This is a genomic window from uncultured Planktomarina sp. (genome assembly GCA_943788425.1).
Taxonomy (GTDB): domain Bacteria; phylum Pseudomonadota; class Alphaproteobacteria; order Rhodobacterales; family Rhodobacteraceae; genus Planktomarina.
On the sequence record CALSQF010000018.1, the window covers coordinates 1 to 51,826 of the forward strand.

49 protein-coding genes and 3 pseudogenes are annotated in these 51,826 nt (G+C 55.7%); 30 read left to right on the forward strand and 22 right to left on the reverse strand.

The window, feature by feature from the left end:
- Positions 1-161: 161 nt before the first annotated feature.
- Positions 162-506, reverse strand: coding sequence for a DUF1636 family protein (locus ABLW18_RS12345; protein ID WP_347825086.1), 345 nt, complete (start codon positions 504-506; stop codon positions 162-164).
- Positions 507-574: 68 nt separating this feature from the next.
- On the opposite strand from ABLW18_RS12345, the gene cobW reads away from it, so the two are divergent.
- Together cobW and ABLW18_RS12355 are read left to right on the forward strand one after the other, a co-directional pair.
- Positions 575-1,651, forward strand: coding sequence for a cobalamin biosynthesis protein CobW (gene cobW, locus ABLW18_RS12350; protein ID WP_347825087.1), 1,077 nt, complete (start codon positions 575-577; stop codon positions 1,649-1,651).
- Positions 1,652-1,654: 3 nt separating this feature from the next.
- On the forward strand, positions 1,655-2,104 hold the full coding sequence (locus ABLW18_RS12355) for a GNAT family N-acetyltransferase (protein ID WP_347825088.1): 450 nt from the start codon (positions 1,655-1,657) through the stop codon (positions 2,102-2,104).
- A 2-nt stretch (positions 2,105-2,106) separates the two neighbouring features.
- Here ABLW18_RS12355 and ABLW18_RS12360 read toward each other — a convergent pair whose 3' ends face one another.
- Positions 2,107-2,274 carry a hypothetical protein gene (locus tag ABLW18_RS12360; protein ID WP_347825089.1) on the reverse strand — a complete coding sequence of 56 codons (168 nt, stop codon included), beginning with the start codon at positions 2,272-2,274 and terminating at the stop codon, positions 2,107-2,109.
- An 80-nt stretch (positions 2,275-2,354) separates the two neighbouring features.
- On the opposite strand from ABLW18_RS12360, the gene cobN reads away from it, so the two are divergent.
- On the forward strand, positions 2,355-6,026 hold the full coding sequence (gene cobN / locus ABLW18_RS12365) for a cobaltochelatase subunit CobN (protein ID WP_347825090.1): 3,672 nt from the start codon (positions 2,355-2,357) through the stop codon (positions 6,024-6,026).
- Here the strand turns inward: cobN and ABLW18_RS12370 are convergent.
- From ABLW18_RS12370 to rsfS, 10 genes and pseudogenes are all read right to left on the reverse strand, one after another.
- Positions 6,023-6,935 (reverse strand): annotated as a pseudogene (locus tag ABLW18_RS12370) (NAD(P)-binding domain-containing protein). The gene cobN and the pseudogene ABLW18_RS12370 overlap by 4 nt on opposite strands.
- Before the next feature lie 8 nt (positions 6,936-6,943).
- A complete protein-coding gene (locus ABLW18_RS12375; RefSeq protein ID WP_347825091.1) occupies positions 6,944-7,564 on the reverse strand; it encodes an HAD family phosphatase in 621 nt (206 codons plus the stop codon).
- Between the two features lie 25 nt (positions 7,565-7,589).
- Positions 7,590-8,390, reverse strand: coding sequence for a DMT family transporter (locus ABLW18_RS12380; protein ID WP_347825092.1), 801 nt, complete (start codon positions 8,388-8,390; stop codon positions 7,590-7,592).
- A gap of 242 nt (positions 8,391-8,632) precedes the next feature.
- Positions 8,633-9,070: a YaiI/YqxD family protein gene (locus ABLW18_RS12385; RefSeq protein WP_347825133.1), complete on the reverse strand. Its 438-nt coding sequence runs from the start codon at positions 9,068-9,070 to the stop codon at positions 8,633-8,635.
- Positions 9,064-10,488 (reverse strand): Si-specific NAD(P)(+) transhydrogenase, encoded by a 1,425-nt coding sequence (sthA, locus tag ABLW18_RS12390; protein WP_347825093.1) that lies wholly within the window; start codon positions 10,486-10,488, stop codon positions 9,064-9,066. The genes ABLW18_RS12385 and sthA overlap by 7 nt, the downstream gene beginning before the upstream one ends.
- 3 nt (positions 10,489-10,491) lie before the next feature.
- A pseudogene (gene fghA / locus ABLW18_RS12395) lies at positions 10,492-11,326 on the reverse strand (S-formylglutathione hydrolase).
- Positions 11,327-11,427: 101 nt separating this feature from the next.
- Entirely contained in the window at positions 11,428-12,363 is a 936-nt protein-coding gene (locus ABLW18_RS12400) for an AEC family transporter (protein ID WP_347825094.1), read from the reverse strand.
- Positions 12,364-12,458: 95 nt separating this feature from the next.
- A complete protein-coding gene (locus ABLW18_RS12405; RefSeq protein WP_347825095.1) occupies positions 12,459-13,571 on the reverse strand; it encodes an S-(hydroxymethyl)glutathione dehydrogenase/class III alcohol dehydrogenase in 1,113 nt (370 codons plus the stop codon).
- Positions 13,572-13,632: 61 nt separating this feature from the next.
- Complete coding sequence (gene rlmH, locus ABLW18_RS12410) at positions 13,633-14,103, reverse strand: 23S rRNA (pseudouridine(1915)-N(3))-methyltransferase RlmH (RefSeq protein WP_347825096.1); 471 nt, start codon at positions 14,101-14,103, stop codon at positions 13,633-13,635.
- A complete protein-coding gene (gene rsfS, locus ABLW18_RS12415) occupies positions 14,103-14,516 on the reverse strand; it encodes a ribosome silencing factor (protein WP_347825097.1) in 414 nt (137 codons plus the stop codon). The genes rlmH and rsfS overlap by 1 nt, the downstream gene beginning before the upstream one ends.
- A 149-nt stretch (positions 14,517-14,665) precedes the next feature.
- On the opposite strand from rsfS, the gene ABLW18_RS12420 reads away from it, so the two are divergent.
- From ABLW18_RS12420 to ABLW18_RS12470, 11 genes are all read left to right on the forward strand, one after another.
- Complete coding sequence (locus ABLW18_RS12420) at positions 14,666-14,998, forward strand: hypothetical protein (RefSeq protein WP_347825098.1); 333 nt, start codon at positions 14,666-14,668, stop codon at positions 14,996-14,998.
- A 52-nt stretch (positions 14,999-15,050) separates the two neighbouring features.
- Positions 15,051-16,454, forward strand: a complete 1,404-nt coding sequence (gene leuC, locus ABLW18_RS12425; protein ID WP_347825099.1) for a 3-isopropylmalate dehydratase large subunit — start codon at positions 15,051-15,053, stop codon at positions 16,452-16,454.
- Positions 16,454-17,059: a 3-isopropylmalate dehydratase small subunit gene (leuD, locus tag ABLW18_RS12430; protein ID WP_347825100.1), complete on the forward strand. Its 606-nt coding sequence runs from the start codon at positions 16,454-16,456 to the stop codon at positions 17,057-17,059. Before leuC ends, leuD begins: the two co-directional genes overlap by 1 nt.
- A 129-nt stretch (positions 17,060-17,188) precedes the next feature.
- On the forward strand, positions 17,189-18,322 hold the full coding sequence (locus ABLW18_RS12435) for an endonuclease/exonuclease/phosphatase family protein (RefSeq protein WP_347825101.1): 1,134 nt from the start codon (positions 17,189-17,191) through the stop codon (positions 18,320-18,322).
- A 54-nt stretch (positions 18,323-18,376) separates the two neighbouring features.
- On the forward strand, positions 18,377-19,483 hold the full coding sequence (gene leuB / locus ABLW18_RS12440) for a 3-isopropylmalate dehydrogenase (protein WP_347825102.1): 1,107 nt from the start codon (positions 18,377-18,379) through the stop codon (positions 19,481-19,483).
- Between the two features lie 87 nt (positions 19,484-19,570).
- Positions 19,571-20,356, forward strand: coding sequence for a 2OG-Fe(II) oxygenase (locus ABLW18_RS12445; protein WP_347825103.1), 786 nt, complete (start codon positions 19,571-19,573; stop codon positions 20,354-20,356).
- A 91-nt stretch (positions 20,357-20,447) separates the two neighbouring features.
- Complete coding sequence (locus ABLW18_RS12450) at positions 20,448-21,152, forward strand: GntR family transcriptional regulator (RefSeq protein ID WP_347825104.1); 705 nt, start codon at positions 20,448-20,450, stop codon at positions 21,150-21,152.
- The gene (locus ABLW18_RS12455; RefSeq protein ID WP_347825105.1) at positions 21,142-22,050 is read left to right on the forward strand and encodes a dihydrodipicolinate synthase family protein; all 909 of its coding nucleotides are present in this window, start codon (positions 21,142-21,144) and stop codon (positions 22,048-22,050) included. The genes ABLW18_RS12450 and ABLW18_RS12455 overlap by 11 nt, the downstream gene beginning before the upstream one ends.
- Positions 22,047-23,537 carry an aldehyde dehydrogenase gene (locus tag ABLW18_RS12460; RefSeq protein WP_347825106.1) on the forward strand — a complete coding sequence of 497 codons (1,491 nt, stop codon included), beginning with the start codon at positions 22,047-22,049 and terminating at the stop codon, positions 23,535-23,537. The genes ABLW18_RS12455 and ABLW18_RS12460 overlap by 4 nt, the downstream gene beginning before the upstream one ends.
- Before the next feature lie 35 nt (positions 23,538-23,572).
- Positions 23,573-25,123, forward strand: a complete 1,551-nt coding sequence (locus ABLW18_RS12465) for a trimethylamine methyltransferase family protein (RefSeq protein WP_347825107.1) — start codon at positions 23,573-23,575, stop codon at positions 25,121-25,123.
- Between the two features lie 43 nt (positions 25,124-25,166).
- Positions 25,167-26,456: an FAD-binding oxidoreductase gene (locus tag ABLW18_RS12470; protein WP_347825108.1), complete on the forward strand. Its 1,290-nt coding sequence runs from the start codon at positions 25,167-25,169 to the stop codon at positions 26,454-26,456.
- A gap of 28 nt (positions 26,457-26,484) precedes the next feature.
- Here ABLW18_RS12470 and ABLW18_RS12475 read toward each other — a convergent pair whose 3' ends face one another.
- Positions 26,485-27,240, reverse strand: coding sequence for an SDR family oxidoreductase (locus tag ABLW18_RS12475; protein WP_347825109.1), 756 nt, complete (start codon positions 27,238-27,240; stop codon positions 26,485-26,487).
- Between the two features lie 125 nt (positions 27,241-27,365).
- Between ABLW18_RS12475 and ABLW18_RS12480 the strand changes: the two genes are divergently transcribed.
- Both ABLW18_RS12480 and ABLW18_RS12485 read left to right on the forward strand, forming a co-directional pair.
- Positions 27,366-28,544 (forward strand): MFS transporter, encoded by a 1,179-nt coding sequence (locus tag ABLW18_RS12480; RefSeq protein ID WP_347825110.1) that lies wholly within the window; start codon positions 27,366-27,368, stop codon positions 28,542-28,544.
- 65 nt (positions 28,545-28,609) lie between these two features.
- Positions 28,610-29,632, forward strand: coding sequence for an aspartate-semialdehyde dehydrogenase (locus tag ABLW18_RS12485; protein WP_347825111.1), 1,023 nt, complete (start codon positions 28,610-28,612; stop codon positions 29,630-29,632).
- Between the two features lie 70 nt (positions 29,633-29,702).
- Here ABLW18_RS12485 and ABLW18_RS12490 read toward each other — a convergent pair whose 3' ends face one another.
- Positions 29,703-30,353: a carbonic anhydrase gene (locus ABLW18_RS12490; RefSeq protein WP_347825112.1), complete on the reverse strand. Its 651-nt coding sequence runs from the start codon at positions 30,351-30,353 to the stop codon at positions 29,703-29,705.
- Positions 30,354-30,501: 148 nt separating this feature from the next.
- Here ABLW18_RS12490 and ABLW18_RS12495 point away from each other — a divergent pair, with 148 nt between their 5' ends.
- The 3 genes from ABLW18_RS12495 to ABLW18_RS12505 all read left to right on the forward strand — a co-directional run bounded on the left by ABLW18_RS12495 (position 30,502) and on the right by ABLW18_RS12505 (position 33,115).
- On the forward strand, positions 30,502-30,891 hold the full coding sequence (locus ABLW18_RS12495) for a hypothetical protein (RefSeq protein ID WP_347825113.1): 390 nt from the start codon (positions 30,502-30,504) through the stop codon (positions 30,889-30,891).
- 113 nt (positions 30,892-31,004) lie between these two features.
- The gene (locus tag ABLW18_RS12500) at positions 31,005-32,384 is read left to right on the forward strand and encodes a leucyl aminopeptidase family protein (protein WP_347825114.1); all 1,380 of its coding nucleotides are present in this window, start codon (positions 31,005-31,007) and stop codon (positions 32,382-32,384) included.
- On the forward strand, positions 32,381-33,115 hold the full coding sequence (locus tag ABLW18_RS12505; RefSeq protein WP_347825115.1) for an NlpC/P60 family protein: 735 nt from the start codon (positions 32,381-32,383) through the stop codon (positions 33,113-33,115). The genes ABLW18_RS12500 and ABLW18_RS12505 overlap by 4 nt, the downstream gene beginning before the upstream one ends.
- Before the next feature lie 11 nt (positions 33,116-33,126).
- Here ABLW18_RS12505 and ABLW18_RS12510 read toward each other — a convergent pair whose 3' ends face one another.
- Positions 33,127-33,471 (reverse strand): DUF2794 domain-containing protein, encoded by a 345-nt coding sequence (locus ABLW18_RS12510; RefSeq protein ID WP_347825116.1) that lies wholly within the window; start codon positions 33,469-33,471, stop codon positions 33,127-33,129.
- Positions 33,472-33,695: 224 nt separating this feature from the next.
- Positions 33,696-35,312 carry a DNA polymerase Y family protein gene (locus ABLW18_RS12515; protein WP_347825117.1) on the reverse strand — a complete coding sequence of 539 codons (1,617 nt, stop codon included), beginning with the start codon at positions 35,310-35,312 and terminating at the stop codon, positions 33,696-33,698.
- Between the two features lie 179 nt (positions 35,313-35,491).
- On the opposite strand from ABLW18_RS12515, the gene gpmI reads away from it, so the two are divergent.
- From gpmI to ABLW18_RS12530, 3 genes are all read left to right on the forward strand, one after another.
- Positions 35,492-37,009: a 2,3-bisphosphoglycerate-independent phosphoglycerate mutase gene (gene gpmI / locus ABLW18_RS12520; protein WP_347825118.1), complete on the forward strand. Its 1,518-nt coding sequence runs from the start codon at positions 35,492-35,494 to the stop codon at positions 37,007-37,009.
- Between the two features lie 197 nt (positions 37,010-37,206).
- Positions 37,207-38,544 (forward strand): S41 family peptidase, encoded by a 1,338-nt coding sequence (locus tag ABLW18_RS12525; RefSeq protein ID WP_347825119.1) that lies wholly within the window; start codon positions 37,207-37,209, stop codon positions 38,542-38,544.
- 3 nt (positions 38,545-38,547) lie between these two features.
- Positions 38,548-39,033 carry an RNA pyrophosphohydrolase gene (locus ABLW18_RS12530; protein WP_347825120.1) on the forward strand — a complete coding sequence of 162 codons (486 nt, stop codon included), beginning with the start codon at positions 38,548-38,550 and terminating at the stop codon, positions 39,031-39,033.
- 101 nt (positions 39,034-39,134) lie between these two features.
- On the opposite strand, the gene ABLW18_RS12535 is transcribed toward ABLW18_RS12530, so the two are convergent.
- The 4 genes from ABLW18_RS12535 to ABLW18_RS12550 all read right to left on the reverse strand — a co-directional run bounded on the left by ABLW18_RS12535 (position 39,135) and on the right by ABLW18_RS12550 (position 43,346).
- Entirely contained in the window at positions 39,135-39,866 is a 732-nt protein-coding gene (locus ABLW18_RS12535; protein WP_347825121.1) for a metallophosphoesterase family protein, read from the reverse strand.
- Positions 39,863-41,458: a phosphoglycerate dehydrogenase gene (gene serA / locus ABLW18_RS12540; RefSeq protein ID WP_347825122.1), complete on the reverse strand. Its 1,596-nt coding sequence runs from the start codon at positions 41,456-41,458 to the stop codon at positions 39,863-39,865. Before serA ends, ABLW18_RS12535 begins: the two co-directional genes overlap by 4 nt.
- A gap of 57 nt (positions 41,459-41,515) precedes the next feature.
- On the reverse strand, positions 41,516-42,658 hold the full coding sequence (locus ABLW18_RS12545; protein ID WP_347825123.1) for a phosphoserine transaminase: 1,143 nt from the start codon (positions 42,656-42,658) through the stop codon (positions 41,516-41,518).
- 190 nt (positions 42,659-42,848) lie between these two features.
- Complete coding sequence (locus tag ABLW18_RS12550) at positions 42,849-43,346, reverse strand: hypothetical protein (protein WP_347825124.1); 498 nt, start codon at positions 43,344-43,346, stop codon at positions 42,849-42,851.
- Between the two features lie 116 nt (positions 43,347-43,462).
- On the opposite strand from ABLW18_RS12550, the pseudogene serB reads away from it, so the two are divergent.
- A pseudogene (serB, locus tag ABLW18_RS12555) lies at positions 43,463-44,343 on the forward strand (phosphoserine phosphatase SerB).
- 156 nt (positions 44,344-44,499) lie between these two features.
- Here serB and ABLW18_RS12560 read toward each other — a convergent pair.
- A complete protein-coding gene (locus ABLW18_RS12560) occupies positions 44,500-45,474 on the reverse strand; it encodes an asparaginase (RefSeq protein ID WP_347825125.1) in 975 nt (324 codons plus the stop codon).
- A gap of 162 nt (positions 45,475-45,636) precedes the next feature.
- Here ABLW18_RS12560 and ABLW18_RS12565 point away from each other — a divergent pair, with 162 nt between their 5' ends.
- The 7 genes from ABLW18_RS12565 to ABLW18_RS12595 all read left to right on the forward strand — a co-directional run bounded on the left by ABLW18_RS12565 (position 45,637) and on the right by ABLW18_RS12595 (position 51,397).
- Positions 45,637-46,161 carry an invasion associated locus B family protein gene (locus ABLW18_RS12565; protein ID WP_347825126.1) on the forward strand — a complete coding sequence of 175 codons (525 nt, stop codon included), beginning with the start codon at positions 45,637-45,639 and terminating at the stop codon, positions 46,159-46,161.
- A gap of 70 nt (positions 46,162-46,231) precedes the next feature.
- Positions 46,232-47,422, forward strand: a complete 1,191-nt coding sequence (gene rlmN / locus ABLW18_RS12570; protein ID WP_347825127.1) for a 23S rRNA (adenine(2503)-C(2))-methyltransferase RlmN — start codon at positions 46,232-46,234, stop codon at positions 47,420-47,422.
- Positions 47,423-47,437: 15 nt separating this feature from the next.
- On the forward strand, positions 47,438-48,367 hold the full coding sequence (locus ABLW18_RS12575; RefSeq protein ID WP_347825128.1) for a threonine/serine dehydratase: 930 nt from the start codon (positions 47,438-47,440) through the stop codon (positions 48,365-48,367).
- A gap of 63 nt (positions 48,368-48,430) precedes the next feature.
- Complete coding sequence (gene dapD, locus ABLW18_RS12580) at positions 48,431-49,258, forward strand: 2,3,4,5-tetrahydropyridine-2,6-dicarboxylate N-succinyltransferase (RefSeq protein WP_347825129.1); 828 nt, start codon at positions 48,431-48,433, stop codon at positions 49,256-49,258.
- 78 nt (positions 49,259-49,336) lie between these two features.
- Positions 49,337-49,684 carry a hypothetical protein gene (locus ABLW18_RS12585; RefSeq protein WP_347825130.1) on the forward strand — a complete coding sequence of 116 codons (348 nt, stop codon included), beginning with the start codon at positions 49,337-49,339 and terminating at the stop codon, positions 49,682-49,684.
- Positions 49,684-50,814 (forward strand): succinyl-diaminopimelate desuccinylase, encoded by a 1,131-nt coding sequence (gene dapE, locus ABLW18_RS12590; RefSeq protein WP_347825131.1) that lies wholly within the window; start codon positions 49,684-49,686, stop codon positions 50,812-50,814. Before ABLW18_RS12585 ends, dapE begins: the two co-directional genes overlap by 1 nt.
- A 22-nt stretch (positions 50,815-50,836) precedes the next feature.
- Entirely contained in the window at positions 50,837-51,397 is a 561-nt protein-coding gene (locus ABLW18_RS12595; RefSeq protein WP_347825134.1) for a TIGR04282 family arsenosugar biosynthesis glycosyltransferase, read from the forward strand.
- Positions 51,398-51,402: 5 nt separating this feature from the next.
- Here the strand turns inward: ABLW18_RS12595 and ABLW18_RS12600 are convergent.
- Positions 51,403-51,826 (reverse strand): thioredoxin family protein (locus ABLW18_RS12600; RefSeq protein WP_347825132.1); only part of this gene is annotated, 424 nt, incomplete at its 5' end.

Below are 51,826 nucleotides of genomic sequence, written 5' to 3' on the forward strand. Positions count from 1 at the left end.
TTTTGGGCGCGCCACATCTCGACACGTTCTTCGGTGTGGCACCACCTGAGTTGGCAGCAGAATTTGCAACGCTGAGTTTGGGAGCCGCCGCCGCAGGATGGGTTTTACTCGGATATGCGGTGGCCGCAATATTGCAACGTTTGGAGCGTTAGAGGCAGCGGCTAAAGCCTTGGCACCCGACCTTGCAGGCAAAGGCGCAAGCGCCCTGCGGCCTCCGCTTCGGTAATCCAGCCCTCCGGCGCATCTGCGTATAGTTGGAGCAGGCCCAGCATATCTTGTGTATCCTGCGCAGGATCGGCACCAGAAAAAAGATAGGTGGCCTTCTGCGCCCCTTGCAGCGCAAAGGCCACGGGAGACTGACACATGTTAAGACAAGAACAGGTCACAATCTCGACCTCCAAACCGCTGGCCTGCACCGCTTCGCTCAGCGTTGTAACCCATTTGGCCCCGAGCGCCGTCCCGCCTGGCTCCGCACAGGTATCACATATGGTCACACGATCTTTCAACATCGCCCCTTTTGGCTCACATCTGTTCGGCGTAAAGCACTCCTAACCCGATCACAAGGAATACTGACATGGTTATGAAGATCCCTGCAACTATCATCACTGGCTTTCTTGGCGCGGGCAAAACAACCCTCATTCGTCATATGTTGCAAAATGCACAGGGTCGCAGGATAGCCCTGATCATCAATGAGTTTGGCGATCTGGGTGTCGATGGTGATATCTTGAAAGGCTGTGGGGATGAAACCTGCCGCGAAGAAGATGTGATGGAGCTGTCCAATGGCTGCATCTGCTGCACGGTCGCCGATGACTTCATCCCCACGATGGAAAAGCTTCTGGCCCGGGAAGATAAACCCGACCAGATTGTGATTGAGACCAGCGGGCTGGCGCTGCCGCAACCTCTTGTGCGCGCCTTCAACTGGCCAGGCATCTCGACACAGGTGACGGTCGATGGGGTTGTGACTGTGGTCGATGGCAAGGCCGTGACCGAAGGCAGATTTGCCCATTCGGTTGCTGCGGTCGATGCGCAACGCAAGTTAGATGAAAATCTGGACCATGAAACGCCCTTATCTGAGCTTTTCGAAGATCAAATCGCCTGCGCCGATATGATTGTGGTGAACAAAACTGACCTGCTGGAGGTCTCTGAAGCCGAAGCTTTGGTTGACACTCTGCGCGAGTCCTCGCGCGATGGTGTGCAAGTGGTCACAACTGCCATGGGCAAATTGCCGGTTGATGTGCTTTTGGGACAAGGTATTGGCGCTGAGGGTGATCTTGAGGCCCGCCACGAACTGCACCACCACCATCATGATCACGACGAAGACCATGGAGACGATCATGATCATGACCATGATCACGACGCCTTTGAAAGCTTTGTTGTCACTCTCGGCGAGATCGCAGACACAAAGGCCTTTTCAGACCAGGTCAGCGCGATCATAGGCGAACATGATATTTTGCGCCTCAAAGGGTTCGCTGCCGTCTCTGGCAAACCGATGCGTCTGACCCTGCAAGCCGTCGGGCCACGGGTGGAGACCTATTTCGACCAGCCCTTCGGAGATATCGAGCGCGCCACACGCTTGGTTGTGATCGGCCAGGCTGGCTTGGATCATGCTGCGATTGAGACGGCGCTGAAATCCTGCGCGGCGGCGCAATAAACCATGATCGTGATCGAGCGCAGCGATCCAAAAGAGCCGCAGGCCACAGCTTTGCTGCAAGCCAGCCACGCGCTGATGCAATCGCTCTTTCCACCTGAGGACAATAGTTTTCTGTCTATCGAGGAGCTCTGCGCCGAAGAAGTCTGTTTCTTTACAGCGCGCAAAGGCACCCAGGTGCTTGCCACCGGCGCACTGGTCGTCAAGACAGGTTATGGCGAGATCAAATCCATGTTCGTAGATCCCAATGCGCGTGGGCAGGGGGTGGGCGATGCAATCGTGCGCGCGTTGCACGATTTGGCCCGCGAAAAGGGCTTGGGGTCATTAAAACTTGAAACCGGCAATTCTTTGCACGCTGCCCTCCGCCTCTACGCGCGGCACGGATTTACGCCCTGCGGTCCATTTGGCGATTACATTGCCAATGACAGCAGCATATTCATGACCAAAACCCTATGATTTTAAGGGGCGTTTTGACGGGCTTTCACAGCCGCCTTCATTCGCGCCAAAAGTTCGGCTTTCCCTTCGCTTTTGCCAAAGGGGTTTTTGCGACTGCCTTTCGCATTATGTTCGCTGTGCCGCGGTTTATTGCTGCCTTTCTTAATGGCGCCGGCGTCTTTATAATCCATGGTCTATCCTTTACATCGGCTCGAGGCCTCAGCGCCGCTGATGCCCCATTCGTAGCCCTTGAGCAAGACGGAACCGATTCATGCATCTATTAGCTGCCACCCCCGGATCTGTAGATGAGGGGCAAGAGCCCGTGGACCTCGGTCAAAGCCCTGCGGATGTTGTGTTCATCTCTGCGGCCGATACGGAACTGGCAGCCCTCTCGACCGCCCGCTCGGAAATGACAACCCCACCGGGATTGCGTTTGGCCAGCATGATGCACTTGCAGCATCCGATGTCGGTTGATTTGCATATCGACGCCTGCGCCTCCAAGGCGAAATTGGTGGTGGCTCGGGTGCTGGGCGGGGCGAGCTATTGGAAATATGGCTTCGAACAATATGCCGCCAGACTTGCCGATGCCGGCGTGGCCTTTGCTGCTCTTCCTGGGGACGACAAACCCGATCCAGATCTGCGCTTGTTTTCGACTGTCTCCGATCAAGACTACGATGCGCTTTGGGCCTATTTGGTAGAAGGCGGGCCGAAAAACTCAGTCAACTTCCTGAGCTATTGCCAATACATGATTGCCCAAGCCCCCAAGCCACAAGCAGCCGAACCGCTGCTGCGCGCCGGGGTCTATTGGCCAGGTGCCGGCATTTCGGACCTGTCTGCTGCGCAAACCCAGTGGACACAGGGCGCGCCGATCGTTCCGCTGATCTTTTATCGAGCCTTGGTGCAAGGGGCTGGGCTCAATCCGATCAACCGCATGACAAAAGCCTTGCTGCAGGCCGGGCTGAACCCCCTGCCGATTTTTGTTGCCTCGCTCAAAGACCCGATTTCTGTGGCCACTTTGGATCAACTCTTCCAAGCGGCTCCGCCCGAGGTGATCTTGAACTGCACCTCATTTGCCGTTGGAAACCCGCATGGGGACAGCAGCCCAAATAACCCGCTCACCGCCGCCTCAGCACGCCAAGCGCCTGTGCTGCAAGCCGTGCTGGCGGCCAGCACTGAGGCCAGCTGGGAGGAAGGCCTCAATGGGCTGTCTGCCCGCGACATCGCGATGAACGTGGCCCTGCCTGAAGTGGATGGGCGCATTTTGTCGCGCGCAATCAGTTTTAAGGGCGAGGCCTTTTTCGATGCGGCCACCGAATGCCCAATCGCAACCTATAAAGCGCGCGGAGATCGCGTTAGCTTTGTCGCAGCCCTCGCAGCCAACTGGGCCCAGTTGCGCAGAGCCGCGCCTGCGCAGCGGCAGGTCGCACTCATTCTAGCCAATTACCCCAATAAAGATGGCCGCCTCGCCAATGGGGTGGGGCTAGACACGCCCGCCTCCGCTGTTCATGCACTCGCGCTTATGCAACAGGCCGGTTATGGCGTGGAGAATGCGCCTGTGACAAGCACTGAATTGATGGCGCAAATCATGGCTGGTCCAACCAACTGGTTGACCGATCGCGCCACGCGCACCGGGGGCGTGCTTTTACCAATTGCCGATTACATTGCGCATTATCAGACCCTACCTTACGAGCTGCGCGCGCGGCTTGAGGAACGTTGGGGCGCACCGGAAAATGATCCGTTTTTCGACCCTGAGGAAGGCGGATACAAGCTCTCAATTCTGCGTTTCGGTAACGTCACTTTAGGCCTGCAACCTGCGCGCGGTTATAATATTGACCCGGTGGAAACCTATCATTCCCCAGATCTTATCCCGCCACACAATTATTTGGCCTTCTATTTTTGGATCCGGCATCACCAAAAGGCACAAGCGATTGTGCATATGGGTAAGCATGGTAACTTGGAATGGCTGCCGGGTAAGGCTTTGGCCATGAGTGAAAGCTGTTTGCCCGAGGCAATTTTGGGACCAATGCCGCATGTCTATCCCTTCATCGTCAATGACCCCGGCGAGGGCACCCAAGCCAAGCGGCGTGCGCAGGCGGTGATCATCGATCACCTCACCCCTCCCCTCACCCGCGCAGAAACCTATGGCCCGCTGCGAGACCTCGAAGCTTTGGTCGATGAATATTATGAAGCTGCTGGAATAGATCCGCGGCGGGTCGCACACCTCAGACGCGAGATCTTATCACTCACGGCCACCAGCGGCTTGGACAAAGACATCGGCTTTGAAGGTCACGAAGCCGGAGATCTGGCCAAGCTCGACGCCTATCTGTGCGAGTTAAAAGAGGCGCAAATTCGCGACGGGTTGCATATTTTTGGCCAGACCCCCGAAGGGGAGCAGCTGCGTGATCTGACCATCGCCCTGGCGCGCATTCCCCGCGGGTCCGGGCAGGGTGCGGATGCCTCCTTGCTGCGGGCCATGGCACAGGATCTCGGTTTGGAGTTTGACCCGCTCGATTGTGATCTCGCCGCGCCTTGGCACGGCGACAAGCATGGCCCTCTTTCTGACGTGAGTGCGGATATTTGGCGCACCACTGGCGATACGGTTGAGCGGCTAGAGCTTTTGGCACAGGCTTTGATGGACGGAAGCTGCGACACGCCCGGCAGCCAATCGGCGCAGGTTATGCAACATGTCCGCCAGAGCATCTCTCCCAAGGTGGCAGCTTGCGGCCCGATGGAGACGCAGGGGTTGCTTACGGCGCTTGATGGGAAATTCGTCCCCCCCGCCCCTTCGGGCGCGCCAACCCGCGGACGGCTCGATGTTTTGCCCACCGGGAGAAATTTCTATTCCGTGGACAGCCGCGCCGTGCCAACGCCGACCGCCTGGGCCTTGGGATGGAAATCGGCCAATCTGCTGATCGACAAACACCTGCAAGACCATGGCGACTGGCCGCGCGCCCTATTGCTGACGGCTTGGGGCACGGCCAATATGCGCACCGGCGGCGATGATATCGCACAATGTTTGGCCCTTATGGGCGTAAAACCAAAATGGGACAGTGCCAATCGCAGGGTCACAGGTTTCGAGGTGATCCCAGCAAGCACCCTCGGTCGGCCACGGGTCGATGTCACGTTGCGCATTTCTGGATTTTTTCGTGATGCTTTTCCCGGCTTGATAGATCTTGTGGACAGCGCCGCGCGGGCGGTTTTGGCTCTCGATGAATCTGAAGCGGTCAATCCGGCCAAAGCCAATGGCGCTGGCGCAAGGGTCTATGGCTCGAAACCCGGTGCCTATGGGGCAGGATTGCAGGCATTGATTGATGAGCGTATTTGGGACAGCCAGGCCGATTTTGGGGAGGCCTATCTGGAATGGGGCAGCTATGCCTATGGTAAAGGTCGCCAAGGCGCGCGCGACCGAGTCGGTTTTGAAACGCGGCTGGGTCAAGTGGACGCCATTGTGCAAAACCAAGACAACCGCGAGCATGATCTGCTGGACAGTGATGATTACTATCAATTCGAAGGCGGCGCGGCAGCGGCTGTGCAAAGCCTGCAAGGGCAAGCCCGACCGATTTACCACAATGACCATTCACGCCCCGAACGCCCCCTCATCCGCAGCTTAGATGATGAGATGGCGCGCGTGATCCGTTCACGTGTGCTCAACCCCAAATGGATCAATGGCGTGAAACGCCACGGGTACAAAGGTGCCTTTGAGATCGCCGCGACCGTCGATTACATGTTCGCCTTTGCCGCAACCACCGGTGCTGTGAAATCGCACCATTTCGACGCGGTGGAGGCGGCCTTTCTTGAAGATGACGACACCCGAGACTTCATCGCTGAAGCAAATGGGCCCGCCCTGCGTGAGATTGCCCAGCGCCTGCAAGAGGCGATTGATCGTGACCTCTGGCAGCCGCGGTCAAACTCGGCCCGAGCGCGCATTGCCGGGCTGCTCTAGCCAGACGGCTCCGTGCCGCCCGACCATTGATCCAAAACATAGCGCGCGGTCATCAGGTCTAAATGCGCGCCGCCACCGTTCTTAAACACTGTGATGTCATCCGGCCCGGCTTGAAAGCTATTCAAATCATAGTAATCCGCCCGCAGATGACTGCGGTCAATTGCGCCGCTGTCCAGAGGAATTTTCAGCTCACCAATATGCCCCAATGTGGTGTCAAAGCTGTCAACGAAAAGCTTCGATTTTTGCAATGCCGCATCATCGGCTTCACGCATATCGGGCCGATAAGCGCCGATCATGTTCAGATGTTGCCCCGGGTCGCAACCAATCGCCGTGAATGATCGGCGCCGTGGTCATGGTGCAGGTTAAAATAATATCGGCGGCCACGACAGCGCTTTGCAAATCCGTTACCACACGGGCACCGGTGTCTTGCGCAAACACCTCCGCCGCCTGCGGGCTTCGGTTCCAGATGCTAAAACGGGCCTGGGGAAATCCGGCGCTGAAGGCCTCCACCAAGGAGCGGCCAACGGTGCCTGCGCCCACTATCAATATCTCCCGCGCCCCTGCCGGAGCCAGTGCCAAAGCCGCCATCAAACTGTCGCCTGCGGTTTTCCACTTGGTAATCAGGTGAAAATCAATCACCGCGGCAAGTTCCCCCGTGGCATCATCAAACAACATCACTCCGCCGCCGATCATCGGCTGACCGCTTTCGCGGTTGCCCGGGAAGACTGTCGCGGTTTTGGTCAAGAGGCCCATGCCATCAATCCAAGCGGAACGGCTCAAAAGCGTGTCGCGCCCACGATATAAAAACAGATCCTCGATCTCAGCCTTGGGAGCCTGATGGCCCGCCTGCAAAGCGGTGACCAAATCCAACCAGTCGAGCCGCTCTTGGCCGGCTTCAAAGGGGATCATAGCCGGGGTCACTGGGCCTGCTCCGGAGCCAACAGCCCAGCGGCCACCAAACAATCGGCCCAAGCTTGCGAGTTGACAAAGTGATGCGTTTGCCAACCGCGGCTCGCAGCCATCGCAATATTGTCCGCGCGGTCATCTGCAAAGAGCAACCGCTCCGGCGGCACCCCGCAATCTTGCTCTAACATCTGGTAAATCATCGGATCAGGTTTGATAACCCGCATGCGGCCCGAGACATATTCGCGGTCAAATTCACCCAAAAAGTCATAGTGGCTTTGCGCGTAGGCGAAGCTCTCAACTCCGAAATTGGTCAGCGTAAAGACCGGTACGCCTGCAGATTTCAGCGCCCGCAGCAAACGCACGGAATGGTCAATTGGCGGCGCGGCCAGCTTTATCCAATTGTCATGCCAATCGCGGATTTCCGCCCGCCATTCCGGATTGGCCTCTGCTGTGGCATAGATCACATCTTTGAAGCCTTCCCCCAAATCAATACGGTCGTTCATCGCATGCAGGTCTACGGCGGCAAACATGGCTTTGCGGCGCTCAGGGCCGATGGTCCGGTCAAAATAGTGCTCCGGATGCCATTCCAGCAACACATTTCCAATATCAAAAACAACGGCCTCAACGGTCATGACATCTCCTCGCTTTGCATAAGTGCTAGCGTGGTGAATTGGGCGGCGCAACCCTTGGCCTTGCGTTCACGCGTTCACGCCAAACGGTGACCAAACCTGAGATCAAGACCAGACTCATGCCAGACCACTCATACAGATCCGGCCATTCTGCAAACAGCAAATAACCAAGTATAGTCGCGTAAACGAGACTGGTATATTCAAAAGGCGCCACCAGAGCCGCCTCCGCCACCCGGTAAGCTTGGCTAATAGCCGCACCGCCAACGGTGACCCCGATGCCAATAAATACCATGAGAGATAAATCCGCCCAACTGGGCCACTGCCAAGCACGCAGCAAAAATTCGACTGAGCGGTGCCCATCGCCGGCAAAGCCGCCCTGCCCAAGGGTCAAGCCGATCACCGTGGTCACAACCAAAAACACCAGCGGAACATAGAAGGTCAGCGACATAAGTGTCTCCGTCTGACCAATCTTGCGCGTTAAAATATGAAAGGACGCATAGCACAGCGCCGCGAGGGCCGGGAGTATCGAGGTCAAAGTAAACGCATCCGTGCCAGGTCGCACGATGAGCAAGACCCCAATGAGCCCAACCACAACCGCCAACCACCTCCATTTCCCCACGGTCTCCCCAAGAAAAATCACTGAGAAAATCGTGATTAAAAACGGAGCAATAAAGAATATCGCCACGACGATTGCCAAGGGCAAATCTGCCAGCGCCATGTAAAAAAACAAATTGGCTGCTACCACGAACAGCGCTCGGACCAGATGCAGCCCAAGCCTTTGTGTGCGCAACGCTCCATATCCGCCGCTGAAGGGAATAATGACTATCATCAGAGAGCAACACGCCTGTCAGCGAGCGCGTAAACACGATTTGATGCAGCGCGTAGCCATCGGACAGAAATTTAATCAGCGTATCGTTGACCGAAAATATCAAAGACGCGAGAAGCGCCCAAAGCGCACCCGTTGGCGTTTTTCTGTGTTCCATTGCTCACCGCTACGCCCAGTTTGACGACAGGTCTGCTCCAAATACGACCCGACCAATGACGCGAAACGCCTGTCAAACTCTCATGCACTCAGCGCCGCAAGGCTTGGTCCAAGGCATTTAGAAACCGAGAGCGATCAGTTTTTGTAAACCCTTTGCCGCCGCCCTGGCGAAAAGGATCAGCGGCGCGCAGATCGTACATGAGATCGCGCGTGGCCAGCGCATTACCAATATTGGCCTGGGTCAATGGCTCGCCATTCGGCTTGAGCACCTGCGCTCCGGCCTCAACCGCTTTGGCAGCGAGTGGGATGTCGGTGGTGATCACGATATCGCCTGGTCCCGCCTGCTCAGCGATCCACATATCAGCAACATCTGGCCCAGCATCGACAACCACCAAGTCGACAAGCGGATTGGCCGAGGGGCGTATCCCACCATTGCAAACAAGCTTCACGCCGACTTTGTGCCGAGTCGCCACCTGCTCCACTTCAGCCTTCACCGGGCATGCATCCGCGTCCACATAAATCACGATGGCTGGCCTGTGGCGACTTTTAACTCTTCAGGAATGGGCATGCGATTAAACGCGTCCAGCCCAGCAATTTTATAGGCCTCCGCCAATGTCGGATAATTGAACGTATTTTGTACGAAATAATCAACCGTACCTTTCAGGTTCAGCACCGCTTGCGCGATATGGATCAGCTCCGTTGCTCCTTCGCCGACAATTTGCACCCCCAGAACCCGGCGGGTTTTTAGTGAAAACAATATCTTTAACATCCCATGTTCCAACCCCATGATATGCCCGCGCGAAGTTTCACGAAACCGCGCAATGCCAACCTCATAAGGAATACCGCGCGATTGGGTTTCCTCTTCGCTCATACCACAGGTCGAGATTTCCGGCACGGAATAGATCCCATACGGAAACCATGGGCTTTCTGGCAGGCTCGGGGTGTCCAGCGCATGACACGCCGCCACGCGTCCCTGCTGCAAGCTGGTTGACGCCAACGAGGGGTGACCAATGACGTCCCCCACCGCATAGATATGCGGCACCTCTGTTTGATAACTCTTACGATCCACACGCAACCGGCCGCGGTGGTCGGTCTTGAGACCCGCCGCTTCGAGACCCAAACGCTGCGTTGCGCCCATGCGTCCGGCTGCAAAGAGCAGCATTTCTGCGCGCACGTGACGGCCATTTTCAAGCGCAACCTCCACATGGCTGTCGCAATCCTCTATCTTTGCCACCGCTGAGCCAAGCCGCAGATCAACACCGTTCTCGCGGATTTCATGGGTAAATTCCTGTATCAAAGTCTTATCGATGAAGTCCAAGAAAGTTTCCCGCGGCTCAATCAAGGTCACTTTCACATCCAGGGCAGAAAACATTGTGGCATATTCCACACCGATCACCCCGGCACCAACGACAATCAAAGATCGTGGAATTTGCGACATCTCCAAAAATTCATCACTGTCCAAAATGGAGGTGCCATTAAACGGAACAGAGTCAGGCCGATAGGTATAGGTGCCGGTGGCAATCAGAACATGCGCCGCAGAAACAGTGGTGACTTCTCCATTGTCGGCGGTGACTTCCACCTCATGCGGGCTGATGAACCGCGCCAAACCGCTCATGGTATCCACATGATTTCGATTGAACTGATGCTCAAGCACGTCCACCTCATAATCCAGGGTCTTATGCAGGCGCATCTTGAGATCGTCCGCGCCAATCTCATCTTTCACGCGATAGGACCGCCCGTAAAAGCTTCTCTCGCGCCATCCTGAGAGGTTGAGCACCGTCTCGCGCAGGGTTTTGGAGGGGATTGTGCCCGTATGGACCGATACGCCACCGAAACGATCCTTGCGATCGATCACCAAAACCCGCCGCTTGAGTTTGCCCGCCTGTATCGCCGCCGCGCGACCGCCGGGGCCTGAGCCAATAATTACCAAATCATATTGCGTCATAGGTCACTCCGCATAAAGCGCTTCGGCATGAAAAGCGACGTGATCTTCCATAAAGCTCGAAACGAAAAAATAGGAATGATCATAGCCTTTTTGCATCCGAAAATGCCCGTCTTGGCGACGCTTGGCCATGGCAAAGGCGAGGGTTTCAGGTTTGAGGAGCTCCAAAAATTGATCTTGAGTGCCCGTATCAATGAGTACGGGCCCGTCAAAACCCACGTCCAGCATTTGATGACTGGCGTCATGCGGTTGCCAGAGGTTTTGATCCACGCCCAAGTAACTGGTAAACTGCTTTTGGCCCCAGTCCGAACCGATTGGATTGCAAATGGGGGAAAAGGCCGAAACACTGCGGTATTGACCCGGCCTTCCCATCGCAAGGGTCAGCGCCCCATGCCCGCCCATGGAATGGCCCGTGATGGATTGGCGCTCCAAATCAACAGCGAAGGCGCGCCCCAGCACCGCCGGGAGCTCTTCGGCTATGTAGTCCCACATATGAAAATGCGCGTCCCATGGCTGTTGTGTAGCGTTGACATAAAATCCAGCGCCTTGCCCAAGATCATAGGCCGCGTCATCGGCCACATCCGCGCCGCGCGGAGATGTGTCAGGAAACACCAAGGCAATCCCCTCTTGCGCCGCCCAAGCCTGCGCACCCGCTTTGGTCATGGCATTCTCATGGGTACAGGTCAGACCTGACAAATACCACAGCACGGGCACCGGGCCGCGCTTGGCCTCTTCGGGCAGAAACAAGACCGAAGGTCATCTCCCCCCCACAACTGTCCGATGCATGGGCATAGACCCCCTGCGTTCCACCGAAACACGCGTTTTCAGATTTGATTTCCATGGAAAACCCCTTAGCAAATGTCACTTGGTGAAAACGCAATTCGCTTCGTTTTGCAAGGGCCAAGCTCCCAGATCACAGCAGAGCCCTGCCAAAGTAGAGGATTAGCTGTAGAGGATGCTGACCCAAGCGATAACTAAAGACACCGTCACCACCGAAGCGACGGTCGACAGAAAGATTGATGCCGACACCCGCTGCGGCGCGACCTCATAATGCGTTGCCAAAATAAAGATATTGCCCGCAACAGGCAAAGCCGTCGCTGCAATCAAAACCGCAGCGGGATAGGCCGCAACCGGAAAAATAAACAGCGCGGCAATCGCCACGGCCGCCGGATGTAAGATCAACTTACAAAATGCCAGCCAACTGGCCACAGAGAGCCGCTCAGCGGATTTTCTGGCCAAGGACGCGCCAATAGCAAACAGCGCACCGGGCGTTGCAGCCGCCCCCAAAATGTCGAAGAATTCTGAGGCGGGCGCCGGCAAGCTGACCCCCGATGACGAACAAAGCAAACCGGAAGCCATCGCCATAATCATCGGATTTTTGATCAGACCAAGTCCGACCGTGCGCAGCACCCCAAAGCTCATACGCCCATCGCGTGAGCCAACAATTAAAATCACAATCAAACTGCCAAACACCAGCTGGTCGATGGCCAGCACCAACATCACCCAAAGCACAGCCTCCGGCCCCATCAACATGGCCAACATCGGAATGCCCAAAAATCCGACATTGCCAATGGTGGCGCATTGCGCCTCCACTGCCGCCTCGGCCACGTTGCGTCGCCGCAGCATCGCCACACCGGTCGCCAGCAGATAGATCAAAAATGAGGCGGAGAGATACGCGGAAATGAAGGGAACATTGATCAAATCCACAAAGGATAGGTTGGCAGAAAACCGGATAATCATCGCCGGCAAGGCAAAATAAAACACAAATTTCGTGAGATAGGCGGTGGCCACCTCCGGAAAAAATGCCGTCCGCGCCGCGCCATAGCCGAGCCCAACGATGGCAAAGAAGGGCAATGTTTTGAGAAGAACGTCAATCATCGAAGGGTACACTTCATGCGAAAAGGGCGCACCGTGCGCCCTTTCACATTAGCCCTAATTTCAACAGGTGAAAGCCCGAAAACCGGCAAGGCGCCTTAAAATTCGACGACAGCGCGGATGGATTTGCCTGCGTGCATCAGATCAAAGCCCTTGTTGATGTCTTCCAAAGGCATGGTGTGGGTAATCATTGGATCTATCTCAATTTTACCGTCCATGTACCAATCCACAATCTTTGGCACATCCGTGCGCCCCCGTGCACCGCCAAACGCCGTGCCGCGCCACACGCGGCCGGTCACCAGCTGGAAAGGACGGGTGCTGATCTCTGCTCCAGCAGGTGCCACACCGATGATCACGCTTTCCCCCCAGCCTTTATGGGCCGATTCCAGAGCTGTGCGCATCACACCCACATTGCCTGTTGCATCAAAGGTATAATCTGCCCCACCACCGGTCAGCGCGACCAAATGCGCGACCAAATCACCGCTCACCTCAGTTGGATTGACAAAATCTGTCATACCAAAGCGGCAGGCCATCTCAATCTTGCCGGGATTGAGATCCACACCGACAATCTGATCTGCCCCAGCCAGTCGCAAGCCTTGAATCACATTCAAGCCAATACCGCCCAGCCCAAAGACAATCGCCGTGCTGCCAATCTCCACCTTTGCCGTATTGATCACCGCCCCAATGCCTGTGGTCACACCACAGCCGATATAACAAATCTTATCAAACGGGGCATCGGGACGCACTTTGGCCAAAGCGATTTCTGGTAAAACAGTATGATTGGCAAAGGTGGAACAGCCCATGTAATGCAAAATCGGCGTGCCATCGAGCATCGAAAACCGGCTCGTGCCGTCTGGCATCAAACCCTGCCCTTGGGTGCTGCGGATGGCTTGGCACAGATTGGTTTTGGGATTGAGGCAATATTCACATGTGCGGCACTCTGGCGTGTAAAGAGGAATGACATGATCGCCAGGTTTCAAGCTGGTGACACCCGGACCACATTCCACCACGACCCCTGCGCCCTCATGGCCCAAAATCGCAGGAAACAGCCCCTCGGGATCAGCGCCAGATAGGGTGAATTCATCCGTGTGGCAAATACCCGTAGCTTTGATTTCGACCAAAACCTCGCCGGCCTTTGGTCCTTCGAGATTGACCTCCATGATTTCAAGTGGTTTGCCGGCTTCCATGGCCACCGCAGCACGTGTTCGCATCCTGTAACTCCTCATGTTTTTTCAAACATTAGGGCAGTCGCCCACGGTATGACAACCACTATTATACCCGGTGATAAGGGCCACCGGCCAGGATGGAAGCTGCGCGATAGAGCTGTTCGGACAGCATGACGCGCACCAGCATATGGGGCCAAACCATCTTGCCAAAACTAAGTACCGACTGCGCGCGTTGCAGGACTGCGGGATCCAGACCATCTGCCCCACCGATAACAAAGATCAACTCGCTGGGCGCGGCATCACGAATTTGAGAAAGATGCGCAGCAAAATCTGGAGAGCTCTGCAACTTGCCCCGCTCATCCAGGGCAATCACTGCTGCCCCTTGCGGAATGGCCTTGAGCAACAAAGCCGCTTCAGCCGCCTTGCCGCCGCCTTTTTTGTCTTCCAATTCGGTCAGCTCAACCGGCCCGAGACCCAACGGGCGACCGCTGCGGTTGAACCGAGCGACATAATCTTCAATGAGATCTTTTTCTGGCCCGTTGCGCAGGCGGCCCATGGCGAGAATGCGCAGGCGCATTAGGCCTCAGTCGGGCTTGGCGCTCCAGGCTCGAGCCACATTTGGTCCAACTGATAAAATTCGCGCACTTCCGGGCGGAACACATGAACGATGACATCACCTGTGTCCACAAGCACCCAATCGCCGGTGCCCTTGCCTTCCACTTTAGACAGAATTCCAAGATCATCTTTTAAGCGACTTTTCAGCTTTTCAGAAATGGCAGCGACTTGGCGCGTAGAGCGCCCCGAACAGATCACCATATGATCGCCAATCTCAGAGATGCCTCGCAAATCAATTTGCACGACATCTTCGGCTTTATCATCTTCTAGGGATTTTAAGACGGCGGCCAAAATAGCATCGCTCGTAACACTCGAATGGCCATTGGCCAAATTGAGCGCGGATCCTTCCGCGTCAGACGTCAAAGACAGGACCATGTCCTCCAAAAAAATCGCCGCAACATCCCGGCGCCGGGTTTTTAGTGTTTAGCAGCCTAAATCAGATTCCTCAATCACCTGCTTTAATCGGGCAAAAATGGCTGTGATCCCGCTACAAACTTACGGATGTTTCGCCCAAAGCATCTTGTATGCCGGATCTTGCACCTGCGATGGGCAAACGCAGGCAAATCTCAACCTCGGCCAATCAGGCAAGGCCAAAGGCATGCGATTCGACAGTTTCGGGTGAATTTGTCACGCTTTGGACGGACTGTCAGGCGATGTGCTGGAACTCAAAGAAGCGCCCACCCCGGCCGTTAAATAGCCGTGAACCCGAACATCTGGAGGCTTGTGCCGGACCTTGGGCCGAGGTATTCAGCAGCATGAGCATGAGTATGGTTTTCGATATCGCCGACAGAGCGCGCCTGCCTTGGCGCTTTTTTGGTGTTGCGAAATCCAACCTGCGGCCGCGCCGAAACGGCTAAATCCCTTTGAAAGACACGACAGATTTGACGAACAATAAAAGGAACGCCTCACATGGCCCCTAAAACACTCTACGATAAAATTTGGGACGCACATGTCGCCCATGAAGCCGACGACGGCACCTGCCTGCTCTATATCGACCGCCATTTGGTCCACGAAGTGACCAGCCCCCAGGCCTTTGAAGGGTTGCGGATGAATGGCCGGACGGTGCGCGCGCCAGAAAAAACTATCGCTGTGCCCGATCACAACGTGCCCACAACCTTGGACCGTCTGAAGGGCATAGAAAACGAAGAAAGCCGCATCCAGGTCGAAGCGCTGGACACCAACGCACGTGAGTTCGGGCTTGTCTATTACCCGGTGGATGACGTGCGCCAGGGCATCGTGCATATCATTGGCCCGGAGCAGGGCTGGACCTTGCCAGGAATGACCATTGTCTGCGGCGACAGCCACACCGCCACCCATGGCGCCTTTGGCGCGCTAGCCCATGGCATCGGCACCTCTGAGGTGGAGCATGTTCTCGCCACACAAACTTTGATTCAGAAAAAATCAAAAAATATGAAGGTTGAAATCACCGGCAAATTGAGCCCGGGCGTGACTGCGAAAGATATCACCCTGGCGGTGATTGGCGAGACCGGCACGGCCGGCGGCACAGGCTACGTGATTGAGTATTGTGGCGAGGCCATTCGCAGCCTCTCAATGGAAGGCCGCATGACGGTGTGCAACATGGCCATTGAAGGCGGCGCACGCGCAGGTCTCATCGCGCCAGATCAGACCACATTCGACTATTGCAAAGGCCGCCCCAATGCCCCCACAGGCGAAACATGGGAGGCCGCGCTGGCCTATTGGAAAACACTTCATTCCGACGATGATGCACATTTCGACAAGGTCTTGACCTTGAAGGGTGAAGATATCGCCCCTGTGGTCACTTGGGGCACCAGCCCGGAAGATGTCTTGCCGATCACCGCAAGGGTGCCGGCAGCACAGGATTTCTCCGGCGGCAAAATCGAAGCGGCCCAGCGCAGCCTTGACTATATGGGCCTTACGGCTGGAACAGCCTTGTGTGACATTGAGATTGATACCGTCTTCATCGGATCTTGCACCAATGGGCGGATTGAAGATCTGCGCGCGGCAGCGGAGATTTTGAAGGGTCGCAAGATCAAAGAGGGCATGCGCGCGATGGTCGTGCCGGGCTCAGGTTTGGTGCGTGCCCAGGCGGAAAAAGAGGGGCTGGCGGACATCTTCATAGAAGCCGGTTTCGAATGGCGCCTGGCTGGATGCTCGATGTGTCTGGCGATGAACCCCGACCAATTACAACCGGGCGAACGCTGTGCGGCCACATCAAACCGCAATTTTGAGGGCCGCCAAGGCCGCGGTGGACGTACACATTTGATGAGCCCAGCCATGGCTGCAGCCGCGGCTCTGACTGGAAAATTGGTTGATGTGCGGGAGATGATCTGATGGAAAAATTTGAAAAATTGACCGCAATTGCGGCGCCCATGCCTTTGATCAATATCGATACCGATATGATCATTCCCAAACAATTTTTGAAAACCATCAAACGCTCTGGGCTCGGCGTCAGTGCCTTCCATGAGATGCGCTACAATCTAGATGGCAGCGAAAACCCTGACTTTGTGCTAAACCATGAGGCTTATAAAGGCGTCAATATCCTTGTTGCGGGTGACAATTTCGGTTGCGGATCGTCACGCGAACATGCGCCCTGGGCGTTGCTTGATTTTGGTATTCGCTGCGTGATCTCCACCAGCTTTGCCGATATTTTCTACAACAACTGCTTTAAAAACGGTATTTTGCCTGTGGTTGTCACTGAAGACGAGCTGCAACTGCTGATGAAGGATGCCGAAAAAGGCAGCAATGCACGAATGGTTGTTGATCTGGAAAACCAGCAGATTGAGACCTCTGACGGTGAGGTGATCTCCTTCGATGTGGATCAACACCGCAAGCATTGCTTGATCAATGGCCTCGACGACATCGGCCTATCGATGGAAAAAATTGCATCTATCGATGCCTTCGAAGCGCAAATGGCGCAACGGGCGCCTTGGGTCTAATATCTTTGGCCAGCCAGAAATTGGCTGGCCAAATCAACCCCATCCGCAATCCGAATTTTCAAAAACGTTGCGAAATTCATATAGTCATTGATCCAAAATTAAGAATTTTACGCTCCACTTACGCTCGTTATGAGCCGGACGTTCGACCCAAATGCCATTTTGTTCATCCACCCATCGCATCCGTCTATGCGGCGGCAACGCTATCTGCGGAGGTTTCGGGCCTGGATGCGGGCGCTCACACTCTTAATCGTATTGTGTCTGATCTACCGAACGCCAGCAATCAGCGAAATACTGCGATTGGCCAGCTATACCGCCGCGCTTGAGCGCAATTCACCGGGGTTGTTGTATCGCGACATCATACACGGAAAATCATCTCAAATTCGCGCGGCGCTCCGGCTTATAGCGACAATCCAACCAGATATTTTGGCCTTGCAACGCTTTGATTGGGATGCGGAGCTGCGCGCGGCGCGCGCCTTTCAAGCGGCGCTAAACGCGCAGAGGTGGGAAATGCCGCATCTTTTGGCACCGCGCCCCAACACTGGCGTAGCATCCGGAGTGGATATTGATGGGAATGGGCAAATTGGCGGACCGGGAGATGCGCAAAGCTATGGCACTTTCGCCGGACAAAGAGGGCTATTGCTTTCGTCACGCCTGCCATTCAACGCGCAAGACAGCCAAGATCACAGCCAAGTGCTTTGGGCCAATGTGCCGCAGACGCACAGTACCGACCCACCTGAAATTGCCCGCGTGCAACGCCTGGCCTATGTCGCAATGCTGCAGACCTCCATAACCTGGCGTCAGCATTCTATTTCGCTCCTCACATTTCACGCCAGCCCACCCGTCTTTGACGGGCCAAAAGACCGCAACGGCTGCCGCAATGCCGATGAAATTGCCTATGCCGCGGCGCTGGTAGATCAGCTTCCCAAGCCGCTCGTGCTCTTGGCCAACACCAACCTTGATCCGGTTGATGGCGAGGGGCACAATGAGGTTATGAGCCAGCTTCTAGCACATCCTAAGCTGCAAGATCCGAAGCCGGCCAGCCTGGGTGGGCAAGCGGCTGCCAATACAGGACATCGCGGTCCGGCGCGGCTGGATACTGTGGATTGGCGTGATCCACGCCCGGACAATCTACGGGTCAATTACATCCTGCCATCTCGGGACTTTGCCTTGCACGATGGCGCGGTGCATTGGCCAGCCAAGGAACTTCCTGATCCCCAGGGCAATTCGCACAGATTGATCTGGCAGGATGTCTCACTTCCTTGACCCCAAAGGCCCATGGGGCTAGTCAGCAAGCTGAGACAAACGAAAGGGCTTTTCATGAGCAACCACTCCCTCCTAATTTTGCCCGGCGACGGGATTGGTCCTGAAGTCATGACCGAAGTGCGCAAAGTCATTGCCTGGCTTGCGGACCATAGGGACATAAATTTTGACCTGTCAGAAGATCTGGTCGGCGGCGCGGCCTATGATGTGCACGGCGTGCCTTTGCATGATGACACTATGGCAAAAGCACAGGCGGCAGATGCGGTATTGCTTGGCGCTGTTGGTGGACCGAAATATGACACTCTTGATTTTTCCTTGAAACCAGAACGCGGCCTGCTGCGCCTGCGCAAGGAGATGGATCTTTTCGCAAACCTCCGTCCCGCTCAATGTTTTGATGCGCTCGCCGATTTTTCCTCGCTCAAACGCGATGTTGTTGCGGGTTTGGATATCGTTATCGTGCGCGAATTGACCTCCGGCAGCTATTTTGGCGAACCACGCGGCATCTTCAAAGAAGGCAATGAGCGCGTAGGCATCAACACGCATCGTTATACTGAATCCGAAATCGAACGCGCCGCGCGCGCAGCCTTTGAGCTGGCCCGCCGCCGCAGCAACCGGGTTTGCTCGATGGAAAAAGCCAATGTGATGGAAGCGGGCGTTTTGTGGCGCGATGTGGTCACCGAAGTGCATCAGGCAGATTACGCCGATGTCGAACTGTCGCATATGTACGCCGATAACGGCGCCATGCAGCTGGTGCGCGCACCGAAGCAATTTGACGTGATCCTCACCGACAATTTGTTTGGCGACATCCTCTCCGATTGTGCGGCGATGCTGACAGGCTCGCTTGGGATGTTGCCCTCTGCCAGCCTCGGCGCGCCGATGGAAAATGGCCACCCCAAAGCTCTCTATGAACCGGTGCATGGCTCGGCACCAGATATCACAGGACAGGGCAAAGCCAATCCAACGGCCTGCATTTTGTCTTTCGCCATGGCGCTGCGCTATTCCTTCGATCTTGGCGCAGAAGCAACGCGTATTGAAAAAGCGGTCGAAAAAGTTCTTGCCGATGGGGTCCGCACGGCGGATCTGTTGCAGGCCGAAGGCGATACCGCCGTTTCCACAACCCAAATGGGCGATGCCATCGTGGCCGCTTTGACCGCCAGCCTTTAGGGCATATTTCGAAAAAAAATGAAAAACGCTGGGCACGCCTGGCGTTTTTTTTTTGACAAAGCCGGTGAAAACCACTGCACTACTCTTATGGATATTATTGACACCCACCGCTACCCGATTGACCAACCTGACAGTGCAGAATTTCGTGCGCTTTGCGCCCGATGTCAGGCGGATCTTGAGTCTCAAGGACTTTTCAACCTGCCAGGTTTCCTGCGCCCTGAGGCCATCGAGCGCACTCTCGATTGGGTGAAACCAGTGATCGCGCAGGATGCTTTTGTGCATAAGCGGGCCCATAACATCTATTTTAAAAAGGAAATTCCCGGCCTCGCGCCCGATCATCCAGCCTTGCGAGAGCTCGAAACCACAAATCATACAATTTGCGCCGATCAAATTGAGGGCAGCCCCGTGACCCAACTTTATGACTGGCCTGCTTTTGCCAGATTTTTGGCCCGTGTCATGAATAAGCCGGCCCTTTACACTATGGATGACCGAATCGCCGGGGCAAATGTCATGACCTATTACCATGGCGAAGCCTTGAACTGGCATTTTGACCGCTCAGAATTCACCACAACACTGCTTTTACAAGCGCCGAAGGCCGGCGGCGAGTTTGAGTATCTTCGAGATCTGCGCACCGCAGAGGATCCCAACTATGCCGGGGTGGCAGAGCTATTGATGGGCAAGCGCCAGACGCAGATCTGCCCGCAAGAGGCGGGAACTCTGAATGTGTTTCGCGGCGTGAACACCGCGCATCGGGTCACGCCCGTGAAGGGCGACCGGCAGAGAATCAATGCAGTTTTAACCTATTACGAAACTCCTGGCCGCCGATTTTCAGAGCAAGAGCATCTCGGATTTTATGGCAGAACATTGGGCTAAAGGCCTATTGTGTCGCAGATAGACATCGGTGGGGTCGTCTTTGTAAATTTATTGTGTGCAACATGTATACAATTCAGGGCAAGGAGCCCCGATGACCCAAAACCGCAAATCCCAATGTTTGGACACCATACGTCAGCAAATCCTATCACTCGCACTCCCCCCGGGCAGTGATTTAGACGAGACCAAACTGGGTGCCGAATTTGGCATATCGCGCACACCGCTGCGCGAGGTTTTGCAAAAACTCGCCGGGGAAGGCTACGTCGATATCACCCAAAACAAGGGGGCCAAAGTCGTCTCAATGGATATGGCGGTGATGCGCAATTTTTTTCAAACGGCGCCGCTGGTCTATGCTAACATCGCGCGGCTGGCCTGTGAAAATCGTAGCCTGCCACAGGTGAAGGCGCTCAAGACCAGCCAGCAACACTTTAAAAAAGCCACCCTCAATCATGACCCCGCACAAGCGGCGATGCACAATCATCAATTTCACCAAATCATCGGGGATATGTCACAAAATTGCTACTTGATTCCAAGCCTCCAGCGGATGCTCATTGATCATACGCGCCTAAGCCAAACCTTCTATCGGCCTGCGTCACCAGCTGAAAGCGCGCTTGTCAGACAAGCCTGCGATCAACATGATGACATGATCGCCGCCATTGAAGACCAGCAGGTTGAGGCTGCTGTGGCCTTAACTTTGCAGCACTGGGCCCTGTCGCAAGACCGAATGGAGCGTTTTGTGCGCCCCGATCCATTGCCGGTTGAACTGACCATCCCGAAGGAGACAGCCCATGCAATTTGAAGGCATCTATACCCCGGTCATTACCCCTTACCACAATGATTTTTCGTTAAATCACGATGCGTTGGAAGCCACGATCAATCGTTTGATTGAGGCTGGGGTTCATGGATTGATCGTCGCGGGCACGACCGGCGAGTATTACGCGCAAACCACTGAAGAGCGGATTGAAATGATGTCGATTGCCCAAGAAATAATTGCCGGCAGGCGGCCGATGATTGTCGGCACCGGCGCGATCCGCACCGAGGATTCAATTCTCTATGCCAAGGCGGCTAAAACGGCAGGTGCGGATGCACTTCTAATTGCCACCCCGCCTTATGCCTACCCGACAGGCCGCGAAATTGCCCTACACGCTTTGGCGATCGACCGCGCCGCAGATCTTCCGGCCATGCTTTACAATTATCCTGGCCGGATGTGCGTCAATATGGATGAAGAGACCCTGGACCGTCTGGGACGCAGCTCAAATTTTTGTGCCATTAAGGAAAGCTCGGGTGATCCCAATCGGCTGCATATGCTGGCCCGCGATTATCCTCATATTGCCCTGTCTTGCGGCATGGACGATCAGGCTTTGGAATTCTTCGCTTGGGGCGCGCGCAGCTGGGTCTGCGCCGGGTCCAATTTTGCCCCCGAAGCGCATATTGCGCTCTACCAAACCTGCGTTGTGGAGGGAAATTTCACCAAAGGGCGCGCACTTATGTCGGCAATGCTGCCCTTGATGCGGGTGCTCGAACAAGGTGGAAAATTTGTTCAATGTATCAAATACGGCCTGACGCTCCGCGGCATTGACGCTGGACCACCCCGCAAACCGCTGCAACCGCTCAACAAAGACGACAAACGCCAATTGGCTGAGGTCATCACCACAATGGACATCGCCATTGCAAATATCATGGGAGAAGGCGCATGAGCGACTTACTAACAACCGCGGAGTACAAAGCGCTGGCCGCAGATCTCGACCTCCCGCGCACCGCCTTTATTGACGGCAAGTACCGCGCTGGTCATGGCGCTGTTTTTGCGACTTTGAACCCCGCCACCGGGGTGCCGCTTGCCGAAATTTCTGGCTGTAATGCGCAAGATGTAGATCTTGCAGTGTCCAAAGCCCGTGAAGCCTTCGATCAAGGCCATTGGGCCAAACGCGCACCATCGGACCGCAAAGATGTATTGATCCGCCTGTGCAAGTTGATCACACGCAACCGCCGGGAATTGGCCGTGATGGAAAGCCTCGACAGCGGCAAGCCGATCTCAGATTGTGAGACCATCGATATTCCCGAGACCATCGAAACCTTGAAATGGCATGCGGAGTTGATTGACAAAATTTATGACCAAACGGCCCCGGCGCAGGAAGATGCTATTGCCATGATTTTACGCGAACCCATTGGGGTCGTCGCCGCTGTTTTACCGTGGAACTTTCCATTGTTGATGATGGCTTGGAAAATCGGACCCGCTTTGGCTGCCGGCAATTCTGTCATCGTAAAGCCCGCTGAGCAAACCAGCCTCACAGCTCTGCGCTTGGCCGAATTGGCAACACAGGCCGGCCTGCCCCGCGGGGTCTTGCAAGTCCTGCCCGGTGATGGGCCGAGTGTGGGCGCGCCGCTCGGCACGCATATGGATGTGGATATGGTCAGCTTCACAGGCTCAACCGAGACGGGGCGGCATTTCCTGCGCTATGCCGCTGACAGCAATTTAAAGAAGGTTGTCCTGGAATGCGGCGGCAAAAACCCCTGCGTGGTTTTTGATGATGCGGAAAATCTCGATGCTGTGGCCCGTCATGTGGTCAATGCTGCCTTTTGGAATATGGGCGAGAATTGTTCCGCCGCCTCTCGCCTGATTGTCCATCAAGCCGTAAAAGAGCCCCTAATGGAGCGGATCTTAGCGCGGTTGCGAGATTGGAAAACGGGCGATCCGCTCAACCCCGCCCATCACCTGGGTGCACTCATTGATGCGGAGCATTGCGCCAACGTGGCCAGCTATCTCACAGGCACCGCTTTGGCCGGTGGCACCGCCGACGGGCCCTATGTGCAGCCAACGATTTTCGAGGTCAGCGCAAAAGATGCCAGAGCCGTTGATGAAATTTTTGGACCAATTCTGAGCGTGCTCACCGTCGCCAGCAATGATGAGGCCATTGCGCTGGCCAATGACACCCGCTACGGCTTGGCCGCTTCTGTATTCACCGCCAATACCCGCAACGCCATTCGCGCAGCCCGCGACATCAAGGCCGGCACCGTGACCGTCAATACCTATGGCGAAGGGTCCATTGCGACACCCTTCGGTGGCTATAAACAATCGGGCTTCGGCGGGCGCGACAATGGCATTCATGCCCATGACCAATTCACCGAAACCAAAACCATTTGGATTGACCTCACCGACCCGCGCGATGGCGACAATGTGGACTGACGGGCCGCAAGTTTTGCGCCTAAGGAGGAGCACTTATGGCTGATGCAGTTGGAACGACGCGGCGCGGCCGCGGTGCGCGTAAAACCATAAGACAAACCCGCGATGTTGCAATGTTGCCCGCGCTGAAACGCCGCCTGCCCTTAACCGAGCCCATGGATCAAGAGCAGATCGAGAAGATTGATGCAGCCTCCATGAGCATCCTTGAGGATGTCGGCGTGGTATTTCGCGACCCCATTGCCATTGCAGATTGGCGTGCCGCGGGGGCGGATATTCGCGATGGAGACCGGGTGCATTTAGACCGCGGTCTTGTGCGTGAATTGATCTGCTCTATTCCCTCAAGCTTCACCTATCACGCGCGCAACCCGGCCAATAACCTGCCCTTCGGTCACGATCATTCTATCTTTGTACCAATGACCGGCGCGCCCTATCTGCGGGATCTCGAGGATGTCCGGCGCAATCCAACTTTGGAAGACTTGGCCAATTTTCACAAATTATCGCATATGCTGCCCGCAATCCACTCTTCGGCTCACCACATTGTAGAGCCTTATGATCACCCAATCAGCCAAAGGCATTTGCGCATCACCTATTCGTCGATGAAACATTCCGACAAGACCTTCATGGGCATGACCACAAGTCCCAAAAATGCCGAAGATGTCATGGAGATGTGTGCGCTGCTCTTTGGTGCGGATTTTATGCAAAGTCACCCCGTCGTCACAGGCAACTGCAATGGTAACAGCCCGCTGGTTTGGGATGAAACGATGCTAGGAGCGCTGCGAGCCTTTGCCAAATACAACCAACCCATCTTGTGCAGCCCCTTCGTTCTCGGCGGCGCCAATACCCCCGCTTCGGTCGCCCCAACCGTGGCGCAGCTCAATGCCGAAGCCCTGAGCTGTCTGGCCTATTCGCAGGTTGTGCGCAAAGGCACCCCCGCAATCTACGGTCATTATTTGGCCACTGTCAGCATGCGGTCCGGCGCACCGATGGCCGGCACGCCTGAAATCAGCTTGATGAATTTCATGATTGGCCAAATGGCTCGCTATTATGACGTGCCCTGGCGGACTTCGAATACTTTGGGCGGAGCAAAAATTCTTGACGCACAGGCCGGATATGAGAGCGCCATGACGTTGAATGCAGTGCTCATGGCGGGGGCGAATTATATCTGGCACAGCGCTGGATGGAATGAGGCCGGCATGCATTGCTCGATGGCGAAATTCGTGGTGGATGCGGAGCTTTGCGCTATGGGGTATCGCATGGCCGAGGGCATACGCTGGGATGATTTCGAAGGGGCCATGCAGGCGGTGCGCGACATTGGACCCGGTGGGCATTACCTGGGCCATTCACACACGCTTGAAAACTTCCAACGCGCGTTCTTCATGCCCGAGATGTTTGACAATAATTCGATTGAGCAATGGCAGGCAGATGGCGCGCTGGATACAAATACCCGCGGGCTGATACGCGCGCGTCAAATGCTCGACGACTATGAGGAACCAAAATTGGACCCCGGCATTGATGAAGCCCTGCGCGACTACATCGCGCGACGCGAACGCGAGATCCCAGCTGCTGACGCGCTGAACCAAGAGTATTGAAGATGAAAGTCTCGCGCCTGCCTATCGATCCCGGTCCGGCCGCTTGGGCAGATCTGCTGCCGCCGCCGCACCGGCCCAGAAGCTAGAAGGCGCGCAAACCGCAGATTGGTTGGTGATTGGCGGCGGCTTTGCGGGCCTCTCGGCACTGGCACGTCTCAAGCAGCTGCACCCGGCCGATAAAATTATTCTGCTTGAGGCCAGCCGGATTGCTGACGGACCTGCCGGGCGCAATTCAGGGTTTATGATTGATCTGCCCCATGATCTGGCCTCAGAGGATTATGGGGGGGGCGTCAGCGAAGACCAGCACCAGATCGCAGCCAATCGCGCCGCCATTGCCTTCGCTCGCAAGATGGCCGAGGTATTTGCACTGCCCCGCGAGGCCTTTAACCCCTGCGGCAAGTTCAATGCAGCCGCCAGCGCAAAAGGCCATCAGCACAATCAAGACTATGCCCACCATTTGACCCGAATGGGCGAATCTTGGGAGATGTATGATGCGGCGCAAATGGCGGAATTGACTGGAACCAACTATTATCAATCTGGCCTCTACACCCCCGGTACGGTCATGCTGCAACCGGCCATGTATATTCGCGGCATTGCCCGCGGCTTGGCATCCCATAATGCCAAGATCTTCGAAAATTCGCCCGTAACCGCGCTCGATCACAATGGGGATTGGTCAGCCACCACCCCATCGGGCAAAGTGACAGCGCCGCGGGTCATTCTGGCCGTCAACGGCCATGCCAATTCCTTCGGACTTTACCCGCAACAGCTTCTTCATGTATTCACCTACGCCAGCATGACCCGCGCCTTGACCGCCCAGGAGGTAAAATCCTTGGGCGGGGCACGCAATTGGGGCGCCACACCTGCCGATCCCTTAGGGACGACCGTGCGGCGCATATCTGGGATTGGGGGCGATCGGATCATCATCCGAAATCGCGCCACTTTTGATCCATCCATGCAGGTCTCACAGCGGCGCATCCGCGCGGTGTCACGCAGTCATGATGCAAGTTTTTCTGCCCGTTTCCCCGTGCTGCGCCATGTCTCCATGCAATATCGTTGGGGCGGGCGCCTGTGCCTTTCGCGCAATAATGTCGCCGCTTTTGGCGAGGTCATGCCCGGGCTCTATTCGGCCTGCTGCCAAAACGGATTGGGCACGGCCAAGGGGACATTGCATGGCATGCTGGCCGCGGAGCTGGCCAGTGGGCATGACAGCGCGCTTTTGCAACAGGTCCAAAAACAATCCCCTCCGCGCCGACTGCCGCCGCCGCCTCTGGCCTGGCTTGGCGCCAATGCGCTGATGAAATGGGGCGAGTGGAAGGCCGGCGTGGAACTTTAAGCCAGCACAGCACCGATCTGACGACACTCTATCTCGGCGGCAGCCCAACCAAAGCGCGGGAGGCCGGTTCACGCAGGTGAAAATCTTCCCCCGCATAGGCCGCGCCACCCGGCCCACAAAGATAGGCAATCGCCTGCGCCACATCCGAGGCTGGAATATGATCGGACAGTTGCAATTGGCTGACCGGATTAACCCCACTGGCTTTGATCTCAACCTGCATCTGCGTTGCCACTGTGCCGGGGCTCAACCCCAAACAGCGAAGGCCTTGATCACCATATTCAGCATGCCCAGAACGGGTCAATTGCAGCACGGCGGCCTTTGAGGCGCAGTAATGGCTCCAGCCTTCCAGCACCCCATAAGCGGCACCGGACGAAATATTGAGGATGGTCCCGCCCCCCTGGGCTGTCATGACCGGCAGCGCCGCCTTCATCATGTAAAAGACACCTTTGACATTCACATCTATCACCCGGTCCCAATCGGCGGGTTCGAAATCTACCAACCGATGTACAGGCAAGAGCATGCCGGCATTGTTAATAACGATATCAAGACGACCAAATTGCGCCACGGTTTGATCAACCGCTGCCTGCACCTGCTGGAAATCGGCAACATCGCAGGCAATCGCCAGCGCTTTTGGCCCAATTTTCTCAGCCAATTTCACCAATTCGCCCTCAGAACGCGCGGTCAATGCCACCTGTGCCCCAAGGGATGCAAAATGTTCAGCGGTCGCGGCTCCAATACCGCGGCTTGCGCCAGTTATCAAAACTGTTTGCCCTGAAAAATCCATTCTTGTCACGCCTTTCGAATTGCCTAACCAAAGGCTAGCTCTCACGGCCAATTGGCACAAGGCATCACTTCTGGCTTTACCCAGGCCGCAAGCCGTGGCACCACAGCCTCAGATCGGAGATTGCCATGCGCGCGACATTGATAATTTTGACTTTTGCCTATGTCTTGTCTCAGTTTTATCGGGCATTTCTGGCTGTTTTGGCAGCCCCCTTACAGGCAGATATTGGCGCCACAGCCGCGCAGCTCTCGGCGGCCTCTGGCTATTGGTTTTTAACCTTCGCGCTGATGCAAATACCCGTCGGTTGGGCCTTGGACACTTTGGGCCCGCGGCGTACCAATGCCGCGCTTCTCGCTCTCGGAGCCGGTGGGGGCGCTTTGGTTTTCGCAGCCGCGACCGAACCTTGGCATATCTCGGCCGCGATGACGATGATCGGTATCGGCTGCTCCTCGGTTTTAATGGCCGCATATTATGTGGTCGCCCGCAGTTTTCCTGCGGCAGCCTTCGCCACCATGGCCGCCTTCATCTTGGGGATCGGATCGGTTGGCAATATTGGCGCAGCCTTTCCACTCACACTGCTCGTTGAGATCTTGGGCTGGCGCATGTCTATCTTCATCATCGCGCTCATCACTCTTGTGATTGCCGCCCTGTGCTACGTGATCGTCAAGGATCCGCCAAAGGTTGAGACCGATGAAAAAGGCAGCTTGCTGGATCTGCTCCGCATGCGGGCCATCTGGTTCATCTTGCCTCTTGTTCTGGTCAGCTATGCCCCCTCTGCGGGCTTGCGCGGCCTTTGGGTGGGCCCCTATTTCACCGATGTCTTCGGCGCCTCCACAGCCCAGGTTGGCACAGTGACCACGCTGATGGCTCTGGCGATGATTGCCGGCACCTTTTGCTATGGTCCGCTTGACCGGCTATTGGGGACGCGCAAATGGGTGATTTTCACAGGCAATTTGATTGGCGGCTTGCTGTGTCTTGTCCTTTATCTGCATGGTGACTCTGACTTTTGGAGCACCGCCGCCATCATGGCCGGAATTGGATTTTTCGGTGCGTCATTCCCGATTTTGGTTGCCCATGGGCGCAGTTTTTTTCCAGATCACCTGATGGGGCGCGGCGTGACTTTGATCAACCTCTTTGGAATCGGAGGCGTTGGCATCATGCAAAATGTCACCGCGCGGGTGTTTGATGCCAAGATAACACAGACCCAAGCGCCGATTGTCTCATATAACGCCGTCATTTTGGTATTTTGTGTGACATTACTGCTGGGATTGGTGATTTATATCTTCTCACAGGACAGAACCGACTAGCTGCCTCTTTCCATTGGGGACCCGGCGCGATACACGAGCCCGTCTTTGAAATGAGGAAGAGACCTATGTCTTATAAAGTTGTTGTAGTTGGCGCCACTGGCAATGTGGGCCGCGAAATGTTGAACATCTTGGACGAACGTGAATTTCCAATTGCGGAAATCGCTGTCCTTGCGAGCCGTAAATCTCTCGGCACGGAGGTGAGCTTCGGCGACAAAACTTTGAAGACCACAGACTTGGCCACCTTTGATTTCACGGGTTGGGATATGGCGCTTTTCGCGGTGGGCTCGGAGGCGACCAAAGAATACGCCCCGAAAGCGGCGGCGGCTGGCTGCATCGTGATCGATAATTCAAGCCTTTATCGCTACGATCCTGAGGTGCCCTTGATCGTGCCAGAAGTGAATGCGGATGCCGTTTTCGAGTGCCACAAAAAGAACATCATTGCCAATCCCAATTGCTCAACCGCACAGATGGTCGTGGCATTGAAACCCTTGCATGATCGCGCGAGAATCAAACGGGTGGTGGTCAGCACCTATCAATCGGTTTCCGGCGCGGGCAAAGAAGGGATTGATGAGCTTTGGGATCAAACCAAATCAATCTACAACCCGGTAGACAACAAACCACCCACCAAGTTTACAAAACAAATTGCGTTTAACGTGATCCCGCATATCGATGTGTTCCTCGACAGCGGAGATACCAAAGAAGAATGGAAAATGGTCGCGGAGACCAAAAAAATTCTTGACCCTGAAATCAAGGTCACCGCCACCTGTGTACGCGTGCCCGTTTTCGTAGGCCATTCCGAATCCGTTAATATCGAGTTTGAAGAGTTCCTTGATGAGGATGAAGCCCGCGAGATCCTGCGCGAAGCGCCGGGCATTATGGTGATCGATAAGCGCGAAGATGGCGGCTATGTCAGCCCGGTGGAATGCGTTGGCGATTACGCCACATTCATCAGCCGCATTCGGCAGGATGTCACGATCGAAAACGGCATCAACCTCTGGTGCGTGTCCGACAATCTGCGCAAAGGTGCGGCGTTGAATGCTGTTCAAATTGCGGAAGTTTTGGGTAATAAAGTCCTGAAAAAGGGCTAAACCCCTGACACTGAATAAAAAGGCCTCGCTAAAATGCGAGGCCTTTTTTGTTACATTCGGCGGTTTACGTTCAAATTCGCACGAAATCTTTCAAATTTGAGTCAAATTGCTCCAAGGATCCCTCCGCAATATCCGTCCAAAGACCATGCAAAGTCAGCTCGTTCTTTTCGACTGCGGTTTTCACAAAAGGGAAGCTCATAAGGTTTTCAACTGAGACCAAAACCGCCTCGCGTTCCAATCGCGCCACACGCTCCGCCTCATCCTTGATATCTTTGACCCGCTCGTAGCCCGGACGCAAAATATCCATCCAGCGGCCTACAAAGCTGCTGCTTTTTTCCAAATCCGGGGCGTGCCCTGTGCACATGTCGTGACAGCCCCGCACCCCGCCACAGCTGGAATGACCCAAGACGATAATATGCGACACTTTTAATGCCGTGACCGCATATTCCACCGCAGCGGAAGTGCCATGCGGCTCGCCATCCGGAAGATAGGCCGGCACCAGATTGGCGATATTGCGGTGAATGAAGAATTCCCCCTGCTCTGCACCAAAAATCGCCGTCACATGAACACGACTGTCACAACATGAAATGACCATCGCGCGCGGACGCTGCCCTTCACTGGCTAAGCGGCGATACCACGCATGATTGTCTTCAAATGTCGTCGCTTTCCAACCGTGATAGCGTTGAATTAAATAGTTTGGCAGTGGTTTGACGTAGACCATCGGCCCCCCCTCATACATAAATATTGAATTTAACTTACCAAATAGTTACAAAAAACTCGAGAGGTAATCCTCCTTTCAGCTTAGGGTTTGATAAACTTTTTTGGGCAAAAAGCGGCCATCGGCGGGGGCGCAGTAAATAGGTGAGTTCATGGCTCAAATTAGCATGCTTCTGCATGACGAACATCTTCCCTTTTGTACCAGCAAAATTGACGAAATCTATTGTGAATTTGCCCCCCAGAGGGCGCAAACAATCATCAATGGCGCCTTAGATGAATTCGCCATTCGCCTCTCTGTGCTGGAATGCGCCGGTAAGCAGAACAAACGCGCCGCTATACGCAAGGCTGTAGACGCTTTGATGAGCATCGGGCAGCAAATTGGCCTGGGCAGTTTGACCGATGCCGCCCATAATGTGCGCGCCTTAACTGCATCTTCCGATGATCCAGCGCTTGCCGCCGCAGTGGCACGATTGGTGCGGCTTGGCGACATGTGCCTCGTATCGCTTTGGGCAATACAAGATCAAAAAAATACACGGCTTTAGCCAAAACCGGCGCATTCCCGGCGCCGGCATTTTTTGCCCTGCAAAGATCGCGCCGCATTGCAATCACCACAGGGCAATGTTTACCTGTGAAAAAGCCATGCAAGGGATCTGCCATGTCATCGATTTTTGCCGCCCCCACAGCCGGATCCGTGCCCTTGCACCTCATTGCCCGTGCGGAGGCGGAAGACTGGCTGACCGCGAGGGGGGGCGAGGTGCAAAACGCCGCCAAAACCCAAAATTGGTCAGGCAAACTGGGCCAGATCTTATGCCTCAGCGAGCAGGGGCTGCCTGTGCGTTTGGCCATTGGTTATGGCGATGCCGCAGAGCGAAAACGCAAACGATTCGGCGCCGTTGCCGGATTGCCGAACATGCCGGACCAGGTGTTTGAGCTGGTTGAGTGCCATCAAGACTGGGCCGAGGAATTCGCTTTAGCCTTTACTTTGGGCAAATATCGATACGATCGCTACGCCACCAACGCCGTCCCAAAAGCCGCGTTGATCTGTCCCGCAGGCGTAGATGCTGAAAAAATTGAGGCGATTGTTTCCGGAGAATTCCTGACCCGAGATTTGATCAACACTCCAGCCAATGACATGGGCCCAGCAGAACTGGAAGCGGCGGCCCGCGATTTGGCCAAAACCTATGCCGCCGATATATCAGTCATAACGGGCGACGAGCTGATTGCGCAAAATTTTCCCCTTATTCACGCGGTGGGCCGCGCCTCCGCACGGGCGCCGCGCCTGATTGATCTCAGCTGGGGCACATCAGGGCCGCGACTCACTTTGGTGGGCAAGGGCGTGTGTTTCGACACAGGCGGCTTAAACCTCAAACCCGGCGGCTCCATGGGATTGATGAAAAAAGATATGGGCGGCGCGGCACATGTTCTGGGACTTGCCAAAATGATCATGGCCAGAAAACTGCCCGTGCAGTTGCGGGTTTTGGTCCCCGCCGTTGAAAATGCGATTGGCGGCTCCGCCTTCCGTCCACAAGACATCTTGAAGAGCCGCAAGGGTCTCACTGTTGAGATCAATAATACCGATGCCGAGGGCCGATTGGTGCTCGCCGATGCCCTCACCTTAGCCGATGAAAGCCCCTGTGATGTGATGATTTGCATGGCCACACTGACCGGTGCTGCGCGGGTCGCGGTGGGGCCTGACATCGCGCCCTATTTCACACAGGATGTTGACTTGAGCCATGAGATCGCCACCGCCGCCACCGCCGTTGACGATCCCGTGTGGCAATTGCCTTTACATGCGCCCTATGAGGCCATGATCGAACCGGGCATTGCAGATTTGGACAATGCCCCTGCCGGTGGTTTTGCGGGCGCTATTACGGCTGCTCTGTTCCTACAGCGCTTCGTCAGCGAGACTCAAAAATTTGTTCATTTTGATTGCTATGGCTGGCAGCCCAGCGCGGCCCCTGCCCGCCCAAAAGGCGGCGTGGGTCAAGGCACGCGCGCCTTGTTTCAAGCCTTACCACGCATTTTGAATCTATGAACGGGCAGTCTCAAATCATCCGAAGTCTCAGCGACCTGTGCCGCAAGCCGCGCGGACCACGCGACCGGCAATTGCTATTTGGCGATGGCTTTACGATCTTAGAACGCTCTGGCGACTGGTGTTTTGGGCAGGCGACGAAAGACGGCTATCAAGGCTATATAAAAACAGCAGATTTGGCCCCCTATACGCCCGCAACACATTGGGTGAGCGCCTTATCCAGCCATGCCTATGCCGCACCCAATCTTAAATCACCCGACCAAATCCTCCTGCCCTTCGGGGCGCGGGTAACGGTGAGCGCAGAGCACGGCAATTTTTGCCAAACCCCCGCCGGCTTCATCCCCCGTCAACATTTGCGCGCAACGGGAGATTTTTTTGCCGATCCGCGAGAGGTGGCCAAAATATTCTTGGGCAGCCCCTATTTGTGGGGTGGCAATTCAGCGGCAGGCATTGATTGCTCGGGCCTTGTGCAAGCCGCCTGCCATGCCACGGGGCGCGCTTGTCCGGGAGATTCTGGCCCACAACAAGAATTTTTTCCTGAAGCCCAAGGGGATTGGGCACCTGGGCAATTGATCTTCTGGCCCGGCCATGTGGCTTTGACCCTCAGCGCCACCCAGCTGATCCACGCCAATGCGCATGCTATGGAAGTTCGTATTGAAGCGATCGACAGTGCCATTGCGCGCATAGATGCGGCCGGAGACGGGCCCATACTTCAACGGTCACAGCTGACCTAACGTGCAGGGCTCTAATCAACCGTGCGGATCAACCGCCGCTCCAAGACCCCCAGAACCGATCCGAGATCATGGCCGCGCTTGAGAATCTGCCCCTGCGCCCCGATCAAAGCATACATACCCTGTTTGTTGCGCAGCTTGGGACGTTTCTCGATACGGTAGAGCGGGTTTTCCGCTGTGCGTTTGAAAATTGAAAAGACGGCCACATCACGCAGGCAAGAAATTCCATAGTCGCGCCATTCGCCCGCGGCAACCATACGCCCATATAGCGTAAGAATGGGCGCCAATTCCAACCGGTGGAAGGCAATTTTTTCGGGAATTTTCCGCAGAGACTCAGATCTAATATTTACAACATTCATGGGAATAGAGTTGCGCCGAATTCACCAATAATCAACCCTGTCTTAATCCTGCCCTGAAATGGTCCCGCAACTTTCCATTTCGGGTCATCACATGGCCTTTGTAATTTGCGATCTAAGCGCCAAGCAAACGAGAGCTTGGCTTTAAGTGTCATTCCTGCCCCCACTCGGATACGCGACGCTGGTCTTTCGTTTGCTTGCTTCCAAACGTCATGAGCTGCTTTGTCCTAAGCAAAGCGGCCCTGACAGAACCACCCGCCCGAGATGGCACCACCATGGGCGAAATAAAGCCAAAACCGGTCTCCGGTTTTGGTGACCACCTGCCAATAATCGCGCGTTCCACTGCGCCAGGCTCTTTCGGCCAGCCACCACTCCGGGGCAATCCGCTCTGGCCCCTGAGCGCTGTGCACCTCATGAAGCTGACCGCGCCATTTAAATGTCAGCGGCACTGTCGCCGCACTATGGGCCTGCAGGGCCTCCGGTGGGAAATGTACCAAAGGCCGCAGACGCGACGGGGCTGGCCAATGTAAATGTGGCGCGGACCAGGCAGCGGCCTGTACCTGCGCGGCCTTCTCGGGGATATGGCTATCACCGGGATATAAGCGGGTCATGGCCTCCAGTCCGATGCGGGCGCCCAATGTGCCAATCAAATCATCCAACTTCGTGTTTTCCAACAAGCGCGCCGCAACCATTTGACCAGCCTCAAGATGCCCTTTGTGTTGATGGGCATGGATTGGCTCCGTTTGCGCCGCAACCAAGCGCAGCACATCAATGCCAAATTCTGCTTTGATATCCCCTAATTTGGCCGCCAAAAGTGGCCGCATTCGTGTAATATCGGCGGAAGGGCGGGCCAACCCCACCTCAAGTGATTGCATGGTTTGATCTGTGCGATAGGCTTCCAGTCGCAAGCGCCGCACACCCCGACCTTTTTCGTTCAAACGCACCGCCAAGCGCGGCAGCAATTTATCCAAAGCGGCCAATAAATCTTCTGCCAAACCAATTGGTTCCGGCAGGCTCAAACGGCAGGCAAAATGTGGTGCTTGTTTCGCCGGGCTAATAGGTTCGGGGGCCACGCCCAGGGCCTGATCCATCCGATAGACCGTCCCTTTGCCAAAACGCCGCGCAAGGGCTGCGCGGGGCTGCCCCATCAAATCTTCCACCCGCCGAAGTCCCAGCCTGTTCAGAGCTGTAACAACATGCCCCTCCAATCGCAGGGCCGCAACCGGCAAAGGCGCAAGGGCTTGGCGCGTAAAGCCAGGCTGGGCAATACGGCCTGATGCGCCTCGATTGCTGCGCAGCTGCGGCGCGGCGCCTCCGCGCTCCCAATTGCGGCGCTTGACGGCCCGAGACCGAGTGGCTGGTGCCTCTTGATCAATTGCATCGCCCGTGCGGTTCACCCCTAAGGGCTGACCGGCATAGCGCGCCAAGGCCCATGCCGCACCTTTTGTATCCGCCATACCGATATGCACAGAAAGGCCGAGATCACAGCAATCTTGCTCCACTTGCTCGATAACCCCTTCCTCACCACCAAACAAATGTGCGCATCCCGTCAAATCAATGACCAAAGACTGCGGCGGTTCTTCCGCCACCCAGGGCGAAAATTTAGAGGCCCAACGGCGCAGACTGTTTAAAAACCGTGCTTCACTTTGCGGATTTTGAAGCCGTGTGATAAGATCTGGGCACATGGCCATAGCGTCGCGCAAAGGCTGATCCAAGCGCAGCCCCCGCTCCTCCGCCATTTGTGACAGGGAGGAAATCACCTGCATCTGCCCACGATCTTGCACCACGGCAAAAGGCAACTCTTGCGTCATACGGGCCTGTCGCAACAGCCGCTCTGCACCCATCCGAGGAAACCATAATGATAAAACACGTCGATGTGACATAACTACAAACTTTGTTCACTATATGTTCTATACGACAGAGCCTATCTTAGAGTCGAGTCTTGCCGAAAAGGGCGCGTGCAAAAACGGTGGAATACCGCCAGCGATCAGGTAAACAGAGGCGCGCAGAAAAGGAGCTTGTCATGACCAAACCCGTGGTACTTTGTATTTTGGATGGATGGGGCTTGAGCGACACCAAGCAAGGCAACGCCCCTGCCCTGGCGCATACGCCTAATTTTGATCGCCTGATGGCGCATTGCCCAAATGCGCATTTAATCACCCATGGCCCTGATGCCGGTCTGCCCAGCGGACAGATGGGCAATTCCGAAGTTGGCCATACCAATATTGGAGCAGGCCGCGTGGTCGCGATGGACTTGGGGCAGATTGATCTTGCGATTGAGGACAAAAGTTTCTTTCAAAACTCCGCTATTTTGGACTTCGCCGCCAAACTCAAAGCCAGCGGTGGCGCAGCGCATCTCATGGGGGTCATTTCTGACGGCGGGGTGCATGGGCATCTGAGCCATCTCTTGGCAGCCAGCAATTTACTCTGCGACATGGGTATTCCCGTGCTCATCCATGCCATTGCTGACGGGCGCGATGTCAGCCCCAGCTCAGCCACAGGCTATTTCGCCAACCTCCAAGATCAGCTGCCCCAAGGCGCGCAGATTTGCACAGTCATTGGCCGCTATTACGCTTTGGACCGCGACAACCGTTGGGAGCGGGTGCAAACCGCCTATAGCGCCATAGCCCAGGGCGTCGGCGTCAAAGCCGCCAACGCCCAAGAGGTAATCGCGCGCGCCTATGCGGAGGGGCAAACCGATGAGTTTATCCCCGCCAGCGTGATTGGCGATTACGCGGGAATGCGACCACAAGATGGGTTAATGTGCCTAAATTTCCGTGCCGACCGGGCGCGTGAAATTCTGGCCGCCCTCTGCCAACCCGATTTTGACGCATTTGACACAGCACCCCGGGTCACATTAACCGCGCAAATGGGGATGGTGTCTTATTCCGATGACCATGATACCTATCTCACAGCTGCCTTCCCAAAGCGCAATATCCCCAACACGCTGGGCGCATGGGTGGCGCAACATGGCAAGCGCCAATTTCGGCTCGCAGAAACGGAAAAATATCCCCATGTGACATTTTTCATGAATGGTGGCCTGGAAGTGCCGGCAGCCGGCGAGGACCGCTTCATGCCCAGCTCCCCCAAGGTCGCAACCTATGATATGCAACCTGAAATGTCAGCCGCAGAAGTCACAGAGCGCTTTGTGGCCGCCATTGAGAAGGGCTATGATCTGATTATCACCAATTATGCAAATCCTGACATGGTTGGGCACACCGGTGACTTGCAGGCGGCAATCGCGGCTTGCGAAGCGGTGGATCACGGACTTGGCCAAGTGATTGAAGCACTCGAGCGCTGCGGCGGCAAGATGATTGTCACAGCAGATCATGGCAATTGCGAGATGATGATAGATCCCATCACCGGCGGGCCACACACAGCCCATACGACAAATCTGGTGCCGGTCATCGGGGTGGGCTTGCCACGGGAATGCCGATTGCGTGCCGGCCGATTGGCCGATCTTGCGCCCACGGTTCTTGAGCTGATGGATCTGCCCAAACCTGACGAAATGACCGGTCACTCCTTAATCACGCGCCCATGACGGCAAAATCCCGCCCATTCTCACCGATATCGGCCGATAGATGAGCCGAGCCACCGTCTTAGGCCAAGAATAACGGGTTTTAGCGCGCGATCAGCGCAGTAGGGGCTGGAAAGCCAGGGCAAGACAGGCTTTATATAAGCAAAGGCGCAAGTCGGGTAGCGCAGGGTACAGAGCCCCGATGCAAAAAGGATTGTGAAATGAAAAAGTTTTTGATTGCAGCGATGCTCGGCGGGCTTCTGGGGGTGGTGGTCGCCCCACAATTGGCTGGACCTCTTTTGGCCAAGGAAACCGACCAAGCTCAGACCTATAAACAGCTTGAACTTTTTGGTGATATTTTTGATCGTATCCGTGCCCAATATGTCGAGGAAGTGGATGACAAAAGGCTGATTGAAGCCGCAATCAATGGCATGCTGACCTCGTTGGATCCGCATTCAAGCTACCTGTCGCCAGATGATGCCGATGATATGCGCATTCAAACCCGTGGCGCCTTTGGCGGCCTGGGGATTGAGGTGACGCAAGAGGATGGCTTTGTAAAAGTCATAACCCCAATTGATGACACCCCCGCGGCCGAGGCCGGGGTCGAACCTGGCGATTTTATCACCCATGTGGACGGTGAAGGTCTTTTGGGCCTGACATTGGATGAGGCAGTGCAATTGATGCGCGGCCCGGTCGGGTCGGAAATCGTGATCACGGTCGTGCGCGAAAGTGAACCGGAGCCGTTTGACATCAAAATCATCCGCGACACCATCAAATTAACCGCTGTGCGTGACAAGACAATTGGCGAGTCCGTCGTGATGCGGGTCAGCACATTTAATGATCAAACATACCCAAACCTTGAAGATGGCATCGCAAAGCAAATTGAGGCGGCAGGCGGCATTGAAAATATCAACGGCTTCGTCATTGATCTGCGCAACAACCCCGGCGGATTGCTCAGCCAAGCGATCAAAGTTTCGGACGCATTTTTAGAAAAAGGTGAGATCGTTTCAACCCGAGGGCGTGCGCCCGAAGATGGAGACCGTTGGAACGCTCGGGCCGGCGATTTGGCCCAAGGCAAACCGATTGTCGTTTTGATCAACGGCGGATCAGCTTCCGCCTCTGAGATTGTCGCTGGCGCACTCCAAGATCACCGCCGCGCGATTATTGTGGGCACCAAAAGCTTTGGAAAGGGCTCTGTTCAAACCATCATGCCACTGGCGGGCGATGGGGCGATGCGTTTGACCACAGCGCGCTACTACACACCGTCAGGCCGGTCCATCCAAGCTCTTGGGGTCTCGCCCGACATCATAGTCGAACAACCCCGAAAAGACCCCAGCAGCCTTGAGGATGAAGCCGCAGAGGATGCGGGCGCTATGCGCAGTGAGGCTGATTTGCGCGGATCGCTGAACAACGACAGCCTGTCGGAGGCGGACCGCGATCAAATTGAGCAAGAGCGCGCCCGCGCCGAGGAAGCCGCGAAGCTACGCGATGACGATTTCCAACTGTCCTATGCGATTGATCTGCTCAAGGGTCTGTCGGCCATCCAACCGGCACAATAGCAGATGCAACAGTCTGATATTGAACAGCTGCCCTATAGACCCAATGTCGGCGTCATGCTCATCAATCCTGCGGGCTTGGTCTTCGTGGCTCAAAGGCTCGAACACTATTCAGAGGCGTGGCAAATGCCTCAGGGGGGCATTGATCCCGGCGAAGACGCTCGCGTGGCTGCCCTGCGTGAACTGGAGGAAGAAACCGGGGTTCCAGCGCAAAAAGTGCAGATCCTTGCCGAAACCCCCGGCTGGATTCCCTATGAGTTGCCTGCGGATTTGATCCCTCAGCTCTGGGGAGGCAAATACCGTGGTCAGCAACAAAAATGGTTTTTGATGCGTTTTCTAGGTGAAGATTCGGACGTCAATATTGACACAGATGAGCCTGAATTTTCCGATTGGAAATGGATTGCCCCGGCCGAGCTGCCCGAAGCAATTGTCCCTTTCAAGCGCGATGTTTACCGCTCTGTGCTCGCCGCATTTAAGGAGCATCTCTCGTAAGGGCATCGCCATTACGCGCAGGCGCCCGCCCGGGCAGGCCCGCATCTTGGTCGAATGCCGAAACGGGTTTCATGCATAGGTCTGTCATCGTGGCCACAGACCTATGTAGGCTTGGATATTTTGCTCCTGCCCTGCGCAGTCAAAATGCTGCAATTCCGCCCTTCAAAGACCGCAGCCGTAAGCGGATGACCATAGCCAGCACCGCTGTCCAAGTTTATTCTGTTGCCATAATGGCAAGCCTGCTCGACCGGGGAATGGCCATGCACAATAAGTTTTGGATGCCGGCCCATGAACTCCAAAAACTCTTCGCGTATCCACAAAAGATCTTCTTCAGACTGGTCGGATAGCGCAATACCGGGACGGATACCTGCATGGCAAAAGAACAGATCCTCTGTCTCATGGACCAAAGGGCAGCCTTCCAGAAAGTCACGATGCGCTTTTGGAACCCTGCGCAACGCCTCTTCATGCACCGCAGAGAGCCGACGGCGTGTGCTGAAATCCAGCCCGTAAGAGCGCAGCGTATCTTGCCCACCCAACCGCTCGTGCAGCCAGCTCAAATCTGTAAAGAGATGCGGATCCGCCCGGCTTGGGGTTTGCAAGAACCACTCAAACATCCGGTCATGATTGCCTTTTAAAAATGTCCAATGTCGCCCGGCAACGCGGCCTTGGATCAAAAAATCCAAAACCCCGCGGCTGTCAGGCCCTCGATCAATATAGTCACCAAGAAATACGATGGGGGCCTCAGGCCCACCATCCTTTTCAATCCATTCAACGGCTTGGATCAAACCGGCCAATTGACCATGAATATCACCAATCGCGTAGAGGGCGGTCATGAGACATCAAACTCCAAGTGACTGACTTGATTAAATTTCCCAGTCGCCTGCAACTCAGCCAAAACCACATCGGAGACCGGCGCATCCACGTAAAGCAAAGCAATCGCCTGCCCACCCTCTGACGCACGACCCAATGTAAAATTCGCGATATTCACGTTATTTTTTCCCATGGTAGAGCCCAATACACCGATGATGCCCGGCACGTCATCATTGGTCGTATACAGCATGTGGCGCCCGATTTCAGCATCTACATTGATGCCTTTGATTTGGATAAAGCGCGGCTTACCATCACTGAACACTGTTCCGGCGACAGAGCGTTCCCGCGTTTCCGTGACCACTGTAACTTTGATGTAAGCGTCAAATACACCAGATTTATTTTGATTGGTGGTGCTGATCTTAATACCACGCTCTTCGGCAATCACCGGAGCGCTGACCATATTCACGTCAGGATTACCCGCTTTCATGATCCCTGCCACGACGCCGCAGTTGAGCGCAGCAAGATTCATCGACGAGACTGTACCATCATATAAAATATTAATCGCCTTAATTGGCTCGGAGGTCATTTGCCCAATAAAGGCGCCCAAATGCCCAGCCAAGGCCAACCATGGCCCCATGATCTTGGCTTCTTCTGCTGTCACCGATGGCATATTCAGCGCATTGGTCACAGCGCCCGTCAGCAGATAGTCAGACATTTGCTCAGCCACTTGCACAGCAACGTTTTCCTGCGCTTCCGTTGTCGCTGCGCCCAAGTGCGGGGTGCAAACCACGTTGGGCAGGTTAAACAATGGGCTGTCCGTTGCTGGCTCCACTTCGAACACATCGAAGGCTGCCCCAGCGACATGGCCCGATTTCAGAGCTTCGGCCAAAGCTGCCTCATCAACCAAACCACCGCGGGCGCAGTTTATGACCCGCACACCGGGCTTCATTTTGGCAATCGCTTCTGCGTTCAAAATATTACTGGTCTGCTCAGTTTTCGGTACATGCAGCGTGATGAAATCGGCCCGCGCCAAAAGATCGTCTAAGTCGACTTTTTGCACGCCCAATTTTTCGGCCCGCTCTTCTGACAGGAAGGGGTCATAGGCCACAACTTTCATCTTGAGGCCCAGGGCGCGCTCACAGACGATGCCGCCGATATTGCCAGCCCCTATGACGCCAAGTGTCTTGCCCGTAAGCTCAACACCCATGAAATTGGACTTTTCCCATTTCCCCGCATGGGTCGAGGCGCTGGCCTCAGGAATTTGACGCGCCACAGCGAACATCATCGCGATGGCGTGTTCTGCGGTGGTGATCATATTGCCAAAGGGCGTGTTCATCACAATCACACCTTTTTTCGAGGCTGCGGCACGGTCGATATTATCCACCCCAATGCCGGCCCGGCCAATCACCTTGAGATTGGTTGCGGCATTGATAATTTTTTCTGTGGCTTTGGTCGCAGAGCGAATAGCCAAACCATCATATTGATCAATGACAGCGAGCAATTTGTCCTTGTCTTTGCCAATACTTGGATCAAAATCCACGTCGATACCACGATCACGGAAGATTTGAATCGCAGTTTCAGAGAGTTTGTCAGATACGAGTACTTTCGGGGCCATGTCGGCACTCCTTATTTTAAGAGGGAAGAAAGCGGGGCACCCGGCCCCAGCTCAAAATTATTGTGCGTCAAGCTCGCAGCGGTAAGCCCATTCCAGCCAGGGCAACATCGCCAAGATGTCTGCGGTTTCAACCGTGGCACCGCACCACACACGCAGGCCTGCTGGCGCGTCGCGATAGGCGCCAATGTCGAGGGCAGCACCCTCCGCCTCCAGACGTTTCGCGACCGCTTTGGCAAAGCCTGCCAGGTCTTGAATGCGCGGATCGGTGAATTTCAAACAAACCGAGGTGACCGAGCGCGTCGCCGGATCCACCGCCAGATTGTCAATCCAATCGCGGGTGTCGCAAAAATCCCAAACCGCTTCAGCATTGGCCTGTGCACGGGCCATCAACCCTGCAAGACCACCAAGGCTTTCAGCCCAGTCCAGTGCAAACAAATAATCCTCAACGCAAAGCATCGAGGGCGTGTTGATCGTTTCACCTCGAAAAATGCCCTCAATCAATTTGCCGCCCTTGGTCAGTCGGAAAATCTTCGGCATGGGCCAAGGCGGCGTGTAACTTTCCAGCCGTTCCACCGCACGCGGTGACAAGATAAGCACCCCATGCGCAGCTTCTCCGCCAAGCACTTTTTGCCAGCTGAAGGTCGTCACATCGAGCTTATCCCAAGGCAGATTTACAGCAAATGCCGCGGAAGTCGCGTCGCACAGTGTCAAACCCGCACGATCGGATGGTATTGCAGACCCATCACGCATGCACACGCCGGAGGTCGTACCGTTCCAAGTGAAACAAACATCATGGTCATAATTCAGCGTCGCCATGTCGAAAATCTCACCATAGGGGGCGATATGTTCGGAGGCGTCGATCTTGAGCTGTTTCACCACGTCGCTGACCCAGCCGGCGCCAAAGCTCTCCCAAGCAACCATTTGCGCCGCGCGTGCGCCCAGCAAAGACCACATGGCCATCTCAAAAGCGCCGGTATCAGAGGCCGGCACGATGCCGATTTTGTAGTCTGCCGGAATATTGAGAACGCGGCGGGTTTGCTCAATGGCCTCAGCCAATTTTGCTTTGCCGCCTGCTGCACGATGCGAACGGCCAAGCCACGCGTCGTTCAAAGCAGTCTGGGTCCATGTGGGGGGTTTGGCGCAGGGGCCAGAAGAAAAACGCGGATTTGCCGGCCGCGATGCCGGGTATTCAATAGCCATCAATGCTATCCTCTCAGATATGCGCCCTTCGTTGGGGAAGGGTGTCCCACGCGTCGGCCTATTGTTTTGCGCACCGAGCCACAAGAGCAGAAATGTCGGATTTCACACAAATTGCATCGTAGCCAGGCCACAATCTGAGCCGATCGGAAACTTCGTCATTCAGAACAGAAAACCAGCCCTCGGAAGGCTATCAAGGATAGGCCGCCCGCAGCTGGGCTATTTTTGCCTCGGTCACATCCCCCTCGATAAGCACATAGACTTGGCCATCACGGCCCACCAGAGCGGTGTAAATCTCGTCACGACCCTCTATGCCCAGCTGCGTGTTGAAAGCGCGCTGACTCGAATAAATCGTAATTGTCCGAGCGCGCATCGCAGTCGAGGTGATGCCAGAGCGCATGCCATTATCAACGAAACTGCGAAACAGAGCCGCACCGCGACCCACTACGGGCAGTTCAACCCAAGCCGCTCCCCCGCGCTCCTGCAACCCTAAACCTGCCACCCAAGCGTTGATGCTCGGCTGTTGGTTCCGTTTATAGGCAATAAAAACAATCGTGGGGTCTCCAGGAAGATCGTCAGGCAAACTGACGGCCCGCCCGTTCAAATCATCGGCATCAAGCGTAGGAAACTGTCGCTCCGCAATCGCCGCATTGGCCAAAAACACCACGATCAGCGCCACAAAAATTCGCATTAACGTATCCTTTACCCCACATCCGATTCAGACTTCTTTCGCTGGGCAGCTGTCTTTGGATCACTTGCAACTCATCAAACTTCTTGGCACATGACCGCAAAGAAGGAATTTTGCGGATGTTTGTAACCACTTTATTGTGCCAGCCGGGCCAAGCGGCCATAACCCCTTCACTGGCACAATCGCTTTGCAACGCCTGGGGTGGGCGGGACCTGACTTGGTTGGCACCGCGCGAGGCGGTGGAATTTGAATGCCTACAAAACCCCGACACCCTCTGGCAGGTGTGGCAAGACATGCAGGCGCAGCAGATTGATCTTGTCGTGCAGCCCAGCGTCGGGCGATGCAAGAAAATGTTACTGGCCGATATGGACAGCACCATGATCGAGCAAGAGTGTATCGATGAGCTGGCCGTAGAAGCTGGCGTTGGTGAAGAGGTCGCACAGATCACCGCAAGAGCGATGAATGGCGAATTGGATTTCGAACAAGCCTTGCAAGAGCGCACCGGGCTGCTCAAGGGGCTGGCGGTTGAGATTATTGACAAGGTCTATCAAACGCGCATCACCTTTATGCCCGGAGGCGCGCAGCTTTTGGCAACGATGAAAGCGCATGGCGCCTATGCCGATCTTGTGAGCGGCGGTTTTACAGACTTCACAACAAAGGTCGCCCACAAGCTGGGGTTTGATAGCCACCGGGCCAACCGGTTGCTGCAAGCGGATCAATATTTGACGGGTGAGGTGGCTCATCCCATTTTAGGCCAGCAAGCCAAGGTGACCGCACTCAACGAGCTCACCGCCGCACGCGGCCTCTCAAGGCTCAAGATGTACTGGCCGTTGGAGATGGCGCCAATGATTTGGGCATGTTGCAACTGGCCGGGACCGGCGTGGCGCTTCATGCCAAACCTATCGTTCAAGAGCAGGTGTCGGTGCGCATCAATCACGGGGATTTGACCGCGCTGCTCTACCTGCAAGGCTATTCCTCTTCGCAATTTGTCACGAGCTAACACCTGCTGCGCCAAAGTGAAGGCCGGAGAGGCGGGTTAAATATGCAATGAAGGACCCCTGCATCATTCAAAGACGTCTTGCAGCCTAAGGGTGCCACCGGGTGAAGAATGCCGAGCCAAATGGGCCTTTTGCAAAGGTCTTAGTAGCCGAATGACTTAAAGCGCCACAGAAATTTTCCCGGTCTGTAGCCCATCCCAATTGTGGATCGGACCCAAACGCTTGAGAGTCGCAGGATGATCTGCCTGCAGCACCCCAAGCCGGATCAGCAAAGCCGCGATCAGCGCCTCACTGGCGCGGGTTGCCCCATCCTCGATCTTCACCGCAATCCCGACCCGCAGACGTGGGATAATTGCGACAAACACAGCCTCGGCCCCCGTCTTCAGTGCCACGCCAGGCGCCGCACGCATCAATTCGGTGCAGGCACGGGTCTCGCCCGCCACCAATTCCGGATGCGCCATCATCGCATCACGCAGCTGCGAGGCGGCCGTCCCGATCTTATCACTGCCGTCCGCTGCACAGCGCGCCATGGCTCGGGCCAAACCCGCTATACTACACGCCCAATTGGGCGCCGAGCAGCCGTCAATGCCATAGCCCGAGCTCGCCTCGCCGGTCATCTCCTCAAACGCAGCCCGCACAGCGATTTGAACCGGATGATCCACCTCATGATAATCAGGACCGGCCTTTAAATGTTGCGCCAGTGTCAAGAAACCGCAGTGCTTTCCAGAGCAATTGTTGTGGTAGCGGCAAGCGGATTGATCAGTTTTCACCAAATCATTGCTGGCCAATCGATCCCTGGGCCATTGGGTCCCACAGCGAAAATCTGCATCCGTCTTGCCCAACTGCCCCAGCCATTCCAGCACAAGCTGCGAATGCATTTCCGCCCCCTGATGCGAGGCGCAGGCCAATGCCAAATGTCGTGTGGTCAACCCTTGGGCCGCCGCCGCGCCCGAGCTCACAAGCGGAAGGGCCTGTAATATTTTGCACGACGAACGGGGCAGGATCACATGCTCAGGATCGCCCCAAGCCTCCAAAATTTCGCCTTCGAAATTGCAAATGACCGCATGGCCGCGGTGCTGACTTTCTAAAAATTTGCCCCGCCAGACTTCAATCAAGGGAGTTGCGGTTAACATTTCAGTCTCCAAACAAGCATTTTTTTGCCCAGAGCCTCCTTTGAGGGCTTCCCCCATGGGTCTCTGGTGCGTTAGGTTCCCCATACCAAAGGACGACCTCTACGGCCAGACGAAACCTCTGCGCCTATGGGGCAACCGGCGAACTCAATAAGGGCGTATCTAATGTTAAAGACTGTGATTTCTTCCGTGGCCTGTGTTTTGGCACTTATTTGTTCGGCCGCTTCCGCGCAAGAAACCTCGAACCGGGTGGCGGCAAAATCCGATTGGTCGGTCTTTGTCGAAAGTGACCCAAAAGAATGCTGGGCCGTGACGGCTCCCAAGGAAACTGTCAATACCAAGGGCGGCAAGGTCGTCTCGGTGCGCCGCGGCCAGATCCTTTTGTTTGTATTTTACCGCCCCGGGAATGAGGTGAAAGGGCAAGTGGCCTTCACCGGTGGGTACCCTTTCGCAAAAGATCGCCCGATCACTTTGAACATCGACAGCACTGATTTTGAGCTCTCAGTGGATGGCGAATGGGCCTGGCCACCCAGTCCAAGCGATGACGCTAAAATTGTCGTAGCCATGAAACGCGGCGCAAAAGCTGTGATTACAGCGCAATCAGAGCGCGGCACAGTGACCAAGGACACATTCAGCCTTAAGGGATTTACCGCTGCGGTCACTGATGCTGAAAAACGCTGCGCCGGCTAAAATGGGCCATACGATTGGCAAAAACCCCGGGCCCTGCTAAAGCGGGGCCTTCTTCATATGGATAACGGCCATGACCTCTGCCACCACCCCCATCACCCAAAATTTCGTGACCCTGCCACGCAAGCTGCCAGACGGGCCGATCAATTTGGTTGGCCTGACGCGAGAGGCGCTGAAGGAAGCTTTGATCACAGCGGGCAGCCCTGAAAAGCAAGTGAAGATGCGGCTGGGACAGCTCTGGCAATGGATCTACGAAAAGGGCGTGCGAGATTTTGAGAAGATGACAAATCTGTCTAAAGACTACCGCGCATTTTTGGCAGAACATTTTGTGATCGCCATTCCCGAGGTTGTGTCCAAGCAAGTCTCAACAGATGGCACCCGCAAATATCTGGTGCGCATTGCCGGCGGGCATGAGGTGGAGACGGTCTATATTCCTGAATCAGATCGCGGCACCCTCTGCATCAGCAGTCAAGTCGGCTGTACCCTCACCTGTTCATTTTGCCACACCGGCACGCAAAAATTGGTGCGAAATCTCACCGCAGGGGAAATTATTGGCCAGGTGATGCTGGCGCGCGATGATCTGGGCGAATGGCCCGCACCGGGGCGCAATCCGGCCACCTCCGCAAGGCTTCTGTCGAACATCGTCCTGATGGGCATGGGTGAGCCGCTGTATAATTTTGAAAATGTCCGGGATGCGATGAAAATCGCAATGGACCCTGAGGGCATTCAGCTGTCGCGGCGGCGCATCACCTTGTCGACATCCGGCGTCGTGCCAGAGATTGCCCGAACAGCAACGGAAATTGGCTGCCTTTTGGCAGTCTCCTTTCATGCCACAACAGACGCGGTCCGCGACAAGCTGGTTCCCATCAACAAGCGCTGGAACATCGAAGTACTGCTAGATGCTTTGCGCGACTACCCAAAAGCCAGCAATTCGGAGCGGATCACCTTTGAATATGTCATGCTCAAGGGCATCAATGACAGCGACGCCGATGCGCATCGCTTGGTTGAATTGATTAAGGGGATACCGGCCAAGGTGAACCTCATTCCCTTTAACCCTTGGCCCGGCGCGCCCTATGAACGCTCCTCAAACAATCGCATTAATGCTTTCTCAGAAATCGTCTACCAAGCCGGCTATGCCAGCCCCGTACGCAGGCCGCGCGGCGAAGATATTTTTGCTGCCTGTGGACAGCTGAAGTCGGCCACAGAACGCGCCCGTAAAAGTCGCAAGGACATCGCGGCAGAGACCGGCATTCATTCCATCTAGCAGCGGAGATACACAATGGTGACAGCAAAGGAAGTATCCCACGCTTGGACGCGGATTAAACCGCATGTGCTGCGCACCCCGGTCCTCGAAACCGATGTCTTTGGCATGCCCCTCAGCCTCAAACTCGAACAGATGCAACATACGGGCAGCTTCAAAGCGCGCGGCGCGATGAATTCTTTGCTCTCCATGGACGTCCCCAAAGCAGGTCTCGTCGCCGCCAGCGGCGGCAATCACGGGGCAGCCGTCGCTTGGGCCGCGGCGCGCTTGGGTCATAGGGCGCGCATCTATGTGCCCGAATTGGCCGGTGAGGCTAAAATCAATCTGATCCGAAGCCTGGGCGCTGATTTGATCGTGGTGCCCGGCGTCTATGCCAACGCATTGGAGCAGGCCTTGGCCTATGAGAAAGACAGCGGGGCCGCTCAGATACACGCCTTCGATGCCCCCGGTACAGTGGCTGGGCAGGGCACGGTTATGGCAGAATGGGAAGAGCAAGGCCTCACGGCCGATACCGTTTTGATCGCTGTGGGCGGTGGCGGTTTGATCGGCGGTGCTATGGCCTGGCTTGAGGGGCGACGCAAACTGGTTGGGGTTGAGCCATTTAACGCGCCCACGCTCACCCAGGCATTAGAACACGGGCCGCAAACGACGGTCGAAGTCTCTGGATTGGCCGCCAATGCTTTGGGCGCGAAACAGGCCGGGCGCATCTGCTATGATTTGGCGCGCGTAACCAACACGGGGTGTGTCAATGTCGAAGACGCGGCCATCGCAGAGGCGCAACATCGGCTCTGGAGCGCGCTGCGGCTTGTGGTTGAACCCGCTGGGGCCGCGGCCCTCGCCGCGCTGCTCAGCGGCGCCTATCGGCCACAAAAGGGCGAACGCCTAGCTGTGCTGCTTTGCGGCGCCAACCCGGCCGTCTCGCCCTTTGAACCCGCAAAGCTGCAATAGGCCGTGGACCTGCGCCGCAAGTTTCAGTATGAGGCACTAAAATCACATTAACCGGAGGCCTTTATGTCCAACACACAGCTAGAAATTGCCATCGAGGCCGCGTGGGATGCACGCGACACCATCACGCCCGCCACCACTGGCGAAACACGCGAAGCGATTGAAACAACGCTAAATGCGCTCGACAGCGGCACACTCAGGGTTGCTGAAAGGCAAGAGACGGGCGATTGGCATGTCAATCAATGGGCCAAAAAAGCGGTTCTCTTAGGCTTCCGTCTGAAAGATATGGAGTTACAAGCCGGCAGCGCCCAGGGCGGCAGCTGGTGGGATAAAGTCGACAGCAAGTGGGCTGCTTGGGGCACGGATAATTGGACCACCGCAGGCTTCCGCGCCGTACCCAACTGCGTTGTGCGTAAATCGGCCTATATTGCCCCCGGCGTTGTTTTGATGCCCTCTTTTGTAAACCTGGGCGCTTATGTGGACAGTGGCACCATGGTCGACACTTGGGCCACAGTCGGCAGCTGCGCACAAATTGGCAAGAATGTGCATCTGTCGGGCGGCGTTGGCATCGGCGGAGTTTTGGAGCCGATGCAAGCGGGGCCGACCATTATTGAAGATAATTGCTTCATCGGCGCGCGCTCGGAAGTCGTCGAAGGCTGCATCGTGCGTGAAGGCGCGGTCTTGGGCATGGGGGTCTTTATCGGTAAATCTACCAAGATCGTCGATCGGGACACCGGCGAAGTGATGTATGGCGAAGTGCCGCCTTACTCGGTTGTGGTGGCGGGCTCTATGCCGTCTAAGAACAACGTCAATCTATATTGTGCGGTGATCGTGAAACGGGTGGACGCCCAAACGCGCTCCAAGACCGCCATCAATGAGCTCTTGCGCGATTAAACCGTTCAACAAAATGGCCCTGCCATGCGCGCGGCCATCTGCGGTGAGGATCACGGCAACCCATAAGGCGGCAGGGTCATGACTGAAAAAACGAAGCGCACGCACCATGTTTATACTTTGCTTGTCGAAGTGGGACGCAAAGGAGGCGATGGCCTGCCGGATGCAGCCACGGGCGGCGCATTGATGATCTACGCCAGCGGCGTGGATGAACCTGAAGCCGTGCGCGAAACGGTCGCCATTCTTAAACAAGCCGATCTGGCACCCTTGGATGTGACGGGTTATGGCAGTTTAGAAGAACGGCTCGAAGAGGGCCATGACATAACAGAAGACGAACGCGCTTTGATGCAACGGGCTTTGGATGAAAACAGCGTTGTTGTGGCGCAGGTGACACCCTTTTTCGAAAATGCACCAAAAGGAGCGCATTGATGATTGATCCGGCCGCCCTGACCGCAGATCTTATTCGCTGTGCCAGCGTCACCCCACAAGAGGGCGGCGCTCTGCAACTTTTGGACCGACTTTTGACCACTCATGGGTTTCATTGCACACGGGTGGATCGTGGCGATGTGTCCAATCTCTTTGCCCGCTGGGGAAACGGCAAAACCTTTGGCTTCAATGGCCACACCGATGTTGTACCCGTCGGAAACCTCGAGGCTTGGAGCGTCGATCCTTTTGGCGCAGAGATTCGTGATGGATTCCTCTATGGCAGGGGCGCCACTGATATGAAATCTGGAGTTGCAGCTTTTGCCGCCGCTGCAATAGATTTTGTCGAAGAAATGCCACCGGATGGCTCGGTTGTTCTGGCCATTACCGGCGACGAAGAAGGCCCGGCCAAAGATGGCACCGTTGCTCTTCTTGACTGGATGCAGGCACAGGGCGAACGGATGGATCATTGTTTGGTCGGCGAGCCAACCTGCCCTAACGTCATGGGCGAAATGATGAAAATTGGTCGTCGCGGTTCGATGAACGGCTATTTTACCGTGACAGGTGTTCAGGGGCACGCGGCCTATCCGCATCGAGCCAATAACCCGCTCCCGGCGATGGCGCGGTTGTTAGATCAACTCAGCTCGGCCAGTTTGGACGCGGGCACAGAGCATTTTGACGCCTCAACCCTGGCTGTCGTTACCATTGATACCGGCAATCCAGCCACAAATGTCATTCCCGCACAATGCCGCGCCACGGTGAACATTCGGTTCAATGACGCCCATTCCGGCGCCAGCCTGACCGAGTGGCTGCAAGAGCATGCCAACAAGGTGGCACAGGTTTTTGATGTGCATATTGACCTCGACGTCAGCATCTCAGGCGAAAGTTTCATGACACCGCCTGGGGAATTGTCCGACCTTGTTGCGCGTGCGATACAGATCGAAACGAACCGGACCCCGGCGCTCTCAACCAGCGGCGGCACATCTGATGCCCGCTTTGTGCAGCATCATTGCCCCGTGGTGGAGTTTGGCTTGGTCGGTAAGACCATGCATCAAGTCGATGAGCGTGTGGAAATCGCGCAAATCCATCAACTCAAAGCGATCTATACGCGGATCTTGCGTGACTATTTCGCCTAAATACCGACGGCGTTTGGTGGTCATGGTCAAAGAACCACGGCCAGGGTGCGTGAAAACCCGGCTGGGGCGTGACATTGGGATGACCGCAGCGGCATGGTGGTTTCGTCACCAAACCCGCCGTCTGCTGCGCCGCTTGCAAGACCCGCGCTGGGAATTAATTTTAAGCGTCGCGCCCGACCGTGAAGGTCTAAAAAGCCGCGTTTGGCCCACAAATTTGCCACGCATTCCGCAAGGCTCAGGCGATCTTGGCCAGCGGATGAAACAGGTATTTGACAGTCTGCCACCCGGGCCAGTTTGTATCATTGGCGCCGATATCCCCGACATTTCGCGCCGCCATGTCTGGAAGGCCTTCGCCAGCCTCGGCCCGCATGAGGCGACTTTCGGCCCAGCCCCGGACGGTGGTTATTGGCTGATGGGTCTCAAACGCAGCCGCCCGAGCCCCACAGGATTGTTTGAGCAGGTGCGCTGGTCAACGCCCCATGCATTGCAAGACACCCTGATCAGCCTGGCGGATTTCACCGTCGCCCGTGTCGACATGCTGCGCGATATTGATCGGGCAAGCGACCTCGACACAGTGAGCTGAGCACCCTAAGCGGCCATCGCTGCAGATAAGGCTGTGTCCAAAAGCGCTTTGATTTGTTTGCTATAAGTTCCGGCCACAATCCGACCAAGCTCTTGATCCCCATGCAGCACCACCAAAGTCGATCGGCGTGGAATACCAAGCTCTTTGGCCAGCTCCCCGCGGCCAAATTGATCATAGTCAATCGTGACAAATTTGATCATCTGACCATAGGCCGGGTTTTCCTTCAAAAGCCGAGCCAGCGTTCGTTTTTGGGCGGCGCAGGTGGTGCACCATTCGGTGGTGTAATCGACGAATACGGTCTTACCTTCCGATAGCAATTGCTTCACCACCCCGGGCGCATAGGCTTGGGCGGCCAGCGCCACAGCCGGGGTTGCCAGAAAACAGCTGGACGTCATTAAAAAGTCACGTCGGTTCATGAAACGATTTCCT

Bases quoted from the DNA above. Each gene is read 5' to 3' on its own strand.
- ABLW18_RS12500 (WP_347825114.1), top strand. From the start codon at position 31,005: ATGTCATCGATTTTTGCCGCCCCCACAGCCGGATCCGTGCCCTTGCAC.
- ABLW18_RS12535 (WP_347825121.1), bottom strand. From the start codon at position 39,866: ATGACCGCCCTCTACGCGATTGGTGATATTCATGGTCAATTGGCCGGT.
- ABLW18_RS12435 (WP_347825101.1), top strand. From the start codon at position 17,189: ATGAGCCGGACGTTCGACCCAAATGCCATTTTGTTCATCCACCCATCG.
- rlmN (WP_347825127.1), top strand. From the start codon at position 46,232: ATGACCTCTGCCACCACCCCCATCACCCAAAATTTCGTGACCCTGCCA.
- ABLW18_RS12355 (WP_347825088.1), top strand. From the start codon at position 1,655: ATGATCGTGATCGAGCGCAGCGATCCAAAAGAGCCGCAGGCCACAGCT.
- ABLW18_RS12575 (WP_347825128.1), top strand. From the start codon at position 47,438: ATGGTGACAGCAAAGGAAGTATCCCACGCTTGGACGCGGATTAAACCG.
- ABLW18_RS12460 (WP_347825106.1), top strand. From the start codon at position 22,047: ATGAGCGACTTACTAACAACCGCGGAGTACAAAGCGCTGGCCGCAGAT.
- ABLW18_RS12480 (WP_347825110.1), top strand. From the start codon at position 27,366: ATGCGCGCGACATTGATAATTTTGACTTTTGCCTATGTCTTGTCTCAG.
- cobN (WP_347825090.1), top strand. From the start codon at position 2,355: ATGCATCTATTAGCTGCCACCCCCGGATCTGTAGATGAGGGGCAAGAG.
- ABLW18_RS12405 (WP_347825095.1), bottom strand. From the start codon at position 13,571: ATGCGAACACGTGCTGCGGTGGCCATGGAAGCCGGCAAACCACTTGAA.
- ABLW18_RS12475 (WP_347825109.1), bottom strand. From the start codon at position 27,240: ATGGATTTTTCAGGGCAAACAGTTTTGATAACTGGCGCAAGCCGCGGT.
- rlmH (WP_347825096.1), bottom strand. From the start codon at position 14,103: ATGCGCCTGCGCATTCTCGCCATGGGCCGCCTGCGCAACGGGCCAGAA.
- ABLW18_RS12420 (WP_347825098.1), top strand. From the start codon at position 14,666: ATGCCGGATCTTGCACCTGCGATGGGCAAACGCAGGCAAATCTCAACC.
- ABLW18_RS12550 (WP_347825124.1), bottom strand. From the start codon at position 43,346: ATGCGAATTTTTGTGGCGCTGATCGTGGTGTTTTTGGCCAATGCGGCG.
- ABLW18_RS12530 (WP_347825120.1), top strand. From the start codon at position 38,548: ATGCAACAGTCTGATATTGAACAGCTGCCCTATAGACCCAATGTCGGC.
- leuC (WP_347825099.1), top strand. From the start codon at position 15,051: ATGGCCCCTAAAACACTCTACGATAAAATTTGGGACGCACATGTCGCC.
- ABLW18_RS12400 (WP_347825094.1), bottom strand. From the start codon at position 12,363: ATGATTGACGTTCTTCTCAAAACATTGCCCTTCTTTGCCATCGTTGGG.
- leuD (WP_347825100.1), top strand. From the start codon at position 16,454: ATGGAAAAATTTGAAAAATTGACCGCAATTGCGGCGCCCATGCCTTTG.
- ABLW18_RS12450 (WP_347825104.1), top strand. From the start codon at position 20,448: ATGACCCAAAACCGCAAATCCCAATGTTTGGACACCATACGTCAGCAA.
- dapE (WP_347825131.1), top strand. From the start codon at position 49,684: ATGATTGATCCGGCCGCCCTGACCGCAGATCTTATTCGCTGTGCCAGC.
- cobW (WP_347825087.1), top strand. From the start codon at position 575: ATGGTTATGAAGATCCCTGCAACTATCATCACTGGCTTTCTTGGCGCG.
- ABLW18_RS12380 (WP_347825092.1), bottom strand. From the start codon at position 8,390: ATGATAGTCATTATTCCCTTCAGCGGCGGATATGGAGCGTTGCGCACA.
- ABLW18_RS12595 (WP_347825134.1), top strand. From the start codon at position 50,837: ATGGTCAAAGAACCACGGCCAGGGTGCGTGAAAACCCGGCTGGGGCGT.
- ABLW18_RS12525 (WP_347825119.1), top strand. From the start codon at position 37,207: ATGAAAAAGTTTTTGATTGCAGCGATGCTCGGCGGGCTTCTGGGGGTG.
- ABLW18_RS12485 (WP_347825111.1), top strand. From the start codon at position 28,610: ATGTCTTATAAAGTTGTTGTAGTTGGCGCCACTGGCAATGTGGGCCGC.
- ABLW18_RS12490 (WP_347825112.1), bottom strand. From the start codon at position 30,353: ATGGTCTACGTCAAACCACTGCCAAACTATTTAATTCAACGCTATCAC.
- ABLW18_RS12375 (WP_347825091.1), bottom strand. From the start codon at position 7,564: ATGACCGTTGAGGCCGTTGTTTTTGATATTGGAAATGTGTTGCTGGAA.
- ABLW18_RS12565 (WP_347825126.1), top strand. From the start codon at position 45,637: ATGTTAAAGACTGTGATTTCTTCCGTGGCCTGTGTTTTGGCACTTATT.
- ABLW18_RS12560 (WP_347825125.1), bottom strand. From the start codon at position 45,474: ATGTTAACCGCAACTCCCTTGATTGAAGTCTGGCGGGGCAAATTTTTA.
- sthA (WP_347825093.1), bottom strand. From the start codon at position 10,488: ATGACGCAATATGATTTGGTAATTATTGGCTCAGGCCCCGGCGGTCGC.
- ABLW18_RS12360 (WP_347825089.1), bottom strand. From the start codon at position 2,274: ATGGATTATAAAGACGCCGGCGCCATTAAGAAAGGCAGCAATAAACCG.
- serA (WP_347825122.1), bottom strand. From the start codon at position 41,458: ATGGCCCCGAAAGTACTCGTATCTGACAAACTCTCTGAAACTGCGATT.
- ABLW18_RS12515 (WP_347825117.1), bottom strand. From the start codon at position 35,312: ATGGGTGCAGAGCGGCTGTTGCGACAGGCCCGTATGACGCAAGAGTTG.
- ABLW18_RS12455 (WP_347825105.1), top strand. From the start codon at position 21,142: ATGCAATTTGAAGGCATCTATACCCCGGTCATTACCCCTTACCACAAT.
- gpmI (WP_347825118.1), top strand. From the start codon at position 35,492: ATGACCAAACCCGTGGTACTTTGTATTTTGGATGGATGGGGCTTGAGC.
- ABLW18_RS12495 (WP_347825113.1), top strand. From the start codon at position 30,502: ATGGCTCAAATTAGCATGCTTCTGCATGACGAACATCTTCCCTTTTGT.
- ABLW18_RS12510 (WP_347825116.1), bottom strand. From the start codon at position 33,471: ATGAATGTTGTAAATATTAGATCTGAGTCTCTGCGGAAAATTCCCGAA.
- dapD (WP_347825129.1), top strand. From the start codon at position 48,431: ATGTCCAACACACAGCTAGAAATTGCCATCGAGGCCGCGTGGGATGCA.
- ABLW18_RS12505 (WP_347825115.1), top strand. From the start codon at position 32,381: ATGAACGGGCAGTCTCAAATCATCCGAAGTCTCAGCGACCTGTGCCGC.
- ABLW18_RS12465 (WP_347825107.1), top strand. From the start codon at position 23,573: ATGGCTGATGCAGTTGGAACGACGCGGCGCGGCCGCGGTGCGCGTAAA.
- ABLW18_RS12585 (WP_347825130.1), top strand. From the start codon at position 49,337: ATGACTGAAAAAACGAAGCGCACGCACCATGTTTATACTTTGCTTGTC.
- ABLW18_RS12545 (WP_347825123.1), bottom strand. From the start codon at position 42,658: ATGGCTATTGAATACCCGGCATCGCGGCCGGCAAATCCGCGTTTTTCT.
- ABLW18_RS12445 (WP_347825103.1), top strand. From the start codon at position 19,571: ATGGATATTATTGACACCCACCGCTACCCGATTGACCAACCTGACAGT.
- rsfS (WP_347825097.1), bottom strand. From the start codon at position 14,516: ATGGTCCTGTCTTTGACGTCTGACGCGGAAGGATCCGCGCTCAATTTG.
- leuB (WP_347825102.1), top strand. From the start codon at position 18,377: ATGAGCAACCACTCCCTCCTAATTTTGCCCGGCGACGGGATTGGTCCT.